This window comes from Verrucosispora sioxanthis (genome assembly GCF_010560025.1).
Lineage (GTDB): Bacteria > Actinomycetota > Actinomycetes > Mycobacteriales > Micromonosporaceae > Micromonospora > Micromonospora palythoicola.
Window position 1 is genome coordinate 572,130 of the sequence record NZ_SAIY01000004.1, and the last position, 57,671, is coordinate 629,800.

General features: G+C 71.8%; 41 protein-coding genes, 3 pseudogenes and 1 riboswitch (1 of these 45 only partly in view). Of the genes and pseudogenes, 15 read left to right on the forward strand and 29 right to left on the reverse strand.

Going from position 1 to position 57,671, the window contains the following annotated elements:
• From ENC19_RS15360 to ENC19_RS15385, 6 genes and pseudogenes are all read right to left on the reverse strand, one after another.
• Positions 1–1,118 carry the 5' portion of a glycoside hydrolase family 11 protein gene (locus ENC19_RS15360; protein WP_166458574.1) on the reverse strand. The gene continues 37 nt to the left of window position 1, outside the view, so the window shows 1,118 of its 1,155 coding nt (coding positions 1–1,118); the start codon lies at positions 1,116–1,118; its stop codon lies off the left edge, out of view.
• A gap of 321 nt (positions 1,119–1,439) precedes the next feature.
• Positions 1,440–2,141: a uracil-DNA glycosylase gene (gene ung, locus ENC19_RS15365; RefSeq protein ID WP_164447843.1), complete on the reverse strand. Its 702-nt coding sequence runs from the start codon at positions 2,139–2,141 to the stop codon at positions 1,440–1,442.
• Between the two features lie 60 nt (positions 2,142–2,201).
• A complete protein-coding gene (tsaE, locus tag ENC19_RS15370) occupies positions 2,202–2,708 on the reverse strand; it encodes a tRNA (adenosine(37)-N6)-threonylcarbamoyltransferase complex ATPase subunit type 1 TsaE (RefSeq protein ID WP_164447940.1) in 507 nt (168 codons plus the stop codon).
• The gene (locus ENC19_RS15375; protein ID WP_164447844.1) at positions 2,687–3,790 is read right to left on the reverse strand and encodes an alpha/beta fold hydrolase; all 1,104 of its coding nucleotides are present in this window, start codon (positions 3,788–3,790) and stop codon (positions 2,687–2,689) included. The genes tsaE and ENC19_RS15375 overlap by 22 nt, the downstream gene beginning before the upstream one ends.
• A complete protein-coding gene (gene alr / locus ENC19_RS15380) occupies positions 3,787–4,905 on the reverse strand; it encodes an alanine racemase (RefSeq protein ID WP_164447941.1) in 1,119 nt (372 codons plus the stop codon). Before alr ends, ENC19_RS15375 begins: the two co-directional genes overlap by 4 nt.
• A gap of 42 nt (positions 4,906–4,947) precedes the next feature.
• Positions 4,948–6,411 (reverse strand): annotated as a pseudogene (locus ENC19_RS15385) (NAD(P)H-hydrate dehydratase).
• Positions 6,412–6,606: 195 nt separating this feature from the next.
• Between ENC19_RS15385 and ENC19_RS15390 the strand changes: the two are divergent.
• Both ENC19_RS15390 and ENC19_RS15395 read left to right on the forward strand, forming a co-directional pair.
• Entirely contained in the window at positions 6,607–6,903 is a 297-nt protein-coding gene (locus ENC19_RS15390) for a type VII secretion target (RefSeq protein ID WP_164447845.1), read from the forward strand.
• A complete protein-coding gene (locus ENC19_RS15395) occupies positions 6,900–8,501 on the forward strand; it encodes an alpha/beta hydrolase (RefSeq protein WP_235944789.1) in 1,602 nt (533 codons plus the stop codon). Before ENC19_RS15390 ends, ENC19_RS15395 begins: the two co-directional genes overlap by 4 nt.
• A gap of 45 nt (positions 8,502–8,546) precedes the next feature.
• Here ENC19_RS15395 and glmS read toward each other — a convergent pair whose 3' ends face one another.
• Positions 8,547–10,460 carry a glutamine--fructose-6-phosphate transaminase (isomerizing) gene (gene glmS / locus ENC19_RS15400; protein WP_164447846.1) on the reverse strand — a complete coding sequence of 638 codons (1,914 nt, stop codon included), beginning with the start codon at positions 10,458–10,460 and terminating at the stop codon, positions 8,547–8,549.
• Between the two features lie 157 nt (positions 10,461–10,617).
• Here glmS and ENC19_RS15405 point away from each other — a divergent pair, with 157 nt between their 5' ends.
• The gene (locus ENC19_RS15405) at positions 10,618–11,811 is read left to right on the forward strand and encodes a pyridoxal phosphate-dependent aminotransferase (protein ID WP_164447847.1); all 1,194 of its coding nucleotides are present in this window, start codon (positions 10,618–10,620) and stop codon (positions 11,809–11,811) included.
• An 11-nt stretch (positions 11,812–11,822) separates the two neighbouring features.
• Here the strand turns inward: ENC19_RS15405 and ENC19_RS15410 are convergent, their stop codons facing one another.
• The 8 genes from ENC19_RS15410 to ENC19_RS15445 form a co-directional block, all read right to left on the reverse strand.
• Positions 11,823–12,917: a hypothetical protein gene (locus tag ENC19_RS15410; RefSeq protein WP_164447848.1), complete on the reverse strand. Its 1,095-nt coding sequence runs from the start codon at positions 12,915–12,917 to the stop codon at positions 11,823–11,825.
• A gap of 126 nt (positions 12,918–13,043) precedes the next feature.
• Complete coding sequence (gene glmM / locus ENC19_RS15415; RefSeq protein ID WP_164447849.1) at positions 13,044–14,396, reverse strand: phosphoglucosamine mutase; 1,353 nt, start codon at positions 14,394–14,396, stop codon at positions 13,044–13,046.
• Positions 14,397–14,530: 134 nt separating this feature from the next.
• Positions 14,531–14,995 carry a 30S ribosomal protein S9 gene (gene rpsI / locus ENC19_RS15420; RefSeq protein WP_018784602.1) on the reverse strand — a complete coding sequence of 155 codons (465 nt, stop codon included), beginning with the start codon at positions 14,993–14,995 and terminating at the stop codon, positions 14,531–14,533.
• A gap of 20 nt (positions 14,996–15,015) precedes the next feature.
• Complete coding sequence (gene rplM, locus ENC19_RS15425; protein WP_093411456.1) at positions 15,016–15,459, reverse strand: 50S ribosomal protein L13; 444 nt, start codon at positions 15,457–15,459, stop codon at positions 15,016–15,018.
• Positions 15,460–15,668: 209 nt separating this feature from the next.
• Entirely contained in the window at positions 15,669–17,036 is a 1,368-nt protein-coding gene (locus ENC19_RS15430; RefSeq protein WP_164447850.1) for a NarK family nitrate/nitrite MFS transporter, read from the reverse strand.
• A 107-nt stretch (positions 17,037–17,143) separates the two neighbouring features.
• Entirely contained in the window at positions 17,144–17,449 is a 306-nt protein-coding gene (locus ENC19_RS15435; RefSeq protein WP_216592867.1) for a type II toxin-antitoxin system PemK/MazF family toxin, read from the reverse strand.
• Positions 17,427–17,684, reverse strand: a complete 258-nt coding sequence (locus tag ENC19_RS15440; RefSeq protein ID WP_164447852.1) for a hypothetical protein — start codon at positions 17,682–17,684, stop codon at positions 17,427–17,429. The genes ENC19_RS15435 and ENC19_RS15440 overlap by 23 nt, the downstream gene beginning before the upstream one ends.
• Before the next feature lie 172 nt (positions 17,685–17,856).
• Positions 17,857–18,555 (reverse strand): class I SAM-dependent methyltransferase, encoded by a 699-nt coding sequence (locus ENC19_RS15445; protein WP_164447853.1) that lies wholly within the window; start codon positions 18,553–18,555, stop codon positions 17,857–17,859.
• Positions 18,556–18,792: 237 nt separating this feature from the next.
• Here ENC19_RS15445 and ENC19_RS15450 point away from each other — a divergent pair, with 237 nt between their 5' ends.
• Genes ENC19_RS15450 through ENC19_RS15470 form a run of 5 tightly spaced genes read left to right on the forward strand, consistent with a single transcriptional unit; the run spans position 18,793 to position 26,267 of the window.
• Positions 18,793–20,874 carry a molybdopterin oxidoreductase family protein gene (locus tag ENC19_RS15450; RefSeq protein WP_235944827.1) on the forward strand — a complete coding sequence of 694 codons (2,082 nt, stop codon included), beginning with the start codon at positions 18,793–18,795 and terminating at the stop codon, positions 20,872–20,874.
• The gene (locus tag ENC19_RS15455) at positions 20,871–22,316 is read left to right on the forward strand and encodes an FAD-dependent oxidoreductase (protein ID WP_164447855.1); all 1,446 of its coding nucleotides are present in this window, start codon (positions 20,871–20,873) and stop codon (positions 22,314–22,316) included. Before ENC19_RS15450 ends, ENC19_RS15455 begins: the two co-directional genes overlap by 4 nt.
• Entirely contained in the window at positions 22,313–24,835 is a 2,523-nt protein-coding gene (nirB, locus tag ENC19_RS15460) for a nitrite reductase large subunit NirB (RefSeq protein ID WP_164447856.1), read from the forward strand. The genes ENC19_RS15455 and nirB overlap by 4 nt, the downstream gene beginning before the upstream one ends.
• A complete protein-coding gene (nirD, locus tag ENC19_RS15465) occupies positions 24,832–25,179 on the forward strand; it encodes a nitrite reductase small subunit NirD (RefSeq protein WP_164447857.1) in 348 nt (115 codons plus the stop codon). The genes nirB and nirD overlap by 4 nt, the downstream gene beginning before the upstream one ends.
• Positions 25,179–26,267 carry a uroporphyrinogen-III synthase gene (locus ENC19_RS15470; RefSeq protein WP_164447858.1) on the forward strand — a complete coding sequence of 363 codons (1,089 nt, stop codon included), beginning with the start codon at positions 25,179–25,181 and terminating at the stop codon, positions 26,265–26,267. Before nirD ends, ENC19_RS15470 begins: the two co-directional genes overlap by 1 nt.
• Before the next feature lie 40 nt (positions 26,268–26,307).
• On the opposite strand, the gene ENC19_RS15475 is transcribed toward ENC19_RS15470, so the two are convergent.
• The 4 genes and pseudogenes from ENC19_RS15475 to ENC19_RS15490 all read right to left on the reverse strand — a co-directional run bounded on the left by ENC19_RS15475 (position 26,308) and on the right by ENC19_RS15490 (position 30,809).
• Complete coding sequence (locus ENC19_RS15475; RefSeq protein WP_093403661.1) at positions 26,308–26,931, reverse strand: GTP-binding protein; 624 nt, start codon at positions 26,929–26,931, stop codon at positions 26,308–26,310.
• The gene (locus ENC19_RS15480) at positions 26,912–27,274 is read right to left on the reverse strand and encodes a DUF742 domain-containing protein (RefSeq protein WP_164447859.1); all 363 of its coding nucleotides are present in this window, start codon (positions 27,272–27,274) and stop codon (positions 26,912–26,914) included. Before ENC19_RS15480 ends, ENC19_RS15475 begins: the two co-directional genes overlap by 20 nt.
• Before the next feature lie 42 nt (positions 27,275–27,316).
• Entirely contained in the window at positions 27,317–27,724 is a 408-nt protein-coding gene (locus tag ENC19_RS15485) for a roadblock/LC7 domain-containing protein (RefSeq protein WP_099849649.1), read from the reverse strand.
• Positions 27,721–30,809, reverse strand: a pseudogene (locus ENC19_RS15490) (sensor histidine kinase). The gene ENC19_RS15485 and the pseudogene ENC19_RS15490 overlap by 4 nt, the downstream one beginning before the upstream one ends.
• Positions 30,810–31,254: 445 nt before the next feature.
• Here ENC19_RS15490 and ENC19_RS15495 point away from each other — a divergent pair.
• Positions 31,255–32,436, forward strand: coding sequence for an ABC transporter substrate-binding protein (locus ENC19_RS15495; protein WP_164447860.1), 1,182 nt, complete (start codon positions 31,255–31,257; stop codon positions 32,434–32,436).
• A gap of 144 nt (positions 32,437–32,580) precedes the next feature.
• Here ENC19_RS15495 and ENC19_RS15500 read toward each other — a convergent pair whose 3' ends face one another.
• Together ENC19_RS15500 and ENC19_RS15505 are read right to left on the reverse strand one after the other, a co-directional pair.
• The gene (locus tag ENC19_RS15500; RefSeq protein ID WP_164447861.1) at positions 32,581–33,441 is read right to left on the reverse strand and encodes an ABC transporter permease; all 861 of its coding nucleotides are present in this window, start codon (positions 33,439–33,441) and stop codon (positions 32,581–32,583) included.
• 98 nt (positions 33,442–33,539) lie between these two features.
• A complete protein-coding gene (locus ENC19_RS15505; protein ID WP_164447862.1) occupies positions 33,540–34,565 on the reverse strand; it encodes an ABC transporter substrate-binding protein in 1,026 nt (341 codons plus the stop codon).
• Positions 34,566–34,833: 268 nt separating this feature from the next.
• Here ENC19_RS15505 and ENC19_RS15510 point away from each other — a divergent pair, with 268 nt between their 5' ends.
• The 4 genes from ENC19_RS15510 (at position 34,834) to ENC19_RS15525 (ending at position 39,208) form a co-directional block, all read left to right on the forward strand.
• On the forward strand, positions 34,834–35,619 hold the full coding sequence (locus ENC19_RS15510) for an ABC transporter ATP-binding protein (RefSeq protein ID WP_164447863.1): 786 nt from the start codon (positions 34,834–34,836) through the stop codon (positions 35,617–35,619).
• Positions 35,620–35,621: 2 nt separating this feature from the next.
• The gene (locus tag ENC19_RS15515) at positions 35,622–36,572 is read left to right on the forward strand and encodes an LLM class F420-dependent oxidoreductase (protein WP_164447942.1); all 951 of its coding nucleotides are present in this window, start codon (positions 35,622–35,624) and stop codon (positions 36,570–36,572) included.
• A complete protein-coding gene (locus tag ENC19_RS15520; RefSeq protein ID WP_164447864.1) occupies positions 36,569–36,898 on the forward strand; it encodes a cupin domain-containing protein in 330 nt (109 codons plus the stop codon). Before ENC19_RS15515 ends, ENC19_RS15520 begins: the two co-directional genes overlap by 4 nt.
• A gap of 78 nt (positions 36,899–36,976) precedes the next feature.
• Positions 36,977–39,208, forward strand: coding sequence for an ICP22 family protein (locus tag ENC19_RS15525; protein ID WP_164447419.1), 2,232 nt, complete (start codon positions 36,977–36,979; stop codon positions 39,206–39,208).
• 155 nt (positions 39,209–39,363) lie between these two features.
• On the opposite strand, the gene thiC is transcribed toward ENC19_RS15525, so the two are convergent.
• The 7 genes and pseudogenes from thiC to thiE all read right to left on the reverse strand — a co-directional run bounded on the left by thiC (position 39,364) and on the right by thiE (position 45,387).
• The gene (gene thiC / locus ENC19_RS15530) at positions 39,364–40,956 is read right to left on the reverse strand and encodes a phosphomethylpyrimidine synthase ThiC (RefSeq protein WP_164447865.1); all 1,593 of its coding nucleotides are present in this window, start codon (positions 40,954–40,956) and stop codon (positions 39,364–39,366) included.
• A 14-nt stretch (positions 40,957–40,970) separates the two neighbouring features.
• Positions 40,971–41,759, reverse strand: coding sequence for a bifunctional hydroxymethylpyrimidine kinase/phosphomethylpyrimidine kinase (thiD, locus tag ENC19_RS15535; protein ID WP_164447866.1), 789 nt, complete (start codon positions 41,757–41,759; stop codon positions 40,971–40,973).
• A gap of 170 nt (positions 41,760–41,929) precedes the next feature.
• Positions 41,930–42,544, reverse strand: a pseudogene (locus ENC19_RS15540) (thiamine phosphate synthase); the annotation flags it as partial.
• A 65-nt stretch (positions 42,545–42,609) separates the two neighbouring features.
• Positions 42,610–43,395 carry a thiazole synthase gene (locus tag ENC19_RS15545; protein ID WP_164447867.1) on the reverse strand — a complete coding sequence of 262 codons (786 nt, stop codon included), beginning with the start codon at positions 43,393–43,395 and terminating at the stop codon, positions 42,610–42,612.
• Between the two features lie 5 nt (positions 43,396–43,400).
• A complete protein-coding gene (thiS, locus tag ENC19_RS15550) occupies positions 43,401–43,601 on the reverse strand; it encodes a sulfur carrier protein ThiS (RefSeq protein ID WP_164447868.1) in 201 nt (66 codons plus the stop codon).
• Positions 43,598–44,767, reverse strand: coding sequence for a glycine oxidase ThiO (gene thiO / locus ENC19_RS15555; RefSeq protein WP_164447869.1), 1,170 nt, complete (start codon positions 44,765–44,767; stop codon positions 43,598–43,600). Before thiO ends, thiS begins: the two co-directional genes overlap by 4 nt.
• Entirely contained in the window at positions 44,761–45,387 is a 627-nt protein-coding gene (gene thiE / locus ENC19_RS15560; RefSeq protein ID WP_164447870.1) for a thiamine phosphate synthase, read from the reverse strand. The genes thiO and thiE overlap by 7 nt, the downstream gene beginning before the upstream one ends.
• A riboswitch (TPP riboswitch) is annotated at positions 45,382–45,491 on the reverse strand. Its footprint overlaps the gene before it by 6 nt.
• Positions 45,492–45,843: 352 nt before the next feature.
• Here thiE and ENC19_RS15565 point away from each other — a divergent pair.
• Together ENC19_RS15565 and ENC19_RS15570 are read left to right on the forward strand one after the other, a co-directional pair.
• The gene (locus ENC19_RS15565; protein WP_164447871.1) at positions 45,844–50,511 is read left to right on the forward strand and encodes a ThuA domain-containing protein; all 4,668 of its coding nucleotides are present in this window, start codon (positions 45,844–45,846) and stop codon (positions 50,509–50,511) included.
• A 289-nt stretch (positions 50,512–50,800) separates the two neighbouring features.
• Positions 50,801–56,605, forward strand: coding sequence for a ThuA domain-containing protein (locus tag ENC19_RS15570; protein ID WP_164447872.1), 5,805 nt, complete (start codon positions 50,801–50,803; stop codon positions 56,603–56,605).
• Positions 56,606–56,676: 71 nt separating this feature from the next.
• Here the strand turns inward: ENC19_RS15570 and ENC19_RS15575 are convergent, their stop codons facing one another.
• Positions 56,677–57,627 carry an aldo/keto reductase gene (locus ENC19_RS15575; protein ID WP_164447944.1) on the reverse strand — a complete coding sequence of 317 codons (951 nt, stop codon included), beginning with the start codon at positions 57,625–57,627 and terminating at the stop codon, positions 56,677–56,679.
• Between the last annotated feature and the right edge of the window lie 44 nt (positions 57,628–57,671).

Below are 57,671 nucleotides of genomic sequence, written 5' to 3' on the forward strand. Positions count from 1 at the left end.
CAGCAGCTGTACAGCTGGATCATCGCCCCGTTACCGGTGCCACCGGCGTCGAGGCACAACCCGGACTGCACTCCGGTGATCGTGCCGTTGGAGTTGATGTTCCACTGCTGGTTCGCGCCGCTGTGGCAGTCATACAACTGGATCCGGGTGCCGTTGCTCGTGCTGGAGTTCGGCACGTCCAGGCACTTGCCGTTCACCGTCAGCTGCCGGCCCGAGGTGTGGGTGAACCGCTGGTTCGAGCCACCGTGGCAGTCGTACAGCTGGATCTGGGTGCCGTTGCTCGTGCTGGAGTTCGGCACGTCCAGGCACCGGCCGGACTGCTGACCGACGATCATCTGGCCGGACCCGCCACTGGGCGGCGGGGTGGTCGGGTTGCCCGGGTTGCCCGGGTCGGAGCTGCCGCCTTCCCGGACGGTGATGTCCGAGCTGCCCTGGCTCTGGTAACCCTCGGTCGCCATGATCTGGTAGTAGTGGTTGCCCAGGTTCAGACCAACACGCGCCCAGGCGTCGAAGTGGTTGGCAGTGGTGATGGTCCCACTGCTGCGCTTCTGCTGCCGGACACTCCAGTACTGGTAGAACGTCTGGGTGCCATCGATCGAGGGCTGGTTGACCCGCTGGCTCCGCAGAATGTCGTAGGTGCCCCCGTCGGTGGTGACGCTACCCAGCCGGGTGGCACCGCTGCTCGGGTTGTAGCTGCCGAAGTTCTCGACGATGTAGTACTCGACCAGCGGGTTACGGGTCCACCCGTACAGCGCGAGGTAGCTGTTGTTGTTACCCGGGTTGTAGCTACCCGAGTAGGTGATCGTGCGCCGGGTGCCCGGGTTCCAACCCTTGCCACCGACCCAGTTGTTGGTGCTCCTGCTCCACGAACTGGAGTAGCGGCCGTTCTCACGCAACACCATGCAGGCGTCGCCGCTGTCCTTCCAGAACGAGAAGAAGAACCCGTTGTGGGTGCCCTCCGTGTTCGAGCAGACCTGCCGGTCGGCCTCGGCCTGGGCGGGGCTGGCCGAGATCGCGACGGTGCCGGTGGTGGCCAACACTGCGGCGAAGGCGGCGGCAGCCAGCATCCTGATGCGGCCGCGTCGGCGACTCTTACGGTGTGTGGGGACTTCGTTCATGGTGGTGTACTTCTCCTTGCGAGAGGCGGTGTGAGTGTGACGTGATCGGCGGCTCGCGTGTGGTTGAGGGACGGTCACCACGCGTCAATGCCGCGCCATGGTTGCACGGATTGCCGGATTGTCGGTTGTATGGGTGCTTCGCTGCCACTTTGCGTCGCCACTGACCCCCAGACTGAGACGTAAGCCGGCGTCTATGTTTCCGATATCGTTATCCAACGATCGACGTCAGTCAAGGCGAGCCGTCCGACTGGCTCGACCGACCAACCAAGCGGATGCCGCCACCTGGTACGTGCGGGCGGCGTGGCGGCAGGAGCACACGGGTCAGCCGGCCGAGCGCTCCCAGTCGATGGTGGGCAGGCCGGCGTCGGCGAGCGCCTTGTTGGCGGCGCTGAACGGGCGGCTGCCGAGAAAACCGCGCGGGTTCATCGGGCTGGGGTGCCCGGCCTCCAGGACCACGTGCTGCGGGTTGCCGACCAGCGCCGCCTTCTTGCGGGCGTACCCGCCCCAGAGCAGGAACACCACCCGCGACTCCAGCGCGTCGAGGGCCCGGATGGTCGCGTCGGTGAACTCCTCCCAGCCCCGGTTGGCGTGTGACCCGGGGGCGCCCTGCCGCACGGTCAGCACCGAGTTGAGCAGCAGCACACCCTGTGCCGCCCAGCCGTCGAGGTTGCCGCTGCCCGGCTTCGGCACGCCCAGATCCTCGCCCAGCTCCTTGAAGACGTTGCGCAGCGACGGCGGCACCGACACCCCCTCGCGCACGCTGAAGCTGAGCCCGTGGGCCTGGCCGGCGCGGTGGTAGGGATCCTGCCCGAGGATCAGCACCCGGCAGGCCGACGGCGGGCAGAGCCGGAAGGCCGAGAACAGGTCCTCCACCGGTGGGAAGACCGGGCCGGCCACGTACTCCGCGGCGACGAACTCGCTCAACGCGGACATCCGCGCCGGGTCGAGATGAGGCGTCAGCACCGCCCGCCACTCGTCGGGGAGCAGCGCCAGCAGGTCGAGAGCGGGGGTGTCGTCGGGCATCGGCAACCTCTCACCGGTCGGAACGTCTGCGGGCACTGTAGGCACCGGGTACGACAGCGCTCAGCCCCGGGCGGCGAGGGCACCGAGACGCTGCGCCCAGTCGCCGCCGACCGGCTCCAGCTCCGCCGTGCGGGTGTCGTCGTCGTGCCGGTGCAGGCGGACCCGCAGGTGCGCGTCGGCCAGTTGCTCGACCAGGCCCTCGCCCCACTCGACCACGGTCACCGACTCGTCGACGGAGGCGTCCAGGTCGAGGTCGTCGATCTCGGCCCGGGGATCCGCCGCGTCGCCCAGCCGGTACGCGTCGGCGTGCACCAACGCCACACCCCGTCCGCTCGTCGGGTCCGGACGGTGCACCCGGGCGATCACGAAGGTCGGTGAGGTGATGTCACCGAGCACCCCCAGGCCGGCGCCGATTCCCCGGGTCAGCACCGTCTTGCCGGCACCCAACGGGCCGGTGAGCAGCACCAGGTCACCGGGGCGCAGCAACCCGGCCAGCCGTTGCCCGAAGGCGTGCGTGTCCGCGGCCGTCGGCAGCACGAACCCGGTCACGGGCCGTCCCGCCCGCAGCTGTCGAGGAAGCGGAGCAACGCGGCGTTCACCTCGTCGGCGTGCTCGAGCATCACCACATGACCGCTGTCGGGGATCCTGACGAACTCGGCGTGCGGCAGCCGCCGGACGATCTCCTCCGAGTGGGTCAGCGGTGTGATCATGTCCTTGTCTCCGACGATCACCAGCACCGGCGTGCCGGCCAGCGCGGCCAGCGCCGGGAACCGGGAGTGGGTCGCCAGGGTACGCAGGTAGCGGGTCACCGTGTCGGCGGAGGTGCGGGAGTTCATCTCCTCCACGTAGGACACCAGTGCCGGGCTGGGCGACCGGGTGCCGAAGCCGTACCTGCGGGTCAGCAACCAGGCCACGTTCGTGGTCGAGCGGCGGGCCCGGTCGATGACCGCCCCGCCGTACCGGGTGACGTTGCCCGCCATGTAGAGCACCGGCGCACCCACCCGGCCCAGCAGGGCGGGCGCGACCAGCTTCGTCTCCGCCAGCAGCCCGCCCGAGGTGGCCATCAGGACGGTACCCACCACCCGGTCGCCGAACATCTCCGGATACAGCTCGGCCAGGGCCATGATGGTCATGCCACCCATCGAGTGACCGACGAGCACCAGGGGCCCCTCCGGAGCCGCCTCGTCGATCACCCGGCGCAGCGTACGGCCGAGGGCGGTCAGGTCGTACTCGCCGCTCTCCAGTCGCCCCGACCGGCCGTGCCCCGGCTGGTCGTACGCGACGATCCGGTGCTCACCCCGCTCGGCGAGCAGCTTGCGTTGGAAGTGGAAGGTGCCCATGTCCAGGCAAAAGCCGTGCACCAGCAGCACGGTCGGGTTGCCGTCGACCGGCCGGGTCGGCTCGACCACCTCGACGTGGATGTCGGTGCCGTCGGGCATCTCCAGCCGGTACGCCTCGTCGTACCGCTGGTCGCCGAAGACCTCGTCGGCGTACGCGTCGGTGGGGTCCGCCTTCAGCCGACGGACCAGGGCGCGTTCCGTGGCGACCCCGGCGGCCAGCCCGGCCGCGGCCACCCCCAGCGCCGCACCGACCAGTCCGGCGGCCTTTCCGGCGGTGGTCCGGGGGCGTGGGATGCGCAGACCGGTCATGTCCGATCGCCGTCGTAGACGCGTGGGACCCGGGTGCTGCCGAACCGGGTGACGATCTCGTAGTTGATGGTGCCGACCGCCTCGGCCCAGTCGTCGGCCGTGGGCGCTCCCTCGGATCCGTCGCCGAACAGGATCGCCACGTCGCCGGCGGCCACCGGATCGTCGCCGCAGTCGAGCACGAACTGGTCCATGCAGACCCGGCCGGAAATGGTCCGCCGGGCCCCGCCGAGCTGTACCGGGCCACGGTTCGAGGCGTGTCGGGGCACCCCGTCGGCGTAGCCGAGCGGCACCACGGCGAGGTTCGCCTCGCGTTCGGTGGTGTAGGTGTGGCCGTAGGAGACGCCCGCACCGGCCGGCACCCGCTTGGTCAGCATCACCCGGGCACGGGCGGTCATCGCCGGACGCAAGCCGTACGTCTCGCCCGCCACCGGGGAGAGGCCGTAGACGGACAGCCCCGGACGGACCAGGTCGAAGTGGGTGTCCGGCCGGGTCAGCGTGGCCGCCGAGTTGGCCAGGTGCCGGTAGCGCGGGCGCAATCCGGCCCGCTCGACCATGGCCAGGCCCTCGTGGAACACCGCCAACTGCCGGTCGGTGGTCGGGTGACCGGGCAGGTCGGCGTAGACGAAGTGGCTCCACACCCCGACCACCTCGACCAGCCCGTCGGCCTGTGCCTTGGCGGCGGCGTCGAGCAGGGCCGGCCAGTCGGCGACCGTCGCACCACCCCGGGCCAGTCCAGTGTCGATCTTCAGGTGCAGTCGGGCCGGGCGGCCGGCCTGGCGGGCCGCCTCCACCATCTCGTCGAGCTGGGGCAGGCTCGCCACTCCCAGGTCGACACCGGCGGTCACGCCGGTGTGCAGGGGTAGCCCAGGGGCGAGCAGCCAGGCCAGCACCGGGGCGTCGATACCGGCGGCGCGCAGCGCCAGCGCCTCGTCCAGGGTGCAGACGCCGAGCCAGTCCGCTCCCGCGTCAAGCGCGGCCCGGGCCGCCGGGACCATGCCGTGGCCGTAGCCGTCACCCTTCACCACCGCCATCAGTTCCGCGCTGGTGCCGGCGCGGAGCCGGTCCACGTTCTCCCGGATCGCATCAAGGTCGACACGTACCTCGGCCTGCCACATGCCCCCCACCCTACTTTCCATGCTGATCACCGCGGCGGGTACTCAGGGCAGCCGCGCCACCACCGGACGCAGCGCGACGGCGACGTCCGGCGCGGTCACCGGCCGCCCGGGCCGCCTCCCGGCCGGCCAGCCCGTGCAGGTACGCCGCTGCCGCCGCGGCCCGCTCGGCCGGCAATCCCGACGCGAGCAACGAGCCGAGCAGTCCGGCCAGCACGTCGCCGGTGCCACCGGTGGCCAGCGCGGGGGTGCCGGTCGGATTGACGTACGCCCGCCCGTCCGGCGTACCGACCACCGTGCGATCGCCCTTGAGCAGCACCACCGCGTTCATCCAGGCAGCCAGTCGAAGCGTGGCGGCGACCCGGTCGGCGCCCGGCTCCTCCCCGCAGAGCCGGGTGAACTCCCGGTCGTGCGGCGTGACCACGATCGGCGCGTCCCGTCGCCGGAGCTGGTCCGCCAGGGAGCCGTCGACAAGCAGGGTCAGCGCGTCGGCGTCCAGCACCACCGGCACCGGGGCGGCGAGCACGGTCCGCAGCTCGGTCGCGGCCCGCTCGTCGGTGCCGAGCCCCGACCCGCACCCAGGCCTGCACCCGGCCGGCGTCGGCGACCCGGCCGGTGGCGATCACCGAGGGATGCTCGCGGACCACCTCCTCCCGGGCGCCCCCGGCGTAGCGGACCAGGCCGGTCGGACCGGCGAGCGCCCCGCCGACGGAGAGCACCGCCGCACCCGGGTACGTCGCGGAGCCGGTGGCCACCCCGACCACACCCCGGGTGTACTTCTCCGAGGCGGATCCGAGCCTCGGGTACCAGTCGGCCACGTCCGACCACTCCACGACGTGCCACGCGGGGCTGCCACGCAGCCACGGCGTCAGGCCGATGTCGACAAGGTCCACCTCGCCCGCCAACGCGGCGGCGGGACCGACCGCCAGGGCCGGCTTCAAGGCTCCGAAGGCCACCGTCACGTCGGCGCGCACCGCGTTCGGACGGCCGGACGGCGTCAACGGCACCGCCCCGGTGTCCACCGCGACACCGCTCGGCACGTCCACCGCCACCACCGTCGCCCGCTCGCCGTCCCGCCCCCGGTGTCGCAGCAGACTGGCCGCCAACTGCTCGGCGGTCTCCGCAGGCCGCCGCGACCGCCGATGCCGACGATCCCGTCGAGCACCACGTCCACCACGGCCGGCGGTCGCGACACGACCCGTCCCCGGCGGCACGCAACGCGGCCAGCCCTTCGGCGTGCACCCGATCCGGAGTGAGCAGCAACGCCGACACGGCGGCACCGCGCCCGGCCAGCCGGGCACCGGCGTACAGCGCGTCGCCGCCGTTGTCACCGGAGCCGACGAGCAGCAGCACCGGCGCGGCGTACACCCCGCCCCGCCCGGCGAGCAGCAACGCGCAGCGGCGGGCCAGCCCGGCGGCGGCGCGTTGCATGAGCGTGCCGGGCGGCACGGTGGCCATCAGGGCGGCCTCCGCCGCCCGTACGTCCGCCACCCGCCAGACCGGTCTCATGCCGCACCCCGTTTCCCGATCACCCGGTCAACCCTACCGGCGCGGGGGCCGCAAGATAGCCGTCGGCCGCGCCCGCGGCAACGCCTGTGGACGAACCAGGGGTACGCCGGACGCCGGCTGTCCACAGGGCACGACCGTCGACACCGTCACCGCCTAGCGTCGTCGGCGTCGTGTCGACGCCAGGTGGGAGGAACGATGGCCGAGGAGACGTTGGCCGTCCGGCCGGAACTGCTGCACCGGGTGGGTCGGTCGCTGGGTGACACCAGCTACCGGCTGGCGCACGGGATGTCCGGTGGGCGAGGGCTGAGCGCACCGGCCCGGGAATGGTCGACGGCGCGGGCGCTCGCCGACCTGGAGGCGGCCGTGCACACCTGGTCCGGTCGGCTCGCTGCCCGGGTCGCCGAGACCGGCGACGCGGTACGCGCCGCCGCCGGGGCGTACGAGTCGGTGGACGCCAGGGCCGCCGCCCGGCTCTCCGTCCTGCCCCGATGAGCGCACCCGGGCCGGTTGTCGGTTACGCCCAGCTCTCCACGGTCGACCCGGCCGCGTGGCGGGCCACCGGATCGACCTGGGCCAGCCTGGCCGGCGTGGCCGAGCGGCGGGCCGGTGAACTCACCGACAGCGGCACCGCCCTGCGTACCGGCTGGTCCGGCAGTGCCGCCGGGTCGGCCGGTGCCCGGCTGACCGGGCTGCGCGAGGAACTGGCCGCACTGGTTCCGGCCGCGATCGAGACCGATCAGGTGCTGGCCGAGTTCGCCGCGCGGTTGGTGGCTGCCCGGGCCCGGCTGACGGCGGCTGTCACGTTGGCCGCCACCACCGGTGTGCTCATCGACCGCAGGGTGGCGTACGCGCCGATCCCGCCCGGGTGCCGTCCGCCGGCACCGCCCAGGCGGTGGCTCAGGTGGCCTCGGCCCTGCGGGAGGCCCTCGACCTGGCCGCCACGGCCGACGGGGAGAGCCACGAAGCGCCTCGCCCGGCTGACCGAGGCCGCTGGTGCCGGCTGGACGGCCCGGCCACCGTCGTACCGTCCACCGCCGAACGCCGAGCCCGGCGCGGTGCGGCGCTGGTGGGCCGGGCTCACCCCGGCCGAGCGTCGCTGGTTGGTGGTGCACGAGCCGGAGCTGACCGGGCGGCTCGACGGGGTGCCGGCCGAGGCCCGTGACCAGGCCAACCGGCTGCTGCTCACGGCCCGGCGCGCGACCCTCGTGCAACGGTGGGAGCAGTTGCTGGCCCGGGTGCCCCGAGGCCCGTTGGAGGCGGCCGGGCTGCGTGGTGTCGAGGCCGCGCTGTCCGGGCTGGACGGACTCGTCGCCCGGCTGGAGTCGACCCAGCAGCCACGGGCGTACCTGCTGGGTCTGGACGTCGGCGGCGAGGGACGGGCGGTGGTGGCGCTGGGCAACCCGGACCGAGCCACCGACGTGCTCACCTACGTACCCGGGATGACCGCCGGGCTCGACGACGCCACCGGCGAGCTGGGCCGGGCGGAGCGGGTGCTGGCCCGTGGCGCCGAACTGGCCCCGGAGACACAGACCTCGGCAGTGCTCTGGTTGGGTTACGACGCCCCGGATTTCCTGCACGAGGCGGCCTGGGACGGGCAGGCCCGCGCGGCCGGGGAGGCACTGCACCGGTTCCAGGACGGTCTGCGGGCCACCCACGACGGCCCGCCGGCCCGGCAGACCGTGCTCGGGCACAGCTACGGTTCGTTGGTGGTGGGCACCGCCGCTCGCGACCATGGCCTCGCCGCGGACGCGCTGGTCTTCGTCGGCTCACCCGGGGTCGGCGTGGCGCACGCCGCCGAGCTGGGCATGCCGACCGGGCAGGTGTGGGCCAGCACCGCACCGGACGACGTGATCCGGCTGACCCGCCCGCCGGACGAGCTCGCCCTGCGGGCGGCGCTCAGCGCCTCACCGGTCGGCATGATCGCCGGCTGGCTGACCGGGCCGGGCGACGAGCGGTGGTTCGGGCGCGACCCGGCCGAGCCGGGCTTCGGCGGTCGGACGTTCCCCAGCGGCCGGTACGGCCACACCGGCTACTGGCATCCGGACAATCCGGCGCTGGACGGCATGGCCCGGGTCATGCTGGGACGCTGAGACCGGCACCGACGGCCGGGGTCGACCGCCGGTGCCGGTCGCCGGCTACTCCACGGTGACGGACTTGGCGAGGTTGCGCGGCTGGTCGACGTCGTGTCCCCGGGCGGCGGCGATCTCGGCCGCGAACACCTGCAACGGCACGGTGGTCACCAGCGGCGCGAGCAGCGTCGGGGTACGCGGCACGTGGATCAGGTGATCGGCGTAGCGGACCACCGACTCGTCGCCCTCCTCGGCGATGACGATGGTGCGGGCGCCCCGCGCGCGTACCTCCTGGATGTTGGAGACGACCTTGTCGTGCAGCATGCCCCGACCCACCGGAGAGGGAACGATACAGATCACCGGGGTGCCCTCGTCGATGAGCGAGATCGGGCCGTGCTTCAGCTCACCGGCGGCGAAGCCCTCGGCGTGCATGTACGCCAGTTCCTTGAGCTTCAGCGCGCCCTCCAGCGCCACCGGGTAGCCGACGTGCCGGCCGATGAACAGCACCGTCGACTCGGCACGCAGCTCGCGGGCCAGCTCGCGGACCGGCTCGATCCGCCCGAGCAGCTCGCGCAGCTTGTCCGGCACCTGGTGGAGCTGGTCGACCACGGCCGCCACCTCGTCGGCGTACTTGACCCCGCGCACCTGGGCCAGATGCAGCCCGATCAGGTAGCAGGCGATGACCTGGGTGAGGAACGCCTTGGTGGAGGCGACGGCGATCTCCGGCCCGCCGTGGGTGTAGAGCACCGCGTCGGACTCCCGGGGGATGGTGGAGCCGTTGGTGTTGCAGATGGCCAGCACCCGGGCCTTCTGGTCCTTGGCGTGCCGCAGCGCCATCAGGGTGTCCATGGTCTCGCCGGACTGCGAGATCACCACGATCAGGGTGGACCGGTCCAGCACCGGGTCGCGGTAGCGGAACTCGCTGGCCAGCTCCACCTCGCAGGGAATCCGGGTCCAGTGCTCGATGGCGTACTTGGCCACCATCCCGGCGTGGTAGGAGGTGCCGCAGGCGACGATGAAGATCTTGTCGACGTCACGCAGGTCCTGGTCGCTGAGCCGGACCTCGTCGAGCATGATCTCGCCGGTCTCGGTCAACCGTCCGAGCAGCGTGTCGGCGACCGCCTGCGGCTGCTCCTCGATCTCCTTGAGCATGAACCAGTCGTAGCCGCCCTTCTCGGCGGCCGAGGAGTCCCAGTCGATGTGGAAGTCCTTGCCGCTGGCCGGCTGCCCCTCGAAGTCGGTGATCTCGATGCTCTCGGCCGTGATGAGCACGATCTGGTCCTGGCCCAGCTCGACCGCGTCCCTGGTGTGCTCGATGAACGCGGCGACGTCACTGGCGAGGTAGTTCTCCCCGTCGCCCCGACCGACGACAAGTGGTGAGTTGCGGCGGGCACCGACCACCGCGCCGGGGATCGCCGAATCGACGGCGAGCAGCGTGAAGGCGCCCTCCAGTCGCTGGCAGACCACCCGCATGGCGGCGGTCAACAGCTGCGGCCCGTCCGGCTGACCCGCCGCTCGCAGATCGGTCAGGGCGGCGGAGAGCAGGTGCGCGGCGCACTCGGTGTCGGTGTCGCTGGTGAAGGTGACACCCTCGTCCTCCAGCTCGGCACGGAGCTTGGCGAAGTTCTCGATGATGCCGTTGTGAATCACCGCGACCCGCCCGTCGGGTGACAGGTGCGGATGGGCGTTGCGGTCGGTGGGGCCGCCGTGGGTGGCCCACCGGGTGTGTCCGATGCCGGTGGTGCCGTCGCCGATGCCGATCGGGCTCGCTCCGCAACCGGCCGGGTCCTCGGCCGCCCGCTCGGAGAGCACCTTCTCCAGGTTCGCCAGCTTGCCGGCCTTCTTCTCGGTCAACAGCGCCCCGTCGCAGACGACGGCGACGCCGGCCGAGTCGTAGCCGCGGTATTCCAGCCGCCGCAAGCCGTCGAGCACGATGCCGAGCGCCGGTCGGGCACCGGCGTAACCCACGATTCCACACATGGGTCGCAGCCTAACCAGTTTCGCTCACGATGTCTGCTCGAAACTGGGTTAAACAATCACTGAACTTGAGCGATCCGGCGATCGTGGCCATCGGAGCGACAAAGCACGCGCTCGGGTGGCAGGCGGTTCGGCTCGTCACACCCGTACCCTGACGGGCGTGACGAGCCACGATGTCGACCCGCTGGTGGCCCGGATGCGCCCGTTCGGGACGACGATCTTCGCCGAGATGTCCGCTCTCGCCCTGCGTACCGGCGCGGTGAACCTCGGGCAGGGCTTCCCGGACACCGACGGCCCACCCGAGATGCTCGCCGCCGCGACGCAGGCCCTGAACACCGGCCACAACCAGTACCCGCCCGGCCCCGGCATCCCCGAACTACGGGCGGCCGTGGCGGCGCACCAACGCCGCTTCTGGGGCCTGGAGTACGACCCGGACGGCGAGGTGGTGGTGACCGCCGGCGCCACCGAGGCCGTCGCCGCGGCCATCCTCGCCCTCTGCGAACCCGGCGACGAGGTGGTCTGCTTCGAGCCCTACTACGACTCGTACGCCGCCTCGATCGCCCTGGCCGGCGCGACCCGGCGACCGGTGACCCTCCGTCCCGGCGTCGACGGGCGCTACGCCTTCGACCCCGACGACCTGCGGAACGCGTTCAGCGCCCGGACCCGGCTGGTGCTGCTCAACTCGCCACACAACCCGACCGGCAAGGTGTTCACCCCGGACGAGCTGACCCTGGTCGCCGAACTCTGCCAGGAGCACGGCGCGTACGCGGTCACCGACGAGGTGTACGAGCACCTGGCCTTCACCGACGCCACCAGCGGGCACGTACCGCTGGCCACGCTGCCCGGAATGCGTGAGCGCACCCTGCGGATCTCCTCGGCCGGCAAGACCTTCTCCTGCACCGGCTGGAAGGTGGGCTGGGCCAGCGGGCCGGCGGCGCTCGTGTCGGCGCTGCTGCGGGTCAAGCAGTTCCTCACCTACGTCAACGCCGCGCCCCTGCAACCCGCGGTGGCGGTGGCACTCGCCCTGCCCGACGACTACTTCACCGCCTTCCGGGCCGACCTACAGGTCCGCCGCGACCAACTGATCGACGGGCTGACCGCGGCCGGGTTCGACGTGTACACCCCGGAGGGCACGTATTTCGTCACCGCCGACATCACCGCCCTCGGCGGCACCGACGGCGTCGGCTTCTGCCGTACGCTGCCCGAGCGGTCCGGCGTGGTGGCGGTACCCACGCAGGTCTTCTACGACGACCCCGAGGCCGGTCGCCGGCTCATCCGGTTCGCCTTCTGCAAACGCCAGGAGGTGCTGGCCGAGGCGGTGACCCGGCTGCGGCGGCTGCCCGAGGTCCGGTGACCGACGCGCCGTCAGCCCGGACCGTGGGCCGGGCGGGTTTCGGTCGGCACCGCGACGACCGGTGACCGTGCGGCCCGGGCCCGCCGCCGCGCCGCCGACCAGGCCAGCACCATCGCCGCGAGGAAGAGCATGGGCGCGAGCTGCGCGAGCTCGGCTGCCGAACGGATGTCGTCGGCGACCGCGAGGTAGCGGGCACGCTCGGCCGCGTCCTGCCACTCCTCAGGGTCCAGCCCGAGGTAGTCGTGCATGAGGACGAGCGCGCCGGCCACCGGCACCGTGACGAGCAGCAGGGGCAGCCGGCCCCGGGTCGACCGGCGTAGCGCGGCCCACCAGGTCAGGGCGGCGAGTGCCAGCGTGCCGACCATGGTGAGCACCGACGCGGTGCCGAAGGTGGGCCACCAGACGTTGCGCCGGTCCAGTTCGTTCGCGGTCGCGCCGTACACGGTCAGCCAGGGCAGCGCGAGGCCGGCGAGCAGCGCCAGGGTGCCGGCCGCGGCAGCGACGATCCGACCGGAGCCCGGCCACCAGCCGGTCAGCACCACCGCGGTGAGGGCCGCCACGGCGAGCACCGCGAACGTCAGCCCGGAGCTTTCGTAGCCGAACCAGATGGCCCCGTAGTCCCGGTCCAGGACGGGCGCCACCTGGCGCACCACCTCAGCCCAGCGGGCGGCGCCCTCGTCCGGCGTCGACGAGAGGCGATAAGCGGCACCGACCAGGACCGTCGACATGGCCAGCAGGGCGCCACCCGCCGCGACCGTGGCGGCCCGTCCCGCGTACCCGGGCAACACCACCGAGGCCACCGTCAGCAGCACCAACGGCCCCACCAGGAGCAGGTAGGCCCATCCCCACCCGCCGATATCCGTGACGCTGAGCCCGACTGTGGAGTCCTGGTAGAGGAGCGAGCCGGCCCTGCTGCCCAGTACCTCGATTGTCACCTCGGACCACGGTGTCGCCACGGAGCCGATGATCAGCCCCAGGACAATCAAGATCATGAGCAGCCGGCCCCAGCGGGCCCCGAGCCAGGTCTGCGGTGCGCTGGGCGGCGCCTCGTCCACCGCACTGTCGACGGGTTGCCCGACGAAACCAGGAGACCCTGGGTGGGACACAGTCACCCCCGTGATACGTGGTGTCCGCTCCTACGGCGGCCGGCGGTCATCGTCCCACGGCACCCTACACAGTAGGGGGACGTCCGTCCGACCACGGTGGAGCCGATCACTGGCGGGCGGTCAGGGTCAGGCCGGGCTGGCGGTGCGGACGTGGGCGGCGATGCGCTCGGCGACGTCGCGGGCGGTCTGCTCGGTGGCGGCCTCGACCATCACCCGGACCAGCGGTTCGGTACCCGAGGGGCGCAGCAGCACCCGGCCGGTCTCGCCCAGCTCGGCCTCGGCCCGCTCGACCTCGGCGCGTACCGCCGGTGCGGCGGCACCGACGGTGCGGTCACCCACCGGCACGTTGATCAGCACCTGCGGGAGCTTGGTCACCACACTGGCGAGGTCCGCCAGCGTACGGCCGGTGGCGGCCATCCGGGCCATCAGGTGCAGTCCGGTCAGCACCCCGTCCCCGGTGGTGGCGTACGCCGGCATCACGATGTGCCCGCTCTGCTCGCCGCCGAGGGCCAGCCCGGAGGCGCGCAGTTCCTCCAGCACGTACCGGTCACCGACCTTGGTCTCGACCAGTCGGATGCCCGCCGCGGACATGGCCAGGCGCAGACCGAGGTTGCTCATCACGGTGGCGACCAGGGTGTCACCGGTCAGCGTGCCGGCCTCCCGCATGGCCAGCGCCAGGATCGCCATCACCTGGTCGCCGTCGACCTCCTCGCCGTCGGCGCTCACCGCCACGCACCGGTCGGCGTCACCGTCGTGGGCGATGCCGAGATGCGCCCCGTGCTCCACCACCGCCTGGCGCAGCGCCTCGATGTGGTTGGAGCCGCACTCGTCGTTGATGTTGAGCCCGTCCGGCTCGGCGTTGATCGCGATCACCTCGGCGCCGGCCTCCCGGTAGACCGCCGGGGCCACCTCGGCGGCGGCGCCGTTGGCGCAGTCGACCACGACCTTGATCCCGTCGAGACGGTGGGGCGCCGTCCCGGCGACGTGCTGCACGTAATGGCTCGCGCCGTCGAGCAGGTCGTGCACCCGGCCCACCCCCGCGCCGACCGGGCGCGCCCAGGCGGTGGTGGCGTTGGCCTCGATGGCCGCCTCGATCCGCATCTCGATCTCGTCGGGCAGCTTGTGCCCGCCGGCGGCGAACAGCTTGATCCCGTTGTCCGGCATCGGGTTGTGCGAGGCCGACAGCATCACGCCGAGGTCCGCCTTGGCCTCCGCGGTGAGGAACGCCACCGCCGGGGTGGGCAGCACGCCGACCCTGATCACCGTCGCGCCCGCGCTGGTCAGGCCGGCCACCACGGCAGCCTCGAGCATCTCGCCGCTGGCCCGGGTGTCCCGGCCCACCACGGCCAGTGGAGCGCGGCCACGATCCGACTCGGCGAGGGTGTGGGCGGCCGCGACGGCCACCGAGAGTGCCAACTCCGGGGTGAGGTCGGCGTTCGCCCGCCCGCGTACGCCGTCCGTGCCGAACAACCGGCCCATACCCACAAACCTCCGATGAACTGCCGATGCTAGGAGAAACGCCTTGTCGTGCGGCAACGGAAACGGCCGGCCCACCTCCCCGTCGAGGGGAGGCGGACCGGCCGTCCGTCAGAAGTACAAGGTGCGGCTGGAGATCAGCGCTTCGAGTACTGGGGAGCCTTACGGGCCTTCTTGAGGCCGTACTTCTTGCTCTCCTTGACCCGGGCGTCCCGGGTCAGGAAGCCGGCCTTCTTCAGCGCCGGGCGGTCGTCGGGCTCGCTGACGATCAGCGCCCGGGCGATGGCCAGCCGCAGCGCACCGGCCTGGCCGGTGGTGCCGCCGCCGCGCAGGTTGGCGATGACGTCGAACGCCTCGGGCTTCTCGGCGGTCACCAGCGGATCCTTGATCAGCTGCTGGTGCACCTTGCTCGGGAAGTACGCCTCCAGGTCACGCCCGTTGCAAGTGATCTTGCCGGTGCCCGGCACGATGCGCACCCGGACGATGGCCTCCTTGCGCCGACCCACGGTCTGGATCGGGCGGTCACCACGAGGCGCGCGCGCGACGGGCGCCGGCGCCTCGGTGGCCTCAGGGGCGACCTCGGTGGCGGTGATGTCGGTCATGCTGCTTCCTTCGCCCGCGCTCACTGCGCGATCTGCTTGATCTCGAACGGCACCGGCTGCTGCGCGCCGTGCGGGTGCTCGGCACCGGCGTAGACCTTCAGCTTCTTGATGAGCTGACGGCCGAGCTTGTTGTGCGGGAGCATCCCCTTCACCGCCAGCTCGATGGCCCGCTCGGGGCGCTTGGCCAGCAGCTCCTCGTAGCCGACCTGCTTCAGGCCACCCGGGTAACCGGAGTGCCGGTAAGCGATCTTCTGCTGGCGCTTGTTGCCGGTCAGCGCGACCTTGCCCGCGTTCACGACGACGACGAAGTCGCCCGTGTCGACGTGCGGCGCGAAAGTCGGCTTGTGCTTGCCCCGCAGCAGCGTGGCGGCGTGGGTGGCCAGGCGGCCCAGCACGACATCAGAGGCGTCGATGACGTGCCACTGACGCTCGATCTCACCCGGCTTCGGGCTGTACGTACGCACAGGTCTACCTTGTCTCGTCGTCGGTCTGGGGTAGCGCGCCGAGGTGACCAGGACATCCCAGCCGGACCAGCGCGCACGAACGACCAAGCGTACCTCAGGCGGCACGCCCACAGATGTCGTACAACAGCAGGCAACGATACCCGCAGCCCCGCCGGCCGGTCAAAACGGGGTCCGACCGGCGGGGCGCGCGGAGGCCGGCATGACGACCGTCACACCCCGGCGCGCGCCATCCGACTGCCGGGACGCAGGTACGCGACCCAGGTGATCACGAGCAGCACCAGGAAGAATCCGACATAGAAGCGCAGCGCCGGCTGGATGCCACCGTAGGTCGACCGGGCCCAGGCGTAACAGATCGGCACCAGGAAACCGCCGAAGGCACCGACCGCGGAGATGATGCCCAGAGCACCGGCGGCCTGCCGGCGCATCGCCAGCATGATCTCCGGCGTGCCGCCCCGCTCCTCGCCCTTGACCTGGAAGATCCTGCTGATCATCCGGTAGGTCGAGCCGTTGCCCACGCCGGTGGCCACGAAGAGCAGCAGGAACGCCACGAAGAACAGACCCATGCTGCGCTGCTCGACCGACCAGAGCGCGCCCAGGGCACCGACCGCCATCAGCACGAAGCTGGCCACCGTGACCCGGGCCCCGCCGACGATGTCGGACAGCCGGCCGCCGAAGGGCCGGCAGAGCGAGCCCACCCCCGCGCCGAGGAACGCCCAGGCCAGTGCGACGTCCGGCCGGCCGAACACCGAGTTGAGCAGGGTGGGGAAGGCCGCCGAATAGCCGATGAACGAGCCGAAGGTGCCGATGTACAGCAGCGACATGATCCAGGTGTCGCGGTGCCGCAGCGACGACCAGACCGGCCCCACGTCGGCCTTCGCCTCGACCAGGTTGTCCATGAACAGGTACGCGCAGACCGCCGCGATCACCGCCAGCGGGATGTACATCAGACCGGCCCGGGCCAGCGCGAGCCCGCCGCCCAGCACGATCACCTGGGGCACCACGAACTGCACGACGGCCACCCCGATGTTGCCGCCGGCGGCGTTGAGCCCCAACGCCCACCCCTTCTCCCGCTCCGGATAGAAGAAGGAGATGTTGGCCATGCTGGAGGCGAAGTTGCCACCGCCGAACCCGGCCGTGGCGGCGATCAGCAGCAACGACACGAAGCCGATCTCCGGATGCTCGACCGCCCAGGCCAGCCCGGCGCAGGGCACGATCAGCAGCAGCGCGGAGATGACGGTCCAGTTGCGACCGCCGAAGACCGGTACGGCAAAGGTGTACGGCAGTCGCAGCAGCGCGCCGACCCCGCTGGGCACGGCGGTCAACCAGAGCGCCTGACTGGTGGTCAGCTGCCATCCGGCGTCGCCGAGCCGGACGACGACGATGCTCCAGAGCAACCACACGGAGAAGCCGATGTGCTCCGCGAAGATCGACCAGATCAGGTTGCGTTGGGCGACACCGCGACCGATCCGCCGCCAGAAGGCCGGATCCTCCGGTGCCCAGTGCCCGATCCACCGACCTGGTCGGCGGTCCAGGCTCTCCTCTTCGATTACCGTCGGCTGCTCGCTCGTGGTGGTCATGCCGCAGAAGCTAGGGAGCCGCCGTTACCGCGGCGTTCGCCGTTCGGGTCGGCCCGGCAACGGGGATCGCACCACGTGCCGACGACGGCGGTGAGGAACGGGTCGGCTCAGAGCTGCTGGAGGATGCGCAACGCCCGGTCCACCCGGCGCATCGTCTCCGCGTCCGCGACGTCCACGCACTCGGTGAACCACTTCTTCATCGGCGAGGAGATCCGGTCCGGCATCACCACCCGGTCGCCCATCGACACCGCCAGCGGCGAGTCGCGCAGCAGCGCTGTCTCGACGACCTCCGTCACGATCACGATGGGCACCGCCGTGGAGTTGTAGACATCGGAACTGATCACCAGACCGAGGCGCTCCCGGGCCCCTTCGATCCGCCAGACCTCGCCCCTACGCAGCACGCGATGGACCACCGAAGAGCAGGTCGTCGACCATGCCGACCTCCTGGGCATCGGCCAGCGAGGCGGATTCCAGGTCCAGCCCGGCCCGGCCGACCGCGGCGGCGTGCGCGGCGAAGACCTCGCGCAACGCCTTCTCCCGGGCCGCCTGGTCCATCCAGGCGGAGAGCGAGAGCCCTTCCCGCTTGGCGAACCGCCGGGCATCCGCGATCGTGTCGTCGGCGAACGACAGAGTCACCTTGGCTGTCATTCCAGCAGACTACCCGCTGGTATGACTACTAGTCATCCCCGAAGTGTTCCTCGCCGCCGGAGCCCACAGCCGAACATGTCCCCTGTCGGTGCTGTCGAGCTGACAGCACCGACGGATCGACACGACACGCAGCAGATCGGCCGGCGGGTATCTGCGACCTCGTGGCGCCGGTTCAGCCCAGGGCGCGGCCGCCGATGACGGCGAAGCGCCACGCCTTGAAGAAGCAGTCGACGTCCGCCAGGCCCGCCTCGGTCAACCAACGGCACTGCTCCGTCACCGGGGCGGGGCGGTCGTAGGCCATTCGTCGCTCGGCGGCGGCGACCTCGGCGGCGTCGGAACCGAGCGCCGCGACCTGCGTCAGCCAGACGTCGTGGTAACGCCGGTCCAGTTCGGGGGTCGGGCCGGCCACCTGCTCGGCGTTGACGAAGACTCCGCCGGGCACCAACGCCGCGGCCGCCCGACGGTAGAGGTCGCGCTTGGCGGGGTCGTCCAGGTGGTGGATGGCCAGCGCGCTGACCACCGCGTCGTACCGCCCGGCCGGCAGTGGATCGACCAGGTCGGCCACCACCACCCGATGCGCGACCCCCCGGCCGGCCAACCGCTCGGCGGCGACGGCCAGCATCTGCGGCGCGGCGTCCACCAGGGTCAGCCGCACGCCGGGCACGGCGGCGGAGAGCAGCGACGACAGGAGGCCGGTCCCGGCGCCGAGATCGAGCACCTCGGGCGTACGCCCCGCTGCCAGGGCGGCCCGCAACGGTGGCGCGGCCACCTCGACGGCCGTGGTGTAGAACGCGTCGAAGCAGGGCACGAGCCTGCGGCGGGCGGCGTCGTAGCCATCCGCCGCCGCGTCGAACGCCTGAGCGACACTCATGCCAGCCTCCCACAATCCAGGATATCCGTTCCACATTGTAGACCTCGCGAGCCATCCCCCAGCCGAGGTGCGGTGTGAGCGGCTCTTGACAGGACCGAAACAAACGGGACGCGGACCGGAAACTGCCCAACGGCACGCTTTGCCGACATGACAGACGGTGCACGGCCGGCGACGCGACCGGGGCGCGAGCCCCGCGAGGTGGCGACCCACTGCCCGTACTGCGCCCTCCAGTGCGGAATGGTCCTGCGCGAGGAGGACGACGCGGTAAGCGTGCTACCTCGCCAGTTCCCCACCAACCGGGGCGGTCTCTGCCAGAAGGGCTGGACCGCGCCGGAGCTGCTCAGCCATCCGGAACGGTTGACCAGTCCCCTGCTGCGCGACCCGGCCACCGGCGAGCTGCGCCCGGCCACCTGGGAAGCCGCGCTGGACCGGATCACCACCGGCCTTCGCGACGTGCAGGAGCAGCACGGCCGCGACGCGGTCGCCGTCTTCGGCGGCGGTGGGCTCACCAACGAGAAGGCGTACGCGTTGGGTCGGTTCGCCCGGGTGGCACTGCGCACCCGGCACATCGACTACAACGGACGGTTCTGCATGTCCTCGGCCGCGGCCGCCGGCATGCGCGCCTTCGGCATGGACCGGGGGCTGCCGTTCCCGCTGTCCGACCTGGGTCGGGCCGACACGTTGCTGCTGGTCGGCGCGAACCCGGCGGAGACCATGCCGCCGCTGGTGCGCTGGCTGACCGAGCATCGGGAGCGGGGCGGCAAGCTGATCGTGATCGACCCACGGGTGACCGCCACCGCCCGGCAGGCCGACCTGCACCTGCAACCGCTGCCCGGCACCGACCTGGCGGTGGCCAACGCGCTGCTGCACATCGCCCTGACCGAGGGTTACGTCGACGGTGACTACGTCGCCACCCGTACCACCGGGTTCACCGCGGTGCGCCGCACCGTGGCGGGCTGGTGGCCGGCCCGCGCCGAAGCGCTCTCCGGGGTGCCCGTGGCCGATTTGGAGGAGACCGCGCGAGCCCTCGGCACCGCCGCGCGGGCGATCATCCTCACCGCCCGCGGCGCCGAGCAGCACGCCAAGGGCGTCGACACCGTCACCGGCTTCGTCAACCTCGCCCTCGCGCTCGGTCTGCCCGGCCGCCCCGGCTCCGGCTACGGCTGCCTGACCGGGCAGGGCAACGGCCAGGGTGGCCGGGAGCACGGGCAGAAGGCCGACCAGCTTCCCGGGTACCGCAAGATCGACGACCTGGAGGCCCGCGCCCACGTCGCGCGGGTCTGGGGGGTGCCCGCCGACGAGCTGCCCGGGCCGGGCGTGCCGGCGTATCAGCTGCTCGACTCGCTCGGCACCGACCAGGGGCCACGGGCGCTGCTGGTGTTCGGCTCGAACCCGGTGGTCTCCGCACCCCGGGCCGCCCGGGTCGAGGGCCGCCTGCGCGACCTGGACCTGCTTGTCGTCGCCGACTTCCTGCTCTCCGAGACGGCGGCGCTGGCCGACGTGGTGCTGCCCACCGCCCAGTGGGCCGAGGAGGACGGCACGATGACCAACCTGGAAGGACGGGTGCTGCGCCGCCGGGCGCTGCGTCCGCCTCCGGCCGGCGTCCGCACCGACCTGGAGATCCTGGCCGCCCTCTCCGCCCGGCTGCGAGGGTCGACACCTGCTGATCGCCCGGCGCGCGAGCGGCCCACCGACTCGACGGCGGACGGCCAACCGAGCGAGGCGGAGGCGGCGGACCCGTGCGTGGTCTTCGCCGAGCTGCGCCGGGCCTCGGCCGGCGGCATCGCCGACTACGCGGGGATCAGCTGGGACCGGATCGACGCCGCGGACGGCGTCTTCTGGCCGTGCCCTGACGACGACGGGCCCGACTCCCCCCGACTGTTCACCGAGCGCTTCGCCACCGCCGACGGGCTGGCCCGGTTCCGCCCGGTGGAGCACCGACCGGCGGCCGAGGAGGTGTGCGCCGACTACCCGCTGCACTTCACCACCGGCCGGGTGCTCGCGCAGTACCAGTCCGGCACCCAGACGCGCCGGGTGGCCGCGCTGCGCCGGGCCGCGCCCGAGGCGTTCGTGGAGCTGCATCCGGATCTCGCCGAGCGGCTTGGCGTCACCGACGGCGAGCCGGTACGGGTGCTCTCGCGGCGCGGCGAGTTCCAGGCACCGGCCCGGCTGAGCCCGGGCATCCGGGCGGACACCGTCTTCGCGCCGTTCCACTGGGGCGGGCCGGCACGGGCGAACTCCGTCACCAACGACGCCGTCGACCCGGTCTCCGGGATGCCGGAGTTCAAGATCTGCGCGGTACGGGTGGAGCGGGCATGACCGGGCACAGCGAGCGGGTCGTGGTGGTCGGCAACGGGATGGCCGGCGCCCGGGTGGCGGCGGAACTGCACGCCCGTGGCGAGGACCTGAAGGTGACCGTGCTCGGCGCGGAACCGCACCCCGCGTACAACCGGATCATGCTGTCCACCCTGCTCACCGGCAAGATCGGCGAGTCGGACGTGGAGTTGGCGGAGGTTGCCGGTCGCGGCGTCGACCTGCGCACCGGGGTGACGGTCAGCGCGATCGACCGGGCCACCGGCCAGGTACGCACCGACGACGGCGACCGGATCCCCTACGACCACCTGGTCCTCGCCACCGGCAGCCGGGCGGTGGTGCCCGCGCTGCCCGGGCTCGACCCGGAGCACCTGCCGGAACGGGTGATCCCGTTCCGCACCCTGGACGACTGCCGACGCATCCTCGCCCTCGCCGGCACCGCCCGGCGCGCCCTGGTGCTCGGTGGCGGGCTGCTCGGCCTGGAGGCCGCCCGAGGGCTGGCACTGCGCGGGCTCGACGTGGGCGTGGTGCACCGGGTGCCGTACCTGATGGACCGTCAACTCGATCCGGCCGCCGGTGCCATGCTCGCCGGCACCCTCGCCGCTCTCGGCGTGACCACCCACGTGGCGGTGGAGCCGACCGCGGTACGCGCCGACGCCGCAGGGGTACGGCTGGAGTTGTCCGACGGTCGGTCGCTCGAGGCCGACCTGCTGGTACTCGCCTGCGGCGTACGCCCCGACACCGCCCTCGCCACCGCGGCCGGCCTGGCCGTGGAACGGGGGGTGCTGGTCGACGACCGGCTGCGCACCAGCGACCGGCGGATCTCCGCGATCGGTGACTGCGCGCAGCACGACGGCACGCTCACCGGGTTGGTGGCACCGGCCTGGGCGCAGGCGCGGGTGGTGGCCCAGTTGGTGACCGGGCAGGACCCACAGGCCCGGTACCGGCCGCGACCCGTGGTCACCCGGCTCAAGGCGGCCGGCATCGACCTCGCCGCGATGGGTGACCCGACAGGTGGCCCCGGCGAGGAGTTGACCTTCGCGGACCCGGCCCGAGGTACCTACGCCCGGCTGCGCATTCACGACGAACGGTTGGCCGCCGCGATCCTGCTCGGCGACAACCCCTCGGTCGGCACGGTGATCCAGCTGTTCGACCGGGGCCATCCGGTGCCCACCGACCGGCGGGCGCTGCTGCTCGGCCGCGCCGTCGGCGGGGCGGTCGCGGCACCCGCCGCGTCACCGGCGCTGATGCCGGACGCGGCCACCGTCTGCCAGTGCAACACGGTGAGCAAGGGCGCCCTCGTGCGCTGCTGGCGGGACGGAGCCCGCACGGTCGACGCCGTGGTCGCGGCCACCCGGGCCGGCACCGGTTGCGGCAGCTGCCGCGACGCGGTCGCCGGCATCGTCGACTGGTTGTCCAGAACGGATCCCGTGGAGGTGGGGCGATGACCGGCGGCAACGTGGTCGTCATCGGCAACGGCATGGTCGGCCAGCGGTTCGTGGATGCGCTGCGGGCCCGCGACCCACAGGGACTGTGGCGGGTCACGGTGCTCGCCGAGGAGAGCCGCCCGGCGTACGACCGGGTGCGGCTCTCGGCGTACTTCGACGGTGCCGACGAGCAGGACCTGAACCTGCACACCGCGCACGACGGGGTGGAGTTGCGCCTCGGCGAGCCGGCCACCGGCGTGGACCGGGACCGGCGGGTGGTCACCACGACCACCGGCGAGCACCCGTACGACGTGCTGGTCTTCGCCACCGGGTCGTACCCGTTCGTGCCGCCGGTGCCGGGGTCGGACCTGGCCGGCGTCTTCGTCTACCGCACGCTCGACGACCTCGCGGCCATCCGCCGGTACGCCAAGGACCGCCGCACCGGCGCGGTGATCGGCGGCGGGCTGCTCGGCCTGGAGGCGGCCAACGCGCTGCGCCTGCTCGGGCTGACCACGAGTGTGGTGGAGTTCGCCCCACGGCTGATGCCGGTGCAGGTGGACACCGCCGGTGGCGCGATGCTCCGCCGCTATGTCGAGGACCTGGACGTGGCCTGCCACCTGGGCGTGGCGACCACCGCGCTGCGGTCCGGCGCGGACGGTGCGGTGGCCGCCCTGGAACTCGCCGACGGCGCGGTGCTCGACGCCGACCTGGTGGTGGTGGCCGCCGGCATCCGGCCCCGCGACGAGCTGGCCCGGGCCGCCGGGCTCGACATCGGTCCGCGCGGCGGGGTCCTGGTCGACGCCGCCTGCCGGAGCCCGGACGAGCGGATCTACGCGGTCGGCGAGTGCGCGGCGGTCGACGGCACCTGCTACGGCCTGGTCGCCCCCGGTTACGCGATGGCCGAGGTGGTGGCCGACCGGCTGGTCGGTGGCGCCGCCACCTTCCCCGGTGCGGACACCGCCACCAAACTCAAGCTGCTCGGCGTCGACGTCGCCTCCTTCGGCGACGCGCACGGGGCGACGCCCGGCTGCCTGGACGTCACCTGGACCGACCCGGCCGCCCGGGTGTACGCCAAGCTGGTCCTCTCCGACGACGCGTCCACGCTGCTCGGCGGGGTGCTGGTCGGCGACGCCGGCGCGTACCCTACGCTGCGCGCCAGTGTCGGCGGGCCGTTGCCGGCCGCACCGCTGGCCCTGCTGGCCGGCGACGACGCGGTGGGTGCCACGGCCGGCGCGCTGCCGGCGACCGCCCAGGTCTGCTCCTGCAACGCGGTCACCCGGGGGGACATCGACACGGCCATCGCGGACGGCTGCGCCGACGTGGCCGCCCTGAAGGCGTGTACCCGGGCCGGGACGAGCTGCGGTTCCTGCGTACCGATGCTGAAGCAGTTGCTCGACGCGGCCGGCGTGGTCCAGTCGAAGGCGCTCTGCGAGCACTTCGACGTCAGCCGGCAGGAGCTGTTCGACATCGTCCGGGTACGCGGCATCCGGACGTTCTCCCGGCTGATCGCCGAGCACGGCCGGGGACAGGGCTGCGACATCTGCAAACCGGTCGTCGCCTCGATCCTCGCCTCGCTCGGTAACGGCCACATCCTCGACGGCGAGCAGGCCTCGTTGCAGGACACCAACGACCACTTCCTGGCCAATCTGCAACGCGACGGCAGCTACTCGGTCGTGCCCCGGATACCGGGCGGGGAGATCACCCCGGAGAAGCTGATCGTCATCGGCGAGGTGGCCCGCGACTTCAACCTCTACACGAAGATCACCGGTGGGCAGCGGATCGACCTGTTCGGCGCCCGGGTCGACCAGCTACCGCAGATCTGGCGTCGGCTGGTGGACGCCGGGTTCGAGTCCGGGCACGCGTACGGCAAGGCGCTGCGCACGGTGAAGTCCTGCGTCGGCTCAACCTGGTGCCGCTACGGCGTGCAGGACTCGGTCGGCCTGGCCGTCGCCCTGGAGCTGCGCTATCGAGGTCTCCGCGCCCCACACAAGATCAAATCTGCGGTCTCCGGCTGCGCCCGGGAATGCGCCGAGGCCCGCAGCAAGGACTTCGGTGTGATCGCCACGGAAACCGGCTGGAACCTCTACGTCGGCGGCAACGGTGGCTTCCGGCCCCGGCACGCCGACCTGTTCGCCACCGACCTGTCCACCGAGGCGCTGGTCACCCTGATCGACAGGTTCCTGATGTACTACATCCGCACCGCCGACCGGCTGCAACGCACCGCCGCCTGGATCGAGGCGATGGACGGCGGCTTGGACCACCTCCGAGCGGTGATCGTGGACGACTCGCTCGGCCTCTGCGCCGAACTCGACGCCGCGATGGCCCGGCACGTGGTGTCGTACTCGGACGAGTGGCGCGACGTGCTGTCCGACGCGGACCGGCTGCGCCGGTTCACCTCGTTCGTCAACGCGCCGGAGGTCCCCGACCCGTCGATCACCTTCGTCACCGAGCGCGGACAACCGGTACCCGTCGGTGGGCATGCGTCCGAGGCGCAGGGCCGTCAACCGGTCGCGCTCGGCCTTCCGGAGGTGCGCCGATGACCGCCGCGACGGCACTGGGCTGGGTCACCGTCTGCCCGTTGGATCGCCTGGACCGGGACCGGGGCGTCGCCGCCCTGGTCGCCGGGGTGCAGGTGGCGATCTTCCGGACCGCGGACGGGCTGTACGCGATCGACAACCTCGACCCGGTCTCCGGGGCGTACGTGCTGTCCCGCGGCATCGTGGGCAGTCGGGGCGAGGTGCCGACGGTCGCGTCGCCGCTGCACAAGCAGGTGTACGACCTGCGCACGGGGGATTGTCTCGACCTGCCGGGCGTTTCGGTCGCTCGGCACCAGATCCGTTGCCACAACGGCATGGTCGAGGTGCGGCTGCGACAGGAGGGCTGATGCGCGAGGAACTGGCCGGCTTCACCATCGGGGTGACCGCCGACCGGCGGCGGGACGAGCTCGCCGCGCTGCTCCAACGGCGGGGTGCGCGGGTGGTGCTCGCTCCCGCCCTGCGGATCGTGCCGCTCGCGGACGACACCGAGCTGCGCGAGGCCACCCGTGCCTGCCTGGAACGGCCGCCCGACATCCTGATGGCCAACACCGGCATCGGAATGCGTGGCTGGCTGGAGGCTGCCGAGGGCTGGGGGCTCGCGGAGCCGCTGCGCGGGATCCTCGGTGACGCGTACGTGGTGGCCCGGGGGCCCAAGGCTCGGGGGGCGATCCGGGCGGCCGGTCTGTTCGACCAGTGGTCACCGGCCTCGGAGAGCTGCGACGAGGTGGTCGATCACCTACGTCGACGGGGGGTGTCCGGTCAGGTGATCGCCATGCAGCTGCACGGCGAGCGGCAACCGGAGTGCACCCGCGCGCTGGAGGAGGCCGGCGCCACGGTCATCGAGATCCCGGTCTACCGCTGGGCCCCACCGACCGATCCGGCGCCGCTGCACCGGCTCGTCGACCTGGTGGCGGGGCGGCTGGTCGACGCGGTCACCTTCACCTCGGCACCGGCGGTGGAGGCGCTGCTGCGCGCCTCCGGCGATCGCACCGAGGCGGTGCTGGACGCGCTGCGCACGGACGTGCTGGCCAGCTGCGTCGGACAGGTCACCGCCGAGCCGTTGGTCCGACGCGGGGTGCCGGTGAGCGCGCCGAGCCGGGCTCGGCTCGGCGCGCTGGTCCGCACCATCGTCGACGAACTGCCGCGCCGTACGGTGACCATCAAGGTCGCCGGGCACCTGCTCACCCTGCGCGGTCACGCGGCGGTGGTCGACGGCGAGTTGCGACCGCTGGCCCCGGCGCCGATGGCGGTGCTGCGGGCGCTGGCGCAGACGCCGGGCCGGGTGCTGTCGCGTACCGCCCTGCTGCGGACGCTGCCACGTGGGGCCGACGAGCACGCGGTGGAGATGGCGGTGGCCCGGCTACGGGCCGGCCTGAAGGCGCCACGCGTCGTGCAGACGGTGGTCAAGCGGGGCTACCGCCTCCGCGTCGACTGAGCCCGCCGGCCCGGCCGCGACCGGGCCGGCGGGTCACCGCCTATCCGACCGGGGTCGGGAAGCCGCGGTCGTGCTCGGCCTGCAGCCGTGCCATGGCGTGCTCGACGACGGTCACCAGGACCCGCTTGACCGAATCGCGCTGCCGGGCGTCGGTCATCACCAACGGCACGTCCGGCGAGATGGCCAACGCCTCGCGCACCTCGTCCAACTCGTACTGAGGTGCGCCGTCGAAGCGGTTGAGCGCGACCACGTACGGCAGGTTGCGGTTCTCGAAGTAGTCGAGCGGGGCGAACGCGTCGGTGATCCGGCGGGTGTCCACCAGCACCGCGGCGCCCACCGCACCTCGGATGATCTCGTCCCACATGAACCAGAACCGGGTCTGCCCAGGCGTGCCGAAGAGGTACAGGATCAGATCCTGCGCCATGGTGATCCGGCCGAAGTCCATGGCGACCGTGGTGGTCTCCTTGCCCGGCACCTTGGACGGGTCGTCGATGCCGACGCCGGCCGAGGTCATCACCGCCTCGGTGGTCAGCGGTGTGATCTCGGAGATCGCACCGACAAGCGTGGTCTTGCCGACACCGAAGCCACCCGCGACGACGATCTTCGCGGAGATGATTCCCCGGCTCTGGCGGGCCCCGGCGGGGTCATAGCTCGCGAAGTCCACTCAGCACCCTTCCCAGCATTTCCATCCGCTCCTCGTAACCTGTGGCGGGAGCGGCCGTCTGTAGCGTCAGCAGGCCCTCGGCCACCATGTCGGCGACCAGCACCCGGGCGACACCCAGCGGTAGCCGGGTGTACGCGGCGATCTCCGCCAGCGACTCGGGCCGGCCCTCGCAGACCGTGGCGATGCGATGCTTGTCGTGCCCGGCGAAACGTGATTCGGCGATCTGCGTGGGGCTGGCCACCAACACCGCTTCCAGGGCGATGTCCTGCAACGGCTCGGTCCTGCCCCGGGTGACCGCGTACGGCCGCACCAGCGCACCCCGTGGGTCACGCTGCCGATCCATCCGCGATCACCTCCTCCGCCTTCCGCCGGTCCGGTGCACCCGTTACGACCGCACCGCGTCCCGGGGCAGCGGTACCAACGCCGCACCGACCCGTTCCACAAGCAGTGCCATCTCGTAGCCCACCTGGCCGACGTCGCAGCTACGCGCCGCGAGCACCGCCATCGACGACCCGTCACTGATGGACATCAGGAACAGGTAGCCACTGTCCATCTCGATAACTGTCTGCAGGACCCCGCCGGCGCTGAACATCCGGGCGGCCCCCTCGGTCAGGCTCACCACGCCGGAGGTGATCGCGGCGAGCTGATCCGCCCGATCCGTCGGCAGGTCCCGGGAGGAGGCGAGCAACAGCCCGTCCGCGGACACCGCCACGACGTGGGCGATGCCGGCCACGCTGTCGGCGAAGTTGCTGAGCAGCCAACCCATGTCCTGTATGGCCGCTGGCCTGTTCATCGGCTCGTCTCCTTGATCGAGGTGCTGTTCTGACTCGCTCCAGCCGTCCGACCACGCTGGACACCACGGTGGTACGCCGACAGCAGACCGCGTACTTCGTCGGGGGTCCGGCGGCCGTGCTCACGCCCGCGCGGCTCGATGCCACCGGGCACGAGCTGTGCCTGGGGCACCCGCTTGGGCAGCCCCGACCGGGTCGTGCCGGCGGGAGTGGGCTCGGCCGCCGCTGGATCAGCCGCTCGTCGGCCGCCGTCCGCCAGGCGTCGTCCTCCGGCTGGCCGGTTTCGGGCTGCCGGGTGGACGGCGGTGGCGCGGACGGCGGTGGTGGCGCGGGCGAGGTCGGCGGCGCGCTCGGCGCCGGACCAGCCGTGCTGGCGGACGAGGAAGTGTACGACGGTGGCGGCGCAGGCGTCGCGGCGGCGGCCGCACCCGGCGTGCGGGTGGGCAACGGACTCCGTCCCCTGGTCGGCTCGACAGGTGGCGCCGGTGGGCTGGCGGCCGCCTGCGGGGCTGGTTCGTCGAACTGCGGCCGGCTGAAGATCGTGGTGACGTCGTTGCCGTGCGACCGGAACCAGACCGCCTCCATCTCCCGGAAGATCGGCGAATCGGAGGACTGCTCGGGTGGCACGGTGATCGGGCGCGTCGGGGGTGGTGCGGTGGCGGCCAGGCTGGCACCGAGCCCACGGAAGCCGGAGCCGTCGACATCGCCGCCACCGGGGTGCTGACCGGCGGCCGGCGAGAATCCCGCCGACGCGGTGCCGCCCGCACCCGCGACCGGTCCCACCGGCAGGCCGGGATCGGCGTGCTGGCCGTGGTTGCCGGCGCCTCGGTGCGACAGCGGGTCGAGGGTGGGCTGCGCGACCGTCGGCGAACCCGCGTTGAACCCGTTGAAGGCCGGCGGCGGCGTGCGGGTCGGCGGCGGGTCGGCGGGGGCCGCCTCCGTTCCCGGCCAGGGCGTGCCGGCGCCCGTGCCGTTGTGCCACCGGTCGACCAGGGTCGCGGTGGTGCTGCGCCCGGTGACGCCGGCCGGATCGCCGCGGCCGACCGACGCGAGCGGGTTCTGCTCGACCGCGAGCGGCTGCCGGGGTCGGGTGATCGCCTGGTCGCGACCGCGCAGGCTGGGCAGCACCACGGTGGCGGCGGGCAGGGTGACCTGCGCGACAGTGCCGCCCTCGACGTTGCGACGCAGCTCGACCCGGATGCCGTAGCGGGCCGCGAGCCGGCTCACCACCGCCAGACCCATCAGGCGGAACGCCGCGACGTCGACTGCGGAGGGCGCGGCGAGCCGGCGGTTGAGCGAGTCCAACTGCTCGTCGGAGAGGCCGAGACCACGGTCCTCGATCTGGATGAGCACGTAGTCCCGAATGCGCCGTCCGTCGGCCACCACGGTGGTGTTGGGCGGCGAGAAGCGGGTGGCGTTGTCGAGCAGCTCGGCCACCAGCCGCACCACGTCGTTCACCGCGTGGGCGGCCACGGACACGTCGGTGTCGACGGTGCCGAACTCGATCCGGTTGTAGAGCTCCACCTCGGACTGCGCGGCCCGCAGCACGTCCACGAGCAGGGCGTCGTCGCGGCGCGGCACGGCCGAGTCGGCCCCGGCCAGCACGAGCAGGTTCTCGTCGTTGCGGCGCATCCGGGTGGCGAGGTGGTCGAGTTCGAAGAGCTGCGCGAGCCGCTTCGGGTCCTCCTCACCGCGCTCGATCGCGTCCAGCTCGCCGATCATGCGGTCGACCAGAGTCTGGCTGCGTCGGGCCAGGTTGAGGAACATCGCCGAGACACTGCTCCGCAGGGCCGCCTGCTCGGCCGCGACCCGGACCGCCTCCCGGTGCACGACGTTGAAGGCCAGGGCGACCTGCCCCACCTCGTCGCGGTTGTTGAGCTGGATCGGGTCACGTACCTCGCGAACGATCTCATCGACGCTGCCGTCGCTGACGTTGCCCATTCCCTGGAGCCGACGCACCGCCTCCGGCAGATCGTGGTTGGCCACCGAGAGCGCGCCCTCGCGCAGCCGACGCAGGGAGTGGTTGAGCGAGCGGGCCAGCACCACGGCCAGGGTCACCGCGATGATCAGGGTGAGCAGCACCAGCGTGGTCTCGACGACGGCCTGCAGGATGACGTCCGAGCGGGCCTGCTCGGCCTGGGCCAGCAGGCGGTTCTGCAGCTCGATCTCGGCCCACCGCATCAGCTCGTTCACCGCGCCGATCGCCGCCGTGGCCTCCTGCGCGGTGAACGGCGCACGCTGGTTGACCGACCTGCTGAGGTCGGTGGCGATCCGGTCGGCCAGCACCACCGCGTCACCGGAGACGGTGCTCTCGACCAGGGCACGCTGCACCGGGTCGGCGGCGAGCGAGAAGGCCACCAGCGCCTCCTGCTGCCCGGTGAGGGTGGCCACGAAGGCGGAGAACTGCTCGTTGTCCAGCCGGCCGGCGCTGAGTGCCGTGAAGGCGACCGCCTCTTCCTCGGCGACGGCCGCCTTCGCCCGAGCGAAGGCGGCGACCGCCCGCCGGGTGTCACCGACCTCCTCGCCGCCGGGGAGCTGGGCCAGCCCGTCGCCGTAGGCGACCAGGTCGTCGAGGACCACGCCGTAGCGCAGCACCGCCTCGGCGACCTCCATCTGCTGGCGGGCGAGCACCTCCTGCCGGGTGCCGTCGAGGGTGTCCAGGTGCGCGTCGATGGCCGCGAGCCGGTCGCGGATCGCCGCGGGTGCGTCGCCGACCCGGGCCCGCTCCGCGCGGTACTCGTCGATCCGCTGCTGGGTCTCGCGGACCCGCAGGTTGTACGCGTCGGCCCGCTGCTGCGGTGCGGCGAGGTAGGCCGCCGCCGCCATCCGTTCGGCGTGCAGGTCGTTCGTCAGCGCGGAAACGTCGATGGACAGCGCCGTGAGGGCGCGGGACTGACTCGCGTCGTAGGCACCTTCGCCGACGGAGACCAGGCGGACCGTGGCCAGTGCGATGACCGCCGCCACCGGGACCACCAGGATCAGCGCCAGCTTGGACCGGATCCGGGCGTCGCGCAGCCGGGGCAGCCGACCGCCGCTCCGCGGCGCGGCGTCACCACTGGCGGGCAGGGTCGTCGGTCCGGTGCTCACGACATCGCCTCCGTCGTTTTCTTCCCGCCAGAACCGCCGACCCGGGCGCCGGGCGACAGCCGGCGCCACGCGCGGCACGGCCGCGATTTCATCAGACGAGATCGTGTTTGGGAAGCCGCAGGAGGGCAGGAAACGGTCGGACGGCACGCAACCCGTGATCCGGTCAACTAATACCTACATTTCCACAGCGCCCCTGAACAGGGCATGTAACTCCAGAGTGGCCACACGTGTCGCCACAGTGAGCATTTGAAAACATTTGGTTACACCAACATGTGGGATCGGTGTCCCGAAACGCCTTCGCTGACCCGCTTGACCGCAGAGCCCGGCATTGGCAAGGTTTTGCAGGCTTCGCGCACACGGTACGGCAGAGCCGTCTCATTATCCACAGAGGACGGATGAGCCGCCGGTGACCGGGCCCCGCCCGTGCCGCATCAGGAGGACCCAGTTGACCCCGTTCCGCTCCGCGACCGCCACGGCGCTCGTGTCGACCCTGCTCGCCACCACCCTCGTCGGCTGCCAGTTCGGCGGGGAGGAGCAGGACACGAGCCCGATCGTGATCGCCGCCGACCTGGAACTCTCCGGCGCCTCGGCCGGGGTCGGCGAGGCGTACCGGCAAGCCCTGGAACTGAAGCGCGATCAGTTGAACGCCTCGGGCGCACTCAACGGCCGTACGGTCGAACTATTGTTCAAGGACAACCGCTCCGACGCCAGTGAGTCACTGCGCAACATCGTCGACTTCAGCAACGATAAGCGGGTCACCGCCATCATCATGGGCGGCTGCAACGAATGCGCCCTCGGTGCGGTGCGCACGGTCAATGAGAACCAGATACCGACCGTGGCACTCGCGGCGGCCGGTGCCGTGGTGAACCCGGTCGCGGAACGCCGCTACATGTTCAAACTGGCCCCGAACGCCGACGACAACGCCGCGGCCCTCACCGTCGAACTGCGCCGCCGCAACATCGACACGGTCGGCCTCCTGCGCAGCGACGACGCCTACGGCCAGGAGGGTGCCGCCGCGCTGCGCCGCGAGTTCGACAAGGTCGACATCCGGGTGCTGGCCGAGGCGTCCGTCCGCGGCACCGACACGGAACTGGACGGGCAGGCCGGCAGGCTGACCGGGGCCGATCCCGACGCCCTGGTCATCTGGACCCCACCGGAGCAGGCGATGCTCGCCGCCAGCGCGGTCGAGCGGGCCGACTACACCGGCGCCCTGTTCCTCGACGCCTCGGCCGCCGGCGACCTCTTCCTCGGCTCGGCCGCCCGGTCGGCCGAACGGGCCACCCTGGTCTTCACCCAGACGATGGTGATCGACGACGTGATCGCCACCACCCCCGCGAAGGCCGCCCGCCGTCAGTGGTTCCAGGACTACACCGCCCGGTACGGCGGCTACCACGGCTCCGCCTCGTTCGCCGCGGACGCGATCCAGCTCATCGCCGACGCGGAGCTGCGGGCTGGCGGCCCCATCGGCGAGGTCGACCGGAAACGCCTGCGCGACGTGCTGGAGACGTCCCAGCTGGACGGCCTGTCCGGTCCGATCCGGATGACGCCGGACAACCACTCCGGGCTGATGCCGCAGGCGCTGACGACCCTGATCGCCCGCAACGGCCGGTGGCGTCTGGCCGGCTGATCGGTCGGTCGCCGGTTGCGGTGGGTGTGGCCGCACCGCAACCGGCTCCGGGCGGTCAGGCTTGATCCCTCCGCCGGTCGCGGTGCGGCCACACCTGCGAACCGGGGGGACGATCGACCGTGATCTCTTGCATGGCTGGTGTGGTCAGCGGCTGGAGGTGGTCTCCCGCAGCCAGGGCAGGCTACGCCGCTCGACGAGCACCAGCGCGGCGTAGAGCACGATGCTGACCAGGGCGACCAGGATGATCGCGGCCCACGCGGTAGCGGTGTCGCCGATGCCGGCGTACTGCTGGATGACGTAACCGAGACCACCCTCACCGGCCTGGAACTCACCGATCACGGCACCGATCGCGGCGAGCGGCATGGCGACCTTGAGGCCCACGAAGATCTGCGGGAGCGCGGCGGGAAAGCGGACCTTGCGGAACGCCTGCCAACGGGAGGCGTTCCAGGACCGCACCAGTTCGGCGAGTTCGGCCGGAGTGGTGGTGAGCCCGGTGGCGGTGGACAGCACGATCGGGAAGAAGCAGAGCAGGAAGACCATGGTGAGGATCGGCTTCTGACCCCAGCCGAGCGCCACCACCAGCAGCGGCCCCAGGGTGATCTTCGGAACGGCGTTGACCGCGACCAGCAGCGGGGTGAACATCCGCTCGACCGTCCGGGAGGCCGCCAGCGCCAGGCCGATCAGCACCCCGGCCACCGCCGAGAGGGCGAAGCCGAGCAGGATCTCGCCGGTGGTGGCGACGGTGTGCTCCAGCAGTCGGGCCGGCCGAGCGGAGAACGCCGTGAGCACGTCACCGGGCGGCGGCAGGGCGGCCGGGTGGATCAGCTCCAGCCGGGCCACCAGCCACCAGCCACCGAGCGCGACCAGCAGCCCGGCGGCCGGTAGCAGCGCGGCCGCGGTACCCGAGCGCAGGCCACCCGCCCGCCACCGTCGGCCACGCGGTGCGGCCGGGGACTGCTCGGGCGCGAGCGTCGCCTCCGGCTGCCGTGGACGGACGTCGGTCATCGGATCCTCCTGCGTTCGGTGCATCGTCATGAGCGGGGAGCGGAGTACGCCGCACCGACGAAGGCGGTGCGGCGTACTCCGTGCGGTACCGAGCGGCCTCAGGCCTTCGGTGCCAGGTTGAAGTCGATGATCTGGTCAGGGGTGAGGTCCGACTTGAGAGCGCCGGCGCCACGCAGGATCGCGATGCTCTTGGCGACCCGGCCGCTGTCCAGCGTGCCCAGTGCCGTGCCGGAGTTGCTGGAACGGACGTAGCCCGCCATCAACTGCAGCTCGGCGGCCGCTGCGGCGGGCACGACCGCCTCGGCGTTCTTGGCCAGGATCTCGGCCGCCTCCTGCGGGTTCGCCAGGGCGTACTCCAGGCCCTTGAGCAGCGCCTCGGTGAACTTCTTGACCTGCTCGGGCTTCTCGGTGGCGTACTGCTTGGAGGTGATCAGCACGTTGCCGTAGAGGTCCTGCATCACGTTGCTGTACGGCAGCAGGACGGCCTTCTTCTTGGTCACCGCCTCGATGGTCGGCTGACCGACGACGAACTGCCCGATGCCGTCGACCGAACCGGAGGCCAGCGTGCCCATCAGGGTCTGCGCCTCGCCGTTGACCCACTTCACCTTGGTGTAGTCGATGCCGGCCATCCGGGCGTAGGTCGGGAAGAGGTTGCGGACCACCGAGCCGGGGGTGTCGGCGAGAGTCTTGCCCTCCAGGTCCTTCGGGGTGGTGATGCCCGTGCCGTCGACGGTGGCGATGGCCGCCATGGTGCGCTGCTGGATCGCGGCCACCGCGACGAAGTCCTTGGCGTCACCGTTGCCGAGCTGGAGCAGTCCACCGGTCAGGTCGATCGGGCCGAAGTGCGCCTGACCGCCGACGACCGTCTGGATCACGGAGCCGGTGCCCTGCCCCGGCTTGATCTCGACGTCGAAGCCGGCGTCCTTGAAGTAGCCCTTCTCCTTGGCCACCCAGGCGTAGGCGTCGCGCCCGAAGTTGCCGAACGAGGTGAGGTAGGTCACCTGCTCCAGGGACGAGCCGACGTCGTTGCCGTCAGCGTCGTCCGAGCCGCTGCTGCACGCGGAGACCAGGGCGAGCGCGGTGGCCATCGTGGCCGCGGCGACCGTACGGGTCAGCCTTCTCATCAGTGCACCTTGTCCTTTCCAACCGGGGCGTCGGGGCCGCCGGAAGGGAGTTGTCGGGGCGGCACCGGCAGCCGGATGGAAGCCGACACCGCGTATCGAGGGGGACTCTCGCGGGCACAGCGTACGAGAACCCCACCTTTGCGACGCCAGGCGTACCGGGTTGCGGAACGGATACAAAGTGATGTCCACCCCGGACGGTGCGATACGGGACCGAGACCGATAGCCTTTGCCCGTTCCTGACTTTCCACTCAGGGGAGGCCCGTCGGCGATGATCCGACTCTCCGAGGTGTCGCGCACCTTCGACGGCCGCGCCGGCCAGGTCGAGGCGTTGCGCGGCATCGACCTGGACGTCGCCGAGGGTGAGTTCGTCGCGGTACTCGGCCGCTCCGGGTGCGGCAAGTCCACTCTGCTGCGGCTGATCTCCGGCCTGATCCCGGTCACCTCCGGGGAGGTCACCGTCGCCGGCAAACCGGTCACCCGGCCGCGCCGGGACATCGCCATGCTGTTCCAGCGGCCAGCCCTGCTGCCGTGGCGCAGCGTGTTGGACAACGTCCTGCTACCGGTGGAGATCTTCGGCTGGAAGCGGGCCGCCCACCGTGACCGGGCGCGGGACCTGCTCGAGGTGGCCGGGCTGTCCGGCTTCGAGAAGCGGCTGCCGCACGAGTTGTCCGGTGGCATGCAGCAGCGGGTCTCGCTGTGCCGGTCGCTGATCGGCGACCCCCGGGTGATGCTGATGGACGAACCCTTCTCCGCGCTCGACGCGCTCACCCGCGAGGAACTGGCCGGCGAACTCCAGCGGGTGCACATGCGCAACGGCGCGACCGTCGTCTTCGTCACCCATTCCATCGACGAGGCGGTGCTGCTCGCCGACCGGGTGGTGGTGCTGAGCCCACGCCCGGGCCGGGTCCGCAAGGTCGTCGAGGTGACCATCCCGCGCCCGCGCACCCTGGGCCGCAACGCCCATCTGGCCGACGTCGCCCGGGTCAGTGCCGACCTGCACGAACTGTTGATGGAACGCGAACAGCCGGCGGGAGCCGGTACGGAGGGACGATGAACATGCGGGTGGCTGTCTTCACGGAACCGCACCGGGGCGCCACCTACGACGACCAGCTCCGCTTCGCCCGGCTCGCCGAGCAGGGTGGCTTCGACGCCTTCCTCCGAGCCGACCACTACCAGGCCATGGGCGACGAACCGGCCCTACCCGGTCCGACCGACGCCTGGCTGACCCTGGCGGCGCTCGCCCGGGAAACCAACCGGATCCGGCTGGGCACCCTGGTCACCTCGGCGACGTTCCGGCTGCCCGGTCCACTCGCGGTGATGGTGGCTCAGGTCGACCAGATGAGCGGCGGTCGGGTCGAGCTGGGCATCGGCGCCGGCTGGTACGCCCGCGAGCACATCTCGTACGGCATCCCGTTCCCCGGCACCAGCGAACGATTCGACCGGCTCGCCGAACAGCTCGAAGTGATCACCGGGCTGTGGCGCACCCCGTCCGGTGGAACGTTCAGCTACGTCGGGGACCACTACCGGCTCACCGATTCGCCGGCCCTGCCCAAGCCGGTGCAGACCCCGGGCCCGCCGGTGATCGTCGGGGGGCGCGGTCCCAAGCGCACCCCGGAGCTCGCCGCCCGCTACGCCGACGAGTTCAACGTCCCCTTCACCAGCGTCGAACAGGCCCGTGAGGCGTACGAGCGGGTTCAGGAGGCGAGTGAGCGGGTCGACCGCGCCGGCAGCGGGCGCCGGCCGCTGACGCTCTCCGCCGGCATCGTGGTGGCGATCGGGCGTACCGACAGCGAGGCCCGACGGCGAGCGGCGCCGCTGCACGTCAAGAGCGCCCTACCGCCGGAGGATCCGGTGGTCGGCTCACCGCAGCAGCTGGTCGACCGGATCGGCGAGTTCGCCGCGATCGGCACCACCCGGGTGCATCTACGCCTGATCGACCTCACCGACCTGGACCACCTGGAGCTGATCGCCGCCGAGGTGCTCCCCCACATGGACGGAACCCGATGACCGAGCCGACAGCCGACGTTTCCACGCCCGACTTCGAAGCCGTGCTCGGCCCGGTCGGACAGGAAGTCGTCTTCGAAAACGACCGGGTACGGGTCTGGCACATCCGGCTGGAGCCCGGTGAGCGCCAGCCGCTGCACCGGCACGACCTCCCCTACCTGGTGGTGGCCGTTCAGGGCGCGAAGAACGTCGTGCAGACGGTCGACGGTGTCAAGATCGACGCCGACGAGCCGACCGGCGGGGTGGTCTATCGCGATCCGGGGGCGGTGCACATGCTCACCAACGTCGGCGACACGACATACCTGGCCCGGCTGGTCGAGCTCAAGTAGACCCGCCGCGAGCAGGTCGTACGTCCGTCCACGGCGTGCCGGTGGCGATCGGTGGCGACGGACCGTAACGTGCCGGTCATGGCCCATCGGACATCGAGCCGACTACTGTTCACCGCGTTCGGCGTCAGCCTGCTTGCCGGCGCCGGTCAGCTCGGCCTCGCCTTCGGCTTCGGCATCGTCCGGCTCACCGGAAGCTTCACCGGCGCGAGCATCAACCAGTGGCCCGCCCAGCTCGTCTGGGCCGGCTGGTTCGCCACGAACGCCGCCGTGATCGGCGCCGTGCTCACCGAGCGGCTGGCCCGCCATGGTGGGCAGCTCACGGGCACCCCCCGGCAACTGGCCGTCGCGGGCAGCGCCGCCCTGGGTGCCACGGTCGTGGCGCCGCTGTGCATGCAGCCGGCCCGCAGCGCGGAACTCGTCTCGGTCGACCCGGTATGGGCCGTGGCCATCTGCGCCGGCCTCGGCGCGGTGGTCGGCGCCGGTGCCGCGCTGGCCGTCCTGGTCCGGCCTCCGTTCGCCTGGAACATGGCAGCGGTGGCCGCGGCGGTCTGGTTCCTCGCGTTACTGTCCGTGATCCCGTCGTTGGGGGCGAACGGACCACTGACCCCGGTACGCCTCGGCGTGCTGGAGCCGGCCTGGCTCGCCGCCGGCACCGCACAGCAACTGGCGCTGCTGATCCTTCCACTGGTGACCCTGCTGGCCGGCGCGGTGACCGCGACGGTGGCCCGTTGGCGCGGCCATCCCCCACTGGTCAGCGGGCCCAGTGGGGTCGCCGGACCGGTGCTGGTGGCGTTCGCCTACCTGGCCGCCGGACCGGGTGACACGAGCGATCGGTACCAGTTGACCCCTTACTACGCCGCGCTGATCGCGGTGGTGGTCGGCGCGCTCGGCTCCGCCGCGGCAGCCCTGCTGCCCTGGCCGGCCACCGGCCGACTCGCCCATCGGGCCGCCGCACCCCGGTGGGACCGCCATCGAACCGACCGCCATCCTGCAACCGCTGCCGACGACCCCCGCGCTGCCCGGGTCGGCCGGCGCACCCGCGGACCCGGCGGCCGGCCCGGCACGCCCGGTCGTGGTGGTCGACGGCGACCCCGAGGCCGACCGGCCCACCGGCGGAACCCGCTCCGACGGCGGCCCCGGGGCGACGTCACGTCGGACGGGTCACCGCCGCACTGGCACTGGCCGATCGCGCACACCGAGCCGTCCGCCGTCACGACCACACCGACCGCCGGTGGTGCGGTTGGACGCCGCCCGGCCACCGCCGGCACCGCACCGACGACATCCGCACCGGCGACCGGCAACGGCGGGCAGCCGCCCGACGGCGGGCCCTCCGCCGACAGCGCACGCGGCGACAACCGCACCGACCACACCAGCCCTGCTGATGCCGGTGTCGCGCATGCCGGCGACACCGCAAGCCGAACCGACGCTGCCAAGCGAGCAGGCGGAGCCGCGCGGCGAACCGAAGCCGGTGAGCCAGCACAGAGCCGCGAGCCAGCACAGAGCGACGAGCCAACACAGAGCGGCGAGCCGGCGCGTGAGACCGCCGGGTCGGTATTCGACGGACAGGCGGTGGCGGGGAGCGACGGGCAGCCCGGTGCGTCGACAGAGCCGGCGCCGGTGGGCGACGGCAGCGACCTTCCCCAGGCGGCACCCAGCGCGGTGGAGGCCGAGTCGCCGGTCGCTTCCAGCGGCAGAACCCCGACGCCCCGCACCCCCACGCCCCGGGCACCGGCCCCGTCGGTGGACCCGACGCCCGCGACGGCGCAGGCCGCGCCGACCGCCGAGCCAGCGCCAGCGCCAGCGCCAGCGCCAGCGCCAGCGCCAGCGCCAGCGCCAGCGCCAGCGCATGATGCCGGAGGCCAGTCGGCGGCGGAGGTGTCACCCGAGGCGCTGCCACGATCTCGGCAGCGGTTCGTGTTGCCCGATCTCACCCGGGCCACGACCGGGCCCGAGACGCCGTCGACTCCGGGCAGCTCGGCGGCGCTCCCCGACACCCCGGAGGTCTCCATCGAGCCGGCGGCCACCGCCCGTGACCTCACGGCCGCCTTCACGAAGCCGCCCGCCGTCCGGGCCGAGGACGTCCAACCGGACGCCGAAGCGGAGAAGGGCCGGCGTGGACTGTTCCGGCGTGGCAGGTCCCGGTCCGGGGAGCATGCCGCGACCGAGCAGGACGAACCGCTGCCGGCTCAGGACGAGGAGTACGTCGACTGGGTAGCCGGGCTCAGCCGACCGCTCGATGACGACGAGGCGACTCCGCAGAAGGGACCACGCCGCTCCCTGCGGTCGACGGGTCGGCACCACCGACGCTGAGACCCTCGCCCGCGCACCCGTCGGCCACCATCCACCGCGTCCGGACTTCACCGTCGGTGACTGCCGGGGACGGTAGGAGTGCGGCGCCTCGTGTCCAGGTGACGTGATCACGTCACCCGGACATGAGGCACTCAGGTCTCACCCATCCCGACCGGTCAGGCCAGCGGCAGGTAGACCCGTCCGCCGGAGGCGACGAACTCGTCGGACTTGTCCTGCATGCCGCGGGCGGCGTACTCCTTCAGGTCCTGCGTGATCTTCATGGAGCAGAACTTCGGCCCGCACATCGAGCAGAAGTGCGCCGTCTTCGCCGGCTCGGCGGGCAGCGTCGCGTCGTGGTACGACCGCGCGGTCTCCGGGTCCAGCGAGAGGTTGAACTGGTCCTCCCAGCGGAACTCGAACCGCGCCTTCGACAGCGCGTCGTCCCAGGCCTGCGCACCCGGATGTCCCTTCGCCAGGTCGGCCGCGTGCGCCGCGATCTTGTACGCGATCACCCCGGCCTTCACGTCGTCCCGGTCGGGCAGTCCGAGGTGCTCCTTGGGCGTGACGTAACACAGCATCGCGGTGCCGAACATGCCGATCATCGCGGCTCCGATGGCCGAGGTGATGTGGTCGTACGCGGGCGCGATGTCGGTGGTCAGCGGACCGAGCGTGTAGAACGGCGCCTGGTGGCACCACTCCTGCTGAAGGTCGACGTTTTCCTTGATCTTGTGCATCGGCACGTGCCCGGGCCCCTCGATCATCACCTGCACGTCGTGCTCCCAGGCGACCTTCGTCAGCTCGCCGAGGGTACGCAGCTCCGCGAACTGTGCCTCGTCGTTGGCGTCCGCGATCGAGCCGGGCCGCAGACCGTCACCGAGGGAGAAAGTCACGTCGTAGCGGGCCAGGATCTCGCACAGCTCCCGGAAGTTGGTGTAGAGGAAGTTCTCCTCGTGATGCGCCAGGCACCAGGCCGCCATGATCGAACCGCCCCGCGACACGATGCCGGTGACCCGGTCCACCGCCAGCGGGACGTACGGCAGCAGCACCCCGGCGTGCACCGTCATGTAGTCCACACCCTGCTCGGCCTGCTCGATCACGGTGTCCCGGAACACCTCCCAGCTCAGCTTCACCGGATCACCGCCGACCTTCTCCAGCGCCTGGTAGATCGGCACCGTCCCGATCGGCACCGGGGAGTTGCGCACGATCGCCTCGCGGGTCTCGTGGATCCGCTTGCCGGTGGACAGGTCCATCACGGTGTCCGCGCCCCATCGGGTGGCCCAGGTGAGCTTCTCCACCTCCTCGGCCACCGACGAGGTCACCGCCGAGGTGCCGATGTTCGCGTTGACCTTGACCAGGAACGCCTTGCCGATGATCGCCGGCTCGCATTCCGGATGGTTGATGTTCAGCGGCAGCACGGCCCGGCCGGCCGCGATCTCGTCCCGGACGAACTCCGGCGCCATCCCCTCCCGGATCGCCACGAACTCCATCTCCGGCGTGACGACACCGGCGCGGGCGTACGCGAGCTGCGTGGGCCGTTTGCCGTCCGAGCCGGCCAGTGGGGTTCCGCCGCCGCGTACCGGCGCCACGTCGGCCCGCTCGGCGATCCACGGTCCCCGCAACGGCGCCAGTCCGACCTCCGGATCAGAGCCCGGACCCGAGGTGTCGTAGAGCCGTACCGGTGGGTTGTCCCCGGTCAGCTCCACCTCCGCGAACGGCACCCGGATGTCCGGCCGTGATCCCTCGACGTACACCTTGCGACGTGTCTGCATGACAGCCTCCCTGTTCAGGCGGACCAGCCGAAGTGGTCCATCGGCCCACGGCCCGCGCCCAGCTCCCAGTCCCGCGCGCCGGTCAGCGCCCGGGTCACGTACTCCTTGGCGGCCTCGACCGCCGCCGGCACCGGGTCGCCCAGCGCCAGCCGCACCGTCACGGCCGCCGAGAACGAGCAACCGGTGCCGTGGGTGTGCCGGGTCGGCACACGCGGGGCACGCAGCACCGTCGTCCCCTCCGGGCCGTGCAGCACGTCCACCGCCTCCGCACCGGCGTCCACGTCGCCGCCGGTGACGATCACCCATTCCGGTCCACCGGCAGCCAGGGCCCGCGCCGCCGCGGTCATCTCCGCCACGTCGGTCACCGCCGTCCCGGTGAGCGCGGCGGCCTCCGCGCTGTTCGGTGTGGCCACCCGGGCGTACGGCAGCAACCGCTCCACCGCCTCCACCACGCCGAGCCGGTGACCGCTGGTGGCCACCAGGACCGGGTCGACGACCAGCTGCGGCAGCCGGCCGGCCGCCGCCGCATCGGCGATGGCGGCCGCCACGGCCGGGGTGCCCAGCATCCCCGTCTTGACCGCCCGCACCGCGAAGTCCGACAGCACACTGTCGAGCTGGTCGGTGACCAGGTGCGGGGGCAGCGGCAGCACCGCGTCCACGCCCCGGGTGTTCTGCGCGGTGACCGCCGTCAGCACACTCGTGCCGTACGCGCCGAGCGCGGCGAAGACCTTCAGGTCGGCCTGGATGCCGGCGCCGCCACCGGAGTCGGAACCGGCGACGGTCAGCACGGTGGTGGGGGTCACGGCAGTTCCTTCTGGTCGGGGGTTGTTGCTCTGGGGTTGCGGTTGAGGGCTGCGGCCGACCGTGCCCACTCCGGGCGGTCAGGCTTGATCCCTGCGTGGGCACGGTCGGCCGCCGCCCCGTCGTGGCCATTCCCCGCCGGCACGTGCCGGGTCGGCGGCTTGGGAGTCGGGGCGGTGACGTCGTGGAAAGCGGCGGTGAGGGTGGCGGCGGTCTGTTGTGGGTCCTGGGCGCGCATGATGGTGCCGAGGACGGCTACGCCGGAGGCGCCGGCCTGGACGCAGGCACGTACCTGGGCGGGGGTCTCGATGCCGCCGAGGGCCAGCGCCGGCACCGGGCTCCGCCGGATCAGCTCGGCCAGCCCTGCGGGAAGCAGGGGCGGTCCGTAGCCCGGCTTGGTCCGGGTGGGAAAGACCGGCGAGAGGGTGACGTAGTCCTCCGTGGTGAGTCGACGCAGCTCCGCGACGTCGTGACAGGAGCGGCCGACCAGGTCGGCGGGGGGCGGTGGGTAGGGGCCGACCGCCGGCAGGTGGAGGGCGATCGGAGTGCGGCCCGGATCGCCGTCCAGCAGCGGGTCGGGGCCGCCGACGACAAGGGTTCCGCCCGCCTCGGTGAGGATCGATCGCAGCTCGGCGGCGAGGACGAGGCGTTCGACGCGCGGCAGATCCTTCTCCCGCAGCACCACCCACCGCACTCCCCCGGCCACGGCCGCCGCCACCACCGGGACGAGCCCTCCCCGCGCCACCCGCCGATCCGTCAGCAGCACGACCCCCGAGGGCACTTGGATCTTGGTACCAACCGGCCCCTGGCGGGGCGCTCCCCGGCCAAGATCGACGAGATCAGTCCGCGCGGTCACAGGTCGGGGCGGCCTTCGTCGGGGGTGGAGGGGAGGGCGTGGAAGCGGTGGGGGATGCGGCCGGCGCCGTGGGCGAGGTGGCCGGCGGCGATCGCGTACCGCATCGCGGTGGCCATCGCCACCGGGTCGGCGGCCCGGGTCACCGCGCTGGCCAGCAGCACCGCGTCGCAGCCCAGCTCCATGGCCAGCGCCGCGTCGGAGGCGGTGCCGATGCCCGCGTCCAGGATGACCGGCACGTTGACGTCCTGCCGGATGAGCCGGATGTGGTGCGGATTGTTGATCCCCAGGCCGGATCCGATCGGCGCACCGGCCGGCATCACCGCCGCGCAACCGACGTCGGCCAGCCGCCGCGCCAGCACCGGGTCGTCGGAGGTGTACGGCAGCACGGTGAACCCGTCGTCGACCAGTTCCTCGGCGGCGCGCAGCAGTTCCACCCCGTCGGGCAGCAGCGTCCGCTCGTCGCCGATCACCTCCAGCTTGACCCAGTCGGTCTCGAACGCGTCCCGGGCCAGCCGGGCCACCTTCACCGCCTCGCCCGCCGTGTAGCAGCCGGCCGTGTTGGGCAGCAGGCGGACGCCGCACCGGTCGAGCAGGTCCAGCAGACCGCCGGAACCGCCGGGCACCGTCTCCACCCGACGCAACGCCAGGGTGACCAGCTCGGTGCCGGACGCCCGGATCGCCTGCTCCAGCACGTGCAGGTTGGCCGCCCCGCCGGTACCGAGGATCAGCCGGGAGGTGAACCGCACCCCGCCCAGCTCGAAGCCGGTCGACTCGTCGTCCATCCGGCTCACCCGCCCTGGGCGGCGCTGAGCACCTCGACCCGGTCACCGCCGCGCAGCACCGTCGCCGGCCAGCCGGTACGCGGCACCACCTCACCGTTGACCGCCACCGCCACGCCGCGCTGCTGGCCGGTGACGTCGCGGACCAGGTCGGCCACCGTCAACCCGTCCGGCAGACTGCGGCCGGCACCGTTCACCGTCAGTTTCACGAGTCGTCCTCCGTCGGATGCGAAAAGGTGCTCGCCGAGCCCACGACGCCCGACGCGTCGGCGAACCGGTCCGGTCGGAAGGGCGCGAGCAGGGTGTGCGGGCTGCCGTCGCCGGTGATCAGCTCGGTGATCAGGTCCGCGGTGACCGGGGTGAGCACGATTCCGTGCCGGTGGTGACCGGCGGCCACCAGCACGTCCGGGTGACCCGGCAACGGCCCCAGGATCGGGGCGTTGTCCGGCGTGCCGGGGCGCAGCCCCGCCAGCGTCTCCACCAGGTCGTACTCGGCGATCTCGGGCAGCAGGTCGACGGCGGCCCGCAGCAGCCGCAGCACCGCTCCGGCGCAGACGTCCAGGTCGGAGCGCTCCTCGACGGTCGCGCCGACGACCACCTCGCCGCTGTCCCGCGGCACCAGGTAGACGTGCTCGCCGTCGGCGTACCCCCGGATCACGTGCCGGAAGCCCGGCGGCCCGCCGTCCGGCGCACGCAACCGCAGCACCTGTCCCTTCACCGGACGGACCGGCAGGCCGGTCAGGGCCGCGACGCCGCAGCCGGCGGCGACCACCGTCACGCCGGCGGTGACGTCGGACAGCCGCCGCACCGGCTCGGCGACCAGCACCGCGCCCGCCCGCTCCGCCGCCAGCCGCAGCGCCGGCACCAGCCGGCGCGGGTCGACCTGGTGGTCGGTGGCGGCGAGCGCGCCGCCGCGCACCCGGGGCGCCAGCGCCGGCTCGCGCTCGCGTAGCTGGGACGGGCGCAGCGGGGTCACCGGCAACCCCAGCCCCTGCTGGTACGCCCAGAGCCGACGTGCCTCGGCGAGGTCGTCGGCGGTCAGCCCGACCATCAGGGTGCCCTCGGTGCGGTAGCCGATGTCGGTGCCGGTCGCCTCGGTCAGTTCGGCGGCGAACCCCGGCCAACGCCCGGCCGACTCGGTGAGCAGACCGGTCAGTTCCCGCTCGCCGAAGTACGCCTCGGCGACCGGCGCCAGCATCCCGGCGGCCACGTGGGAGGCACCCGACCCGGGCGCCGGATCGTGCACGACCACCCGCAACCCGCGCACCGCGCACCGCCAGGCGACCGCCCACCCGATCGGCCCGCCGCCCACGACGGCCACATCGGGCCGGCGCCGGGGCACCGGACCGGTGGTGGCGGGGCGCCCGGTCAACACGTCAGCGCCCGAACCAGCTCGGCGGCGGCACGGACGGGATCGGTGGCTCCGGAGAGCGCACCGACCACCGCCACCCCGTACGCGCCGGTGGCCCGCAACTCGGGCACGTCCGCCGCCGTCACCCCGCCGATGGCGATCACCGGCACGTCGACCGCCTCGACCACCGCCCGGACACCGGTCACGCCGATCGGCGGCGGCAGCCCGTCCTTGGTGGCGGTGACGCGGCACGGGCCCACGCCCAGATAGCTGGCTCCGGCGGTGACCGCCGCGAGCGCGCTCGCCGGTTCCCGGGCGGTGGCACCGAGCACGGCGGCCGGGCCGAGCACCTTCCGGGCCGCCGCCACGGGCAGATCGTCGGCGCCGACGTGACCACCGGCGGCGTCGGTCGCCAGTGCCACGTGCAGCCGGTCGTTGACCAGGCAGGGCACCTGGTACGGGGCGCAGAGGGCAAGCACCTGTCGGGTCAGCTCGTACGCCTGCCGGTCGGTCGCGGTGTCCTCGACCCGGACCTGCACCACCAGCTCGGTGTGGGCCACCGGGAGCACGGCGCGGAGCACGGCGAGCGGATCCCGCCCGGGTCGGGTGTCGGTGATCAGATGCAGTCGTCCCAGGGACGGCACGGCAACACTCCTCCCTGCGCCGGCATTACCCGGATCAGGTTCGACGGTCGGGGGCTCACAGCCCCCCTCTCAGCCCGGTACACCGGGCTCCCGTGGGTTCGTTGGGTGTCACCGTACGTCGTTTCGCCGGCTCCGCCAAGCCCGTCCCGCGCCGCCGGCGGCGGCGCGGGCCACCCGGTCATGCCGACTCGCCACGGCCTACGGAACGGACTCGCGGCAGCACCGCGGCCGGAAGAAGGCCCCGATATACAGCGACTCACACCAATAGAAAATGACCCCGTTACCAAAACGTTACAAGGCTCCACCTTGCTCGAAACTAGATTCACTACGGCAAATTGAGTGATCGGATCGGCTGAGTCGGCACCCAGACCTCGCTCGTCAGGTATGGGCGGTCGGACCGACGGGAGTGACCACCGCCGTCCACTCCGAACCGTCCCACGGACAGAGGAGATCCTCGTGCCCCGACCCAGTCGGCGGCGAGCTCCGCTCGCCGCAGTGACCGTGGCGCTACTCGCCTTCGTACTCATCCTGGCCGCCGCACCGGCCCCGATCACCGGCCCGGCCGCCGCCCAGGCTGCCGCGCCGGTAGCCGCGGCGGAGGCGGAGCCGTACTCCGTCCTGGTCTTTTCAAAGACCGCCGGATTCCGGCACGACTCGATTCCGGCCGGCATCACCGCGATCCAGCAACTCGGCACGGCGAACGGGTTCACCGTCACCACCACCGAGGACAGCGCCGCCTTCACCGACACCAACCTCGCCAGGTTCAAGGCGGTCATCTGGTTGTCCACCACCGGCGACGTGCTCAACGCCAGCCAGCAGGCGGCCTTCGAGCGCTACATCCGCGCCGGTGGCGGCTACGTCGGCGTGCACGCCGCGTCCGACACCGAGTACGACTGGGCCTGGTACGGCCAACTGGTCGGTGCCTACTTCAACAGTCACCCGGCCAACCAGACGGCCACGGTGAAGGTCGAGGACACCACCCACGAGTCGACCCGGCACCTGCCGGAGCGGTGGTCCCGGTTCGACGAGTGGTACAACTTCCGCACCAACCCCCGCACCCGTCAGGTGCAGGTGCTGGCCTCGCTCGACGAGCGCAGCTACAGCCCGGGCAGCGGGGCGATGGGGCAGGACCACCCGATCGCCTGGTGCCAGAACTTCGACGGTGGGCGGTCCTGGTACACCGGTGGCGGGCACACCCAGGAGTCCTTCACCAACGCCGAGTTCCGGCAACACCTGCTCGGTGGCATCCAGACCGCGGCCGGGGTGGTGCACGCCGACTGCGGCGCCGGCCGGGCCGCCAGCTTCGAGAAGGTGACGCTGGACAGCAACACCAGCAACCCGATGGAGTTGGACATCGCACCCGACGGCCGGGTGTTCTACATCGAGCGCGACGGTCGCGTGCAGATCATCAAGCCGGACACCGGCCAGACCGTCACCGCGCTGCGGCTGAGCGTCTTCGCCGGCAACGAGGACGGCCTGCTGGGCATCCGCCTCGACCCCAACTTCGCCAGCAACGGCTGGGTCTGGCTCTACTACGCCCCCAGCGCGGGCGGTTCCCGCAACAACCTGTCCCGGTTCACCGTCACCGGTGACACGATCAACCCGTCCAGCGAGCGGGTCGTGCTGGAGGTGCCCACGCAGCGCAACACCTGCTGCCACATGGGCGGGACGATGACCTTCGACTCGGCCGGCAACCTGTACCTGGCCACCGGGGACAACACCAACCCCTTCGAGTCCGGTGGCTACAGCCCGTTGGACGAGCGCTCCGGCCGGGCGGACTACGACTCGCAGCGCACCGCCGGCAACACCAACGACCTGCGCGGCAAGGTGCTCCGGATCCGGCCGCAGGCCGACGGCACGTACACCATTCCGGCCGGCAACCTCTTCGCGCCGGGCACCGCGCGGACCAGGCCGGAGATCTACGCGATGGGCCTGCGCAACCCGTTCCGGATCGGCATCGACCCGGTAACCAACGTGCTCTACGTCGCCGACTACGGCCCGGACGCCACCACCACGAACGCGAACCGGGGCCCGGAGGGCCTGGTGGAGTGGAACATCGTCGACCGGCCCGGCAACTTCGGCTGGCCGTACTGCCACGGCAACAACCAGGCGTACAACGACTACCAGTTCCCGTCCGGTCCGAGCGGGGCGAAGTTCAACTGCTCCGCACCGGTGAACAACTCCCCCAACAACACAGGTCTGACCAACCTGCCGGCGGCCATCCCGGCCACGGTCGACTACGGCTACGGCGGCAACAGCCGTTTCCCGGAGATCGGCGGCGGCGGAGCACCGATGGCCGGCCCGGTCTACCGGTTCGACCCGACCATCTCGTCGCGCCGCCAGTGGCCGGCGTACTTCGACGGCAAGGCCATGTTCGGCGAGTGGAACCAGTCGCGGATGTACACCATGCAGGTCACCCGGGACGGTAAGTCCCTCGTCGACATCAACCGGATCCTCGACCAGATGACCTTCGTCCGGCCGATGGACTTCGAGTTCGGCCCGGACGGCGCGCTGTACCTGATCGAGTGGGGCAGCGGCTTCGGCGGCAACAACGACAACTCCGGCGTCTACCGCATCGACTACACCGCCGGTGCCCGCGCCCCGATCGCGGTCGCCTCGGCGAACCCCACCTCCGGAGCGCCACCGCTGGCCGTCACCTTCTCCAGCGCCGGCTCACGCGACCCCGACGGTGGAGCACTCACCTACGCCTGGACGTTCGGCGACGGCGGCACCTCCACCCAGGCCAACCCGACCCACACCTACACCCAGTCCGGCAGCTACACCGCGCAACTGCGGGTGACCAACCCGGCCGGGCGCAGCGCGGTGGCCAACGTGCCGATCACCGTCGGCAACACGGCACCGACCGTGACCATCGAATTCCCCCCGGACGGTGGCTTCTTCGCCTGGGGTGACCAGGTCGCCTACACCGTCAAGGTCACCGACCCGGAGGACGGGACGATCGACTGCGACGAGGTCGAACTCCAGGTCCTGCTCGGCCACGACGAGCACGCTCACCCGCTGGAGCGGCACACCGGCTGCACCGGCACGGTGCAGACCCAGCTCGCCGACGGCCACGGGGCGGAGGCGAACGTCTTCACCGTTCTGGAGGCGACCTACACCGACCAGGGCGGGGCCGACGGGGCCGAGCCGCAGACCGGCCGGGCGCTCGTGGTCCTTCAGCCGAAACGTAAGGAGGCCGAGTACTACTCCGCCACCGGACGGGTGGCGGGTGCCACCGGCGGCGGCACCGCCGGGGTGGAGCGGGAGACCACCGGTGACACCGCCGGCGGTGGCCAGAACATCGGATTCATCGAGGACGGCGACTGGTGGTCGGTCAGTCCGGCCAGCCTGACCGGCCTCACCTCGATCCGGTTCCGGGTCGCCTCGGCCACCTCCGGTGGTCGGATCGAGGTGCGCGCCGGAGCCGCGAACGGACCGCTGATCACCACCGCCGCCGTGACCGGCACCGGAGGGTGGCAGACGTACACCGACGTCACCGCGCAGATACCCAACGGCGCCGCGGCGGAGGGCGCGTTGTACTTCGTCGCCCGGGATCCGAACGGCGGCTCCGGCACCCTGTTCAACGTCAACTGGATGGACTTCGTCGGACCCGGGGTGAGCGGCAACGCCCCGCCGACGGTCACCGCCTCGGCCACCCCGACCAGCGGGACCGGGCCGTTGGCGGTGACCTTCACCGGTACGGCCACCGACCCGGACGGGGACACCCCCCTGACGTACGCCTGGGACTTCGGTGACGGTGCGACCGCGAACACGCTCAACGCCACCCACACCTACACCACGCCGGGCAGCTACACCGCCATCCTGACGGTCACCGACAGCCGGGGTGCGCGAGGGCAGGCCAGCGTGCCGGTCCGGGTCGACGGGGCGGGCAACCCCTGCCAGGCCGAGCCGGGACCACAGCGGTCCGACGAGTTCACCGGTAGCTCGCTGGATCGTCAGCGATGGACAAGCGTGGTGCGCGGGACGGAGTCGTACTCCCTCGCCGACGGTTCACTGCGGCTGCCCACCGCGGCGGGTGACCTGTACGGCACCCGCAACGACGCCACCAACCTGGTGCTCCAGCCCGCACCCAGCGGTGCCTGGCAGGCGACCACCCGGGTCACCGTGGCGGCCCGGGCCGACTACCAGCAGGCCGGTCTGCTGCTCTACGGCGACGACGACAACTACGCCAAGCTGGACCTGGTCTACGGTGGCAACCGGAAGGTCGAGTTCCTCCGGGAAACCGCCGGTACCCCGCGCAACGAGAGCACGGACTCCACCGCGGCGCCCACCGGTGACACCATCCATCTGCGACTGACCAGCGACGGGACGAACCTGACCGCCGCCTACTCGACGGACGGGCAGACCTTCACCGCGGTCGGTCGGTCCGCCGCGCTGGCCGGGATCAGCAACCCCCGGATCGGTCTCTTCGCCCTCAACGGCGGCACCACCGCGCCGGTGGTGAACGCCCAGTTCGACTGGATCCGGATCACCCCGGAGGTCACCACGGGCGTCGTCACGCCGTCGGACGAGTTCACCGGCACCGGCCTGGAGAAGTGCCGGTGGAACGCCGTCGTACGGGAGGACTCGACCCGGTACCGGGTGACCGACGGCGCGTTGCGCATCGACGTGCCGAACGGTGACATCTACGGCACCGGCAACACCGGGCCGACGAACTTCATCCTCCAGAACAGCCCGGCCGGGAACTGGACCATGCAGACCCGGGTCGACGGCAGCCTGTTCAACGAGCAGTACCAGCAGGCTGGTCTGCTGGTGTACGCCGACGACGACAACTACCTGAAGTTCGACTACGTGACGGACAACGCGGCCGGTCAGACGGTCTCGCGACGGATCGAGTTCCGCAGCGAGGTCGGCGGAGTGGTGCAGAGTACGCAGCCCCAGGCGACCGGCCTGACCCAGGGCATCTGGCACCTGCGGCTGGCGCGCAGCGGAAACACCTTCACCGCCGCGTACTCGGCCGACGGCACGAGTTGGACGACCCTGCAAACGTTGACGAGCACCGCGGTCGGGGCGACTCCGAGGGTGGGCCTGTTCACTCTCGGTGCCAACCAGACCGCGTCGAAGACGGCCGCCTTCGACTACTTCCGGCTCACTCCCGGGTAGTCGGCCTGGCTCGCCGACACACAACTGCCGGCCCGCACCTCCGCCCGAGGTGCGGGCCGGCGCCCGTAGCGGTTTGAGTGGGCTGTACGGGAATGTCGCTTGCGTTTACCGAAACGTTATCCATTGAAGTCTTGCCATTAATCGTTCTAACGGAACTAATTTGTTCAGCGACTCGACATAAATGCTGGCCCGGCCCCCTTCGGCAAGGTGTCCGGACCAGCTCCATCAGGGACGGTCTTCGGCGGGCCGACCCCGTGACCCCTGTCCAGCAAGGACAAAGGAGACCGGAGTGCCCCGAACACCTCGTGCCCGCGCACCCCTGACCGCCGCCGTTCTCTCCCTCGGCCTCGCCGCGAGCATGCTTCTCGCGGCCCCGGCCGCACAGGCCGCGCCCGCCCCCGTCGCCCAGGCGGTTCCGGAGGCCGCCGCCGAGACGTTCTCGGTGCTGGTCTTCTCCAAGACCGCCGGCTTCCGCCACGCCTCCATCCCCACCGGCATCGCCGCCATCCAGGAGCTCGGCGCCGAGCACGGCTTCACCGTCGACACCACTGAGGACGGCGCCGCGTTCACCGACGCGAACCTCGCTCAGTACCGGGCGGTCATCTGGCTCTCCACCACCGGAGACGTGCTGACCGCCGACCAGCAGGCGGCGTTCGAGCGCTACATCCAGGCCGGTGGCGGCTACGCCGGCATCCACGCCGCCGCCGACACCGAGTACAGCTGGTCCTGGTACGGCGAACTGGTGGGGGCGTACTTCAACAGCCACCCGGCCAACCAGCAGGCCACGGTCAAGGTGGAGGACCCGGCTCACCCCTCCACCGCCCACCTGCCGGGACGCTGGTCCCGGTTCGACGAGTGGTACAACTACCGCACCAACCCGCGCGGTTCGGTGCACGTGCTGGCCACCCTCGACGAGACCAGCTACAACCCCGGCTCCGGCGCGATGGGGCACGACCACCCGATCGCCTGGTGCCAGGACTACGACGGCGGCCGAGCCTGGTACACCGGCGGCGGCCACACCGACGAGTCGTACGCCGAGCCGGAGTTCCGCACCCACCTGCTCGGCGGAATCCGCACCGCGGCCGGGATCCAGGGCGCCGACTGCGGGGCGTCGCTGACCGCCAGCTTCGAGAAGGTGACGCTGGACAGCAACACCAGCAACCCGATGGAGCTGGACATCGCCCCCGACGGCCGGGTGTTCTACATCGAACGCGACGGCCGGGTGCAGGTCGTCAAGCCGGACACCGGCAACACGGTCACCGCCATCGACCTCGACGTCTTCACCGGCAACGAGGACGGCCTGATCGGCATCCGGCTCGACCCGGACTTCGCCACCAACAACTGGGTCTACCTCTACTACGCCCCGAACGACGGGGTGGCGCGCAACCTGCTCTCCCGGTTCACGGTGAGCGGTGACTCGATCGACGCGGCCACCGAGGAGGTCGTGCTCCAGGTCGACACCCAGCGCAACACCTGCTGCCACGCCGGCGGCACCATGACGTTCGACTCCGATGGCAACCTCTACCTGGCCACCGGGGACAACACCAACCCGTTCTCCTCGGACGCGTACACGCCGATCGACGAGCGGCCCGGACGCGCCGACTACGACGCGCAGCGCACCTCCGGCAACACCAACGACCTGCGCGGCAAGGTGATCCGGATCCACCCGGAGGACGACGGGACGTACACCATCCCGGAGGGCAACCTCTTCCCGCCGGGTACGGCACAGACCCGGCCCGAGATCTACGCGATGGGCTTCCGTAACCCGTTCCGGATCGGCATCGACCCGGCCACCGACACCCTCTACGTCGCCGACTACGGCCCGGACGCCTCGTCGGACAACCCGAACCGTGGGCCCGAGGGCCTGGTGGAGTGGAACATCGTCGCCGAACCGGGCAACTACGGCTGGCCGTACTGCACGGGCACCAACGAGGCGTACAACGACTACCAGTTCCCCTCCGGCCCGAGCGGTCCGAAGTTCGACTGCGCCGCCGTGGTGAACAACTCGCCGAACAACACCGGCCTGACCAACCTGCCGCCGGCCATCCCGGCCACCGTCGACTACGGCTATGGCGGTGACCCGCGCTACCCCGAGATCGGTGGCGGTGGCGCGCCGATGGGCGGCCCGGTCTACCGGTACGACGCCGACCTCGACTCGAACCGCAAGTGGCCGGCGTACTACGACGGCAAGGCGCTGCTCGGCGAGTGGAACCAGTCGAAGATGTACACGATGCAGGTCTCCGCCGACGGCACCGAACTGGTCGACATCAACCAGTTGCTCACCGGGATGTCCTTCATCCGCCCGATGGACTTCGAGTTCGGTCCGGACGGTGCGATGTACCTGATCGAGTGGGGCAGCGGCTTCGGCGGCAACAACGACAACTCCGGCGTCTACCGGATCGACTACATCGCCGGTGACCGGGCACCGATCGCGGTGGCCACCGCCGAGCCCACCTCCGGGCAGGCACCGCTGGAGGTGACCTTCTCCAGCGCCGGATCGCGCGACCCCGACGGGGGAGCACTCACCTACGCCTGGACGTTCGGCGACGGTGGCACCTCCACCGAGGCCAACCCCACCCACACGTACGCCGAGCCGGGCAACTACACCGCCCAGCTCACCGTCACCAACCCCAAGGGGCGTACGGCGGTGGCGAACGTGCCGATCACGGTGGGCAACACCGCGCCGACCGTGGAGATCGAGTTTCCGCCGAACGGCGGCTTCTTCGACTGGGGTGACCAGGTCAAGTACACGATCACGGTGACCGACCCGGAGGACGGGACGATCGACTGTGACGACGTCCAGCTCCAGGTCCTGCTCGGTCACGACGAGCACGCCCACCCGCTGGAGCAGCACACCGGCTGCACCGGCACGGTGCAGACCCAGCTCGCCGCCGGGCACGGTGCCGAGGCGAACGTCTTCACCGTCTTCGAGGCGACCTACACCGACCAGGGCGGCTCCGGTGGGGCCGACCCGCTGACCGGCCGGGCGATCGAGATTCTCCAGCCCAAGCGCAAGCAGGCCGAGTACTTCACCGCGACCGGCCGGACCGAGGACGGCACCGGCGGCGGTGACGCCGGGGTGATGCGCGAGACCACCGGCGACTCTGCCGGCGGCGGCCAGAACATCGGCGCCATCGAGGACGGCGACTGGTGGTCGGTCGTACCGGCCGACCTGACCGAGATCGACGAGATCCGCTTCCGGGTCGCCTCGGCGACCAGCGGCGGTGTGATCGAGGTGCGGGCCGGCGCGGTCGACGGTCCGGTGGTCGCCTCGGCGACCGTACCGGGCACCGGCGACTGGCAGACCTACACCGACGTCACCGCGCCGGTGACCGGTGCGGCGAGCGGTTCGCTGTACTTCGTCGCCCAGGACCCGGCGGGCGGCGCGGGATCGCTGTTCAACGTCAACTGGGCGGACTTCGTCGGCAAGGGCGTCACCGACAACGCGCCGCCGACGGTCACCGCGACCGCCACGCCGGCCACCGGCACCGCGCCGGTCACCATCGCGTTCGGCGGCACCGCCACCGACCCCGAGGGTGACACCCCGCTGACGTACGAGTGGGACTTCGGTGACGGCGGCACGGCGGACACGCTCCAGGCCGAGCACACGTACGCGGCACCCGGCAACTTCACCGCCACCCTGACGGTGACCGACAGCCGTGGTGCCCGGTCGTACGCGACCGTGCCGGTCCGGGTCGACTCGCCGAACACGTCGTGCCTCGGGGCACGTTCGGACAACTTCGACGGTGACACGCTCGACCGCGACCGGTGGACCAGCGTGGTGCGGGAGAACCAGCTCCTGTCCGTCTCCGACGGCGCGCTGCGACTTCCCACCGGGGCCGGTGACCTCTACGGCAGCCGTAACGACGCCACCAACCTGGTGCTCCAACCGGCACCGTCGGGAGCCTGGCAGGCGACCACAAAGGTCACCCTGCCGGTGACGGCCAACTACCAGCAGGCCGGCCTGCTGGTCTACGGCGACGACGAGAACTACGCCAAGGTGGACCTGCTCTACAACGGCAGCCGGCGGGTGGAGTTCATCCGGGAGACCGCCGGCACCCCGCGCAACGAGGCCGCCGACAGCACCGACGCACCGGCGGGTGACACCGTCTACCTGCGGGTGAGCAGCGACGGCACCAGCCTGACCGCCGCGCTCTCGGCCGACGGTCAGACCTTCACCCCGGTCGGTCGCTCGGCTGCGTTGGAGGGCATCGAGAACCCGCGGATCGGCCTGTTCGCCCTCAACGGCGGCACCGACGCGCCCGTCGTGGACGCCGCGTTCGACTGGTTCCAGGTGATTCCGGACGAGCCGGCCGGCCCGGTCGACCCGTCCGACGAGTTCACCGGCATCTCGCTGGACAAGTGCCGGTGGAACGCGATCCTCCGGGAGGACCTGAGCGCCTACCGGGTCAGCGGTGGCTCGTTGCACATCGACGTGCCCAACGGTGACATCTACGGCACCAACAACACCGGGCCGACGAACTTCATCCTTCAGAACACGCCGGCCGGCGACTGGACGATGGAGACCAAGATCGACGGCAGTCTGTTGGACGAGCAGTACCAGCAGGCCGGTCTGATCGTGTACGGCGACGACGACAACTACCTGAAGTTCGACTTCGTGGTGGACAACCAGGCCGGCCAGCCGGTGTCCCGGCGGATCGAGCTGCGCAGCGAGATCGACGGGACGATCCAGGATCCACAGCCGGGTGCGGAGAACCTGACCTCGGCCGAGTGGTATCTGCGGCTGGCCCGCACCGGTGACACCTTCACCGGGTCGTACTCGGCCGACGGCACCACCTGGACGGCCCTGACCGAGCTGACCAACGCGGCCGTGGGGGCTACCCCGAAGGTGGGCGTGTTCACCCTCGGTGGCAACCAGACCGCCTCGAAGTCGGCGTCGTTCGACTACTTCCGGTTCTCCACCGAGACCGGACCGGACGACGACACCGCGCCGGTCACCACGGCCGAGGTGTCCGGCACCCCGGTCGAGGGTTGGCTCACCGGTCCGGCGACGGTCACCCTGACCGCCGCCGACGAGGACGGTGGCAGTGGGGTGGCGCGCACCGAGTACCAGCTCGACGACGCCACCGAGTGGACCGCCTACACCGCACCGGTGCCGGTGACCGGGGACGGCGAGCACGAGCTGCGGTTCCGCTCCGTCGACGAGGCCGGCAACGTGGAGGAGACGAAGACGGTCACCGTCCGCATCGACGCCACCGCGCCGGTCAGCACCGCGACGTTCGCCCCGGCGAACGACGAGGGCTGGCACGACGGCACCATCCCGGTGGTGCTCACCTCGACCGACGCCGGTTCCGGGGTGGCGCTGCTGGAGTGGTCGCTGGACGGTGGCGACTGGACGCCGTATACCGAGCCGGTCGAGATCAGTGGCGACGGCGACCACGAGCTGCTCTACCGGGCCACCGACACCGCCGGCAACGCCGAGACGTTGAAGGCGGCGGTGGTACGCATCGACGGCACCAAGCCGACCCTGCTGGTCTCCGGCATCGCCGACGGCCAGCTCTACGGTGACAGCCAGGACGTCCGGGTGTCCTGGCAGGCGGTCGACCCGACCTCGGGCATCGCGACCGTGGTCGGCCAGCTCGACGACCGTCCCTACGTCAGCGGCACCCTCCAGGCGATGTACGAGCTGCCGCTGGGCCTGCACGAGCTGACCGTCACGGCGACCGACAAGGCGGGCAACGCCACCACCAGCACGGTCCGCTTCTTCGTCACCACCTCGTTCCGGGACATGCAGAACCTGCTGGACCGGTTCAAGGCGACGGGCCGACTCAGCAACAAGGCGTACAACCAGTTGTCGAAGCGGCTCTCCAACGCCCGTACGGCGGAGGCGGAAGGCAACGACCGACGGGCGATCAACCAGCTCACCGCGTTCCGGACGTTGGCCGGCGACGCCGATCTGGTTGGCGAGGCGGAGATCCGGGACGTGCTGATCCGGGACGCCGACGCCATGATCGTCCGGCTCGGTGGCGCAGCCAGCAAGATGGGCGTACGCGCCAACGACGGCGAGTCCGTCAAGGGTGCCGGCCGCCTCGGCGGCGACCCCACCCGCCTGGCCCCGGGGCGTCGCCTCTGACCGACAGTTCCAGGTGTGCACACAGGGGGCCCCGTCCGGCATCCGCCGGGCGGGGCCCCGCCACGTTCCGGTCAGCTGTCGAGCACGGTGCGCAGTGCCTTGAGGTCGTCCTCGGTGGGGTGCCAGGAGCCGGCCTCGGCGTTGGCGCGCACCTGCTCCGGCGTGGTGGCTCCGGCGATGACCGAGGTGACCGCCGGTTGGGCGGCCAGCCCACCGATCGCCACGTGCAGCATCGGCACACCCCGCTGCGCGGCGTACGCCTCGATGCCCTCGATGGTGTCCCAGTCGGCGGCGGCGAGCCGTTGGGCGTACCGGCCGCCGCCGGCCAGCCGACTGCCGGCGGGCGGCGCCTCACCCCGCTTGTACTTGCCGGTGAGCAGCCCGTTGGCCAGCGGGAAGAACGGCAGCATGCCCAACCCGAACCGGTCACAGGCCGGCAGCACCTCGATCTCGGCGTCCCGGTTGAGCAGGCTGTAGTGGTTCTGGGCGCTGACGAACCGGGTGAGTCCCCGGCTCCTCGCCGTCCAGTCGGCGTCGGCGATCTGCCAGCCGGCGAAGTTGGAGTTGCCGAGGTACCGCACCTTGCCGGCGCGGACCAGGTCGTCCAGCGCGGACAGCGTCTCGTCGATCGGGGTGCCCGGGTCCGGCTCGTGGAACTGGTACAGGTCGATGTAGTCGGTGTCCAGCCGACGCAGCGACGCCTCGACCGCCCGCATCACGTACCGCCGCGAGCCGCGTACCCCGAAGTCCCGTCCGTTGCTGCCGGCCATCGACATGCCGAACTTGGTCGCCAGCACCACCTCGTCCCGGCGGCCCTTGAGCGCCGCGCCGAGCTGCGCCTCCGAGGCGCCGTGCGGCTCGCCGTAGATGTCGGCGGTGTCGAAGAAGTTGATCCCGGCGTCGAGGGCCGCGTCGACCACCGCGCGCGTGCCGTCCGGGTCGAGTTTGCGGCCGAAGTTGTTGCAGCCGATCCCCACGACGGACACCACGAGCCCGGAGTCGCCCAACCGGCGATAGGTCATCTCACTCACCAGATCACCATATGTCGCCCGGTCAGAAGGTCGCA

Coding starts and splice junctions, on each gene's coding strand:
- ENC19_RS15455 (WP_164447855.1), top strand. CDS start 20,871: ATGACCGGGCACAGCGAGCGGGTCGTGGTGGTCGGCAACGGGATGGCC.
- glmM (WP_164447849.1), bottom strand. CDS start 14,396: ATGGGCCGGTTGTTCGGCACGGACGGCGTACGCGGGCGGGCGAACGCC.
- rpsI (WP_018784602.1), bottom strand. CDS start 14,995: ATGACCGACATCACCGCCACCGAGGTCGCCCCTGAGGCCACCGAGGCG.
- ENC19_RS15575 (WP_164447944.1), bottom strand. CDS start 57,627: ATGACCTATCGCCGGTTGGGCGACTCCGGGCTCGTGGTGTCCGTCGTG.
- ENC19_RS15545 (WP_164447867.1), bottom strand. CDS start 43,395: ATGGACGACGAGTCGACCGGCTTCGAGCTGGGCGGGGTGCGGTTCACC.
- glmS (WP_164447846.1), bottom strand. CDS start 10,460: ATGTGTGGAATCGTGGGTTACGCCGGTGCCCGACCGGCGCTCGGCATC.
- ENC19_RS15515 (WP_164447942.1), top strand. CDS start 35,622: ATGCGGGTGGCTGTCTTCACGGAACCGCACCGGGGCGCCACCTACGAC.
- ENC19_RS15505 (WP_164447862.1), bottom strand. CDS start 34,565: ATGAGAAGGCTGACCCGTACGGTCGCCGCGGCCACGATGGCCACCGCG.
- ung (WP_164447843.1), bottom strand. CDS start 2,141: ATGCCCGACGACACCCCCGCTCTCGACCTGCTGGCGCTGCTCCCCGAC.
- ENC19_RS15525 (WP_164447419.1), top strand. CDS start 36,977: ATGGCCCATCGGACATCGAGCCGACTACTGTTCACCGCGTTCGGCGTC.
- ENC19_RS15470 (WP_164447858.1), top strand. CDS start 25,179: ATGCGCGAGGAACTGGCCGGCTTCACCATCGGGGTGACCGCCGACCGG.
- ENC19_RS15395 (WP_235944789.1), top strand. CDS start 6,900: ATGAGCGCACCCGGGCCGGTTGTCGGTTACGCCCAGCTCTCCACGGTC.
- ENC19_RS15445 (WP_164447853.1), bottom strand. CDS start 18,555: ATGAGTGTCGCTCAGGCGTTCGACGCGGCGGCGGATGGCTACGACGCC.
- ENC19_RS15480 (WP_164447859.1), bottom strand. CDS start 27,274: ATGGATCGGCAGCGTGACCCACGGGGTGCGCTGGTGCGGCCGTACGCG.
- nirD (WP_164447857.1), top strand. CDS start 24,832: ATGACCGCCGCGACGGCACTGGGCTGGGTCACCGTCTGCCCGTTGGAT.
- ENC19_RS15430 (WP_164447850.1), bottom strand. CDS start 17,036: ATGACCACCACGAGCGAGCAGCCGACGGTAATCGAAGAGGAGAGCCTG.
- thiC (WP_164447865.1), bottom strand. CDS start 40,956: ATGCAGACACGTCGCAAGGTGTACGTCGAGGGATCACGGCCGGACATC.
- ENC19_RS15500 (WP_164447861.1), bottom strand. CDS start 33,441: ATGACCGACGTCCGTCCACGGCAGCCGGAGGCGACGCTCGCGCCCGAG.
- nirB (WP_164447856.1), top strand. CDS start 22,313: ATGACCGGCGGCAACGTGGTCGTCATCGGCAACGGCATGGTCGGCCAG.
- ENC19_RS15440 (WP_164447852.1), bottom strand. CDS start 17,684: ATGACAGCCAAGGTGACTCTGTCGTTCGCCGACGACACGATCGCGGAT.
- ENC19_RS15450 (WP_235944827.1), top strand. CDS start 18,793: ATGGTCCTGCGCGAGGAGGACGACGCGGTAAGCGTGCTACCTCGCCAG.
- ENC19_RS15520 (WP_164447864.1), top strand. CDS start 36,569: ATGACCGAGCCGACAGCCGACGTTTCCACGCCCGACTTCGAAGCCGTG.
- ENC19_RS15375 (WP_164447844.1), bottom strand. CDS start 3,790: ATGACCGGTCTGCGCATCCCACGCCCCCGGACCACCGCCGGAAAGGCC.
- alr (WP_164447941.1), bottom strand. CDS start 4,905: ATGTGGCAGGCCGAGGTACGTGTCGACCTTGATGCGATCCGGGAGAAC.
- ENC19_RS15485 (WP_099849649.1), bottom strand. CDS start 27,724: ATGAACAGGCCAGCGGCCATACAGGACATGGGTTGGCTGCTCAGCAAC.
- ENC19_RS15390 (WP_164447845.1), top strand. CDS start 6,607: ATGGCCGAGGAGACGTTGGCCGTCCGGCCGGAACTGCTGCACCGGGTG.
- ENC19_RS15510 (WP_164447863.1), top strand. CDS start 34,834: ATGATCCGACTCTCCGAGGTGTCGCGCACCTTCGACGGCCGCGCCGGC.